Here is a 57671-nt window from a genome sequence, read left to right on the forward strand (position 1 = left end):
TAGAATTCGCCGTCAACCCCTAATCTCAACTTTATTCAGATTTCAGCGTGATACGTGCAAATGCTTTCTTGCCCGCCTGGCAAACGTGGGTCGCGCCCAGTACGTATATAAAGGAGCGATCAACCACCTCACCGTCAACCCGCACACCACCAGAAGCCAACAGGTCGCGCGCCGCCGCCGAGTTCTTCACCAGACCCGCCTTATTAAGGACAGCAGCAATCGGCATATCTTCAGCAGAAGTCAGTTCGATCTCTGGCAGATCATCCGGCAGCTCGCCATCCTTCATACGGTTGCCCGCTGCACGATGAGCATTGGCTGCCGCTTCCTCACCATGGAAACGCGCAACAATTTCTTCCGCCAACTTGATCTTGATGTCGCGTGGGTTGGCCCCCGCCTCCACATCTGCGCGAAATGCATTGATCTCATCCATCGAACGGAAGCTGAGCAACTCGAAGTAACGCCACATCAACGCATCCGGGATCGAAACCAGCTTGCCGTACATAACACCTGGCGCTTCCTGGATGCCGACGTAGTTGCCCAACGATTTGGACATCTTCTTCACGCCATCCAGACCTTCAAGCAACGGCATGGTCAGAATGCATTGAGCTTCTTGACCATAACCACGCTGCAGTTCACGCCCCATCAGCAGGTTGAACTTCTGATCGGTACCGCCCAGCTCGACATCGGCGCGCAGAGCAACCGAGTCGTAGCCCTGAACCAGCGGGTAGAGGAACTCATGGATAGCGATTGGCTGATTGGTGGTGTAGCGCTTGTCGAAGTCATCGCGCTCGAGCATGCGAGCGACGGTGTATTGCGACGTCAGACGAATGAAGTCCGCCGGCCCCATCTGATCCATCCAGGTGGAGTTGAACGCAACTTCGGTTTTGGCCGGATCAAGAATCTTGAATACCTGAGACTTATAAGTCTCGGCATTCTCCAGAACCTGCTCACGAGTCAACGGAGGGCGAGTGGCGCTTTTGCCGCTCGGGTCACCGATCATCCCGGTGAAGTCGCCAATAAGGAAGATCACCTGATGCCCCAGCTCCTGGAACTGGCGCAGCTTATTAATAAGCACGGTATGACCCAAGTGCAGATCCGGAGCGGTTGGATCGAAACCAGCCTTGATACGCAGCGGCTGGCCGCGCTTGAGCTTCTCGATCAGCTCGGACTCGACCAATAGTTCTTCCGCACCACGTTTAATCAGCGCTAGCTGCTCTTCAACCGACTTCATAACAGACCCGCAAGGCTCAGATTCAAAGGGAACCAACCATACAAGATCGTGCACCAATTACAAGTTTTGCCCGGCGCACGGACACCAATCTACAGACAGGGTGTCTGTAGACTTGCTTCGGGGATGATTTGGTTATATTTTATACAGTTATTTCATCTTCATCATGTCATTCATCTTTTCCAATTCATCTTTTTCAAAGTCAAAACTACTTATGACCACTGAACCGTCTAAAGCGCCACCGCTTTACCCGAAGACCCACCTGCTCGCCGCAAGTGGAATCGCCGCCCTTCTCAGCCTGGCGCTCCTGGTATTCCCTTCCAGTGATGTTGAAGCCAAAAAGACGACCCTGAGCCTTGAACTGGAAAGTCCTGCTGAACAACTGACACAAGATCAAGACGCTGCTGACGCGGTTCAAGCCACAAATGAGCCCGTCGCTTCGCCATTTGCCCAGATCGAAAATACTGAAGAAAACACCCCGCAAACCGCCGTAGCCGCACCGGCGCCGTCTCCGGTTGCCGAAAAACCAAAGGCACCCGGCCATCGGGAAGTGATCGTTGCCAAGGGTGACACTCTGTCCACCCTGTTTGAAAAGGTCGGCCTGCCAGCCGCTTCCGTGCATGAGGTATTGGCCAGCGACAAACAAGCCAAACAGTTCAGCCAGCTCAAACACGGCCAGAAACTCGAATTCGAACTGAACCCGGAAGACCAACTGACCAGCCTGCACAGCAAGGTCAGTGACGTAGAAACCATCACCCTGACCAAGAATGACAAGGGCTATGCGTTCAACCGGGTCACCGCCAAACCTACCGTTCGTACTGCTTACGTCCACGGCGTCATCAATAGCTCGCTGTCACAATCCGCCGCTCGCGCCGGTCTCTCCCATAGCCTGACCATGGATATGGCCAGCGTCTTCGGCTACGACGTCGACTTCGCCCAGGACATCCGCCAAGGTGACGAATTCGACGTGATCTACGAGCAGAAAGTGGTCAACGGCAAGGCCGTCGGTACTGGCCCTATCCTGTCCGCACGCTTCACCAACCGCGGCAAGACCTACACCGCTGTGCGTTACACCAACAAGCAAGGCAACAGCAGCTATTACACCGCCGATGGCAACAGCATGCGCAAGGCGTTCATCCGTACACCGGTGGACTTTGCCCGGATCAGCTCGAAGTTCTCCATGGGACGCAAGCACCCGATCCTCAACAAGATCCGCGCCCACAAAGGCGTCGATTACGCAGCGCCACGCGGTACGCCAATCAAGGCTGCTGGCGACGGTAAAGTACTGCTGGCCGGTCGCCGCGGCGGCTACGGCAACACCGTGATCATCCAGCACGGCAACACCTACCGTACGCTCTACGGGCACATGCAGGGCTTCGCCAAAGGAGTGAAGACCGGCGGCACCGTCAAGCAGGGTCAGGTGATCGGTTATATCGGCACCACTGGCCTATCCACCGGCCCGCACTTGCACTACGAGTTCCAGGTCAACGGCGTTCACGTCGACCCACTGGGTCAGAAGCTGCCGATGGCCGATCCGATCGCCAAGTCCGAGCGTGCGCGCTTCCTTGCGCAGAGCCAGCCGTTGATGGCGCGCATGGACCAAGAGAAAGCCACCATGCTGGCTTCGAGCAAGCGTTAAGCCATGGCCCTCTATATCGGTGTGATGTCCGGAACCAGCCTCGATGGACTGGACATCGCGCTGATCGAACAGACCCAGGCGATCAAGCTGATCGCCACACACTACATCCCCATGCCTGACGCCCTGCGCACTGAGCTCTTGAGCTTGTGCGCCAGCGGCCCTGACGAAATTGCCCGCTCGGCAATCGCCCAGCAGCACTGGGTGCAACTCGCCGCACAGGGGATCCATACCCTGCTCGACCAACAGCAACTCAAGCCTGAAGCCATTCGCGCGATCGGCAGCCATGGGCAAACCATTCGCCATGAACCAGCCCGTGGTTTCACCGTGCAGATCGGCAATCCTGCACTACTCACAGAGCTGACCGGCATCACTGTTGTCAGTGACTTCCGTAGCCGCGATGTGGCCGCAGGTGGTCAGGGCGCCCCGCTGGTGCCTGCCTTCCACGAGGCTTTGTTTGAAGAGCGTACCGGTAACCGTGCGGTGTTGAATGTCGGTGGTTTCAGCAATCTCAGCCTGATTGAGCCAACCAGGCCTGTAGCCGGTTTCGACTGCGGCCCTGGGAATGTGCTGATGGATGCCTGGATTCACCAGCAACGCGGCGAAAACTACGATCGCAACGGCCAATGGGCAGCCACCGGCAAAGTCGAGCCCGCCTTGCTGAAAGCGCTTCTAAGCGACCCGTTCTTCGTGACCAAAGGCCCGAAAAGCACCGGCAGGGAAGTGTTCAACCTGCCTTGGCTGGAACAACACCTGTCCAGACTGCCGACCTTTGCCGCTGAAAACGTCCAGGCTACGCTGCTGGAGCTGACAGCACTGACCATCGTGGAGTCGTTGCAAAGCGCTCAAACCGATACCCGGGAAATGCTGGTCTGCGGCGGTGGCGCGCACAATGCCACACTGATGAAACGCTTGGCGGACCTGCTGCCCAATGCAATCGTTGCCAGCACGGCCAGCCACGGCGTCGATCCAGACTGGGTCGAGGCCATGGCCTTCGCGTGGCTGGCCCATTGCTGCCTCGAAGGCATTGCCGCCAATCGCCCGAGTGTCACTGGCGCCAAAGGCCTGCGCGTACTCGGCGCGATCTACCCCAACTGAGCAAAACTCAGGCAACAAAAAACGCCGCAGGACCGTAAGGCTCTGCGGCGTTTTGTTGTGTGCAGCGCAGTGCGATCAGATCGAGAACGAAGAACCGCAACCACAGGTCGTGGTGGCATTCGGGTTCTTGATCACGAAGCGCGAACCTTCCAGACCTTCCTGGTAGTCGACTTCGGCACCGGCCAGGTACTGGAAGCTCATCGGATCCACCACCAGACTCACGCCTTCGCGCTCGACGATGGTGTCGTCCTCGGCCACATCTTCATCGAAGGTGAAACCGTACTGAAACCCTGAACAACCGCCGCCCGTAACGAATACGCGCAGCTTCAAGCGATCATTCCCCTCTTCATCGACCAGGCTCTTCACCTTGTGCGCAGCACCTTGGGTGAATTGCAAAGCCGTGGGGGTGAAGGATTCGACGCTCATGCTGACTATCTCCCGGCGTTACGCCGCCATAATGCGTGATGACGCGCATTATCCGCTTGTCCTAGAAAATCGGTCAACTATTAGAGGAGCAGCGGCAAGATTCAAGCTGTGAGCTTCAAGCTTGCCGCTTACAACTTGTAGCTGCCCTTATGGCAGCATACCGGCGTGAGACAAGCCGAAGCGCTCGTCCAGCCCGAACAGGATATTCATATTCTGCACCGCCTGACCCGACGCCCCTTTGACCAGGTTGTCGATCACCGACAGCACCACTACCAGATCGCCATCCTGCGGACGGTGAACCGCGATGCGGCAGACGTTGGCACCGCGCACACTGCGGGTTTCCGGATGGCTGCCAGCCGGCATCACATCGACGAACGGCTCGTTGGCATAACGCTTTTCGAACAGTGCCTGCAGATCCACCGAACGATCAACCACGGTCGCGTAAAGCGTGGAGTGAATACCACGGATCATCGGCGTCAGGTGCGGAACGAAGGTCAGGCCAACATCCTTACCGGCGGCGCGACGCAGACCCTGGCGAATTTCCGGCAGGTGACGGTGACCTTTCACCGCGTAAGCCTTCATGCTTTCCGACGTCTCAGAGTACAGCGAGCCTACAGCTGCGCCACGACCGGCGCCGCTGACACCGGATTTACAGTCGGCGATCAGACGCGAAGTATCGGCCAGACCTGCTTCCAGCAGCGGCAGGAAACCCAACTGTGTAGCGGTTGGATAGCAACCCGGCACAGCGATCAGACGTGCCTTTTTGATCTGCTCACGATTGCCTTCGGGCAAACCGTAGACCGCTTCGTCCAGCAGCGCCGGCGCCCCGTGCGGCTGGCCGTACCACTTGGCCCACTCTTCAGCGTCTTGCAGACGGAAGTCCGCCGACAGGTCGATGACCTTGGTGCCCGCCGCCAGCAACTCACCCGCCAGAGCATGCGCGACGCCGTGCGGCGTGGCGAAGAACACCACGTCGCAAGCCCCCAGGGTCTTGATGTCCGGCACGCTGAATGCCAGGCCGTCATAGTGGCCGCGCAGGTTCGGGTACATGTCAGCCACGGCCAGACCGGCCTCGGATCGAGAAGTGATCACCACCACTTCTGCCTGCGGATGCTGTGCCAACAGACGCAGCAGTTCGACACCGGTGTAACCCGTGCCGCCGACGATACCGACCTTGACCATAAACCTGCCCTCAACGAACCCACTGGAAAGCCGTCGATAATAGGGGCCGCGCGCGCCTGCGACAACCGTCAAGGTGACGTGCGGATGCACAAGCCTCTACTATCCGGCTTACCGTGAATCAGGGAATAACTAAAAATGCTCTATCTGTGGATCAAAGCGTTTCATATCGTCAGCATCGTGTGCTGGTTTGCCGGACTGTTCTACTTGCCGCGGCTGTTCGTTTATCACGCGCAAAGTGAAGACGCCGTCAGCAAGGAACGCTTCAGCATCATGGAGCGCAAGCTGTATCGCGGCATCATGGGCCCGGCGATGATCGCCACGCTGATCTTCGGCGGCTGGCTGATCTACCTCAATCCAGGCATCTTCAGCATGGGCGGCTGGATTCACGCCAAGCTGACCCTGGTGGTGTTACTGATCGGTTATCACCACATGTGCGGCGCGCAGGTAAAACGTTTCGCCCGTGGCGAGAACACCCGCAGCCATGTCTTTTATCGCTGGTTCAATGAAGTGCCGGTTCTGATATTGCTGGCTATCGTAATTCTGGTCGTGGTCAAGCCGTTCTAACTTCTACAGGCACCACACTTCGGGGGATTTCCAATGTCGCTGCCCGCTCTGCTCGAACAACGTCTGCGCCTGCCTGTCGTGGCGGCGCCGATGTTCCTGATTTCCAACCCGGAACTGGTGCTCGCCTGCTGCCGCAACGGCGTGGTCGGCAGTTTTCCGGCCCTGAACCAGCGCGAAAGCAGCGGTTTCAAAGCCTGGCTGGAGCAAATCGAAGCAGGACTGGCGACGCTGGACAACCCGGCGCCGTATGCCGTGAACCTGATCGTTCACAACAGCAACCCGCGCCTGCAGGCAGACCTGAACATCTGCGTCGAACACAAAGTGCCGATTGTCATCACCAGCCTCGGCGCGGTGAAGGAACTGGTCGACGCGGTTCACAGCTACGGCGGCCTGGTGTTCCACGATGTGACCACCCGCCGCCATGCCGAGAAAGCGGCCGAGGCCGGGGTCGACGGTTTGATCGCTGTCGCGGCGGGTGCCGGCGGCCATGCCGGGACCTGGAGTCCGTTTGCGCTGATCGCCGAGATCCGTGAGTTTTTCGATAAAACCCTGTTGCTTGCAGGATGCCTTAACCATGGCCATGAGATTCTCGCCGCACAACTGCTCGGCGCGGATCTGGCCTACTTCGGTACGCGATTTATCGGTACCACCGAAAGCCATGCGCCTGACGCCTACAAGCAGATGCTGCTGACTGCCAAAGCGGCAGACATCATTCATACTCCTGCGGTCTCTGGCGTGCCGGCCAGCTTCATGCGCCAAAGCCTGCAAGCGGCAGGTTTCGACATGGCCGCGCTGCAAGGCAAGGGCGAGGTCAATTTCGGTGACAAGCTCAAACCGATCAACGATGAAGCCAAGGCCTGGAAGACTGTGTGGTCCGCCGGCCAGGGCGTAGGGCAAATCGACGACCTGCCGAGTGTGGATCAGTTGATTACCCGGCTCGACGCGGAATATCGTCAGGCGCTGGAACACGCAGCGCAGTTGCCGAAACGCTGGCCTCGCTGAGAAAAACCAGGCCGGTTGCCGACCGACTGGCCTTACAATTCGATCCTCTATTCATTCGCGACAAGGATGCCACGGCCATGAGCGAACCCCGTTACAAGATCGTTTTCGACGGCGCTCTACAGCCCGGAGTCGATCTCACCACCGCCAAGCTAAATCTGGCGGCCCTGTTCAAAAGCGATGTCGCCGGCATTGAGCGCCTGTTCAACGGCAATACCATCGCCCTCAAGCGCGACCTGTCCCACAGTGATGCACAGACCTATCTGCAAGCACTGGGCAAGACCGGGATCGACGCACGGATCGAAAGCGAAACGGCGATCGAGCTGAATCTGGCCGATGTGCACGAACACCCGACTACCGTCGCAGAACCGGACTCCCCCTACGCACCGCCACGCGCCAACGTCGGCGAGAACCTGCCGGCATTCGCTACGCTCAAGCCATTCAGCGTTGAAGGGCGGATCGGTCGCCTGCGCTTCCTCGCCTGGACAATGGTGCTGAGCCTAGTGACCCTGCCGATCATTGGCGTGTTCGCCCTGATCGGTCTCGGCCTGGTCAGCGGCGACTCCACCACCGGCCTGATCATCGGCGGCATTTTTGCGTTCTTCCTGTTTCTCGGTTTCATCATTGTCAGCATCCTGTTCAGCGTGCAGCGTCTGCACGATATCGGCTGGTCCGGCTGGTTATGGTTGCTGAATCTGGTGCCCTTCGTGGGCAGCTTCTTCCCGTTGGTGATCATGGTCGTACCGGGCAACACCGGCGCCAACCGTTACGGCGCGCCGCCGCCACCCAACAGCACCGCGGTCAAGGTGCTGTGCTCGCTGTGGATCGTGTTCGTCGCCCTGATATTTGTCGGCGGCATGCTGGGCGGCATCTCGGCCATTCAGCAGGAATATGAAACCAACCTCGAAAGCAGCTACGAAAGCGGCTCGGTCACCACTGATGAAGTCGAGGTCGAGACCGAACCCGCGGCGAATTCGGAGGAGGATGCAGCCGAAGCCGCTCCGGCCCCTGTAGACTCTGCGAAAGAATGAACAACGCTCCCCGCCGTGACACCTGCGTCGCTGGCGCGGAGCTGTTGCGATGGAGAATTGCATGACCCGTTACGCTCTGATCACTGGCGCCTCCAGCGGCATCGGCTTGGCCATGGCCGAAGCCCTGGCCCGGCGCGGCCGCAGCCTGATTTTGGTGGCCCGACAGCGTGATCAGCTGGAAAGTATCGCAATCGAACTGACCCAGCGGTTTGGCGTGGAGGTATTGTTCCGCGCCTGCGACCTCGGCGAGCCTTTGCGCCTGTCCGGTTTCCTGCTGGAGCTGGAAGAAGGCGACCGACAGATCGATCTGTTGGTCAACTGCGCCGGCATCGGCACCTGCGGCCCGTTTCTGGCACAGGACTGGATGACCGAGCAGGACCTGATCGAAGTGAACATCCTCGCCCTCACTCGCCTGTGCCACGCCATTGGTAACAGCATGGCCCTGCAGGGCGGCGGGCAGATTCTCAACGTGGCCTCGGTGGCGGCGTTCAATCCCGGCCCGTGGATGAGCACTTACTACGCCAGCAAGGCTTACGTCTTGCACTTTTCCGAAGCGCTGCGGGTTGAGCTCAAACAGAGCGCGGTCAAGGTATCGGTGCTCTGCCCCGGCCCGACCCGCACCGCGTTTTTCCGCACTGCACAGCTCAACAGCGACAAACTCAAGGACAGCAAGCTGCTGATGAGTCCCGAGGAAGTCGCGCTTTACACCGTGCGCGCGCTGGAAAAAAACCGCGCAATCATCATTCCGGGACGGCGCAACCGCTGGTTCGCCTTCCTGCCGCGCCTAGGCTCGCGCTGGCTCAACCGCACCATCGTCGGCATGATCAACAAAGCTTACTGCCCGCGTTGAACTGTCCTACGGCAAAACACTGGGCGGAGCCATTTCCCATGAGTACACTCAGGCCAGCCCACACAACGGAGAAAACAGCAGTGGATACTCTGTTCACCAAGATCATCAACCGGGAGATTCCGGCCAAGATCATCTACGAGGACGACCAGGTTCTGGCGTTCCACGACATCGCCCCTCAGGCACCGGTGCATTTTCTGGTGATCCCGAAGAAGCCGGTACGCACCCTCAATGACCTGACCGAAGACGACAAGGCACTGGCCGGGCACATTCTGTTCACTGCCCAGCGTCTGGCGCTGGAGCTGGGCTGCGAAGAAGGCTTCCGGGTGGTGATGAACTGCAATGAACAAGGTGGGCAGACCGTCTATCACATTCATATGCACGTTCTGGGTCAGCGTCAGATGAACTGGCCACCGGGCTAAAACGCAACCAATTCCCTGTGGGAGCGAGCCTGCTCGCGAAGACGCCGGCACGTTCAACATGTCGCCGCCTGATACAACGCCTTCGCGAGGGGGCTCGCTCCCACAAAAAAGTTCGACCGCCTGCCAAATGACCCAGCGCAAACCTTCCCCGGCCGATTCGGTTAAACTGGCCATCGAGATTTTTCCCGGAGGTCAGCATGACTACCCAACGTCACTACTCGCCGATTGACCGTCTTCTGCTGCAGGCCGATGCCGCGATGCGCACCCTGCTGCCCTTCAGCGGCCAGGCTTACCGTCCGTCGCCAGCCATTGTGCAGCCTGAAGTGCAGATGAGCGACGAGGACACCCGCCACGTTGCCGGCCTGATGCGCATCAACCATACCGGTGAAGTCTGCGCCCAGGCGCTGTATCAGGGTCAGGCGCTGACCGCCAAGTTGCCGCAGGTGCGTGCAGCCATGGAGCACGCCGCGGAAGAAGAGATCGATCATCTGGTGTGGTGCGAGCAGCGCATCCATCAACTGGGCAGCCACACCAGCGTGCTCAACCCGCTGTTCTACGGGATGTCATTCGGCATTGGCGCCGTGGCCGGCCTGATCAGTGACAAGGTCAGCCTGGGTTTCGTCGCGGCCACCGAGCACCAGGTGTGCAAGCACTTGAACGAGCACCTTGAGCAATTGCCGGCCGAAGACGAGAAGTCCCGGGCGATTCTGGAGCAGATGCGCATTGATGAAGAACATCACGCGGAGAGTGCACTGGATGCCGGCGGTTTCCGCTTTCCGGCGCCGGTGAAGTTCGGGATGAGTCTGTTGGCGAAGGTGATGACCAAGAGCACCTACAGGATCTGACTTTAGCGTTGTCTGGCAGAGCCTCTTCGCGAGCGAGCTCCCACAGGGCTCTGTGTTTCGGCAATAAAAAAGGCGACTACCGCAAAGTAGTCGCCTTTTTTGTGCCCGAAAACTCTTACGCCGGCATGTTGCGCGCGTAGAAGATTTCCAGCATTTCGTGTTTCACACGCTCGGTCACCTGAGCACGCTGCTCGGAGGACAGGTTGCTGGTGGCGTCGCCGAACAGGTAGTTATCCAGTTCGAAGTTCTTCAGCAGCATTTTGGTGTGGAACAGGTTTTCCTGGTACACGTTCACGTCGGTCATCTGGTACGCGTCGCGGGTGTCTTCGGAAAGGTAGTTCTGGATCGAGTTGATCTCGTGATCGATGAAGTGCTTGTTACCCTCAACGTCACGGGTGAAGCCGCGCACACGGTAATCCACAGTCACGATGTCCGAATCGAACTGGTGAATGAGGAAGTTGAGCGCTTTAAGCGGTGAAATGACACCACAGGTCGACACGTCGATGTCCACACGGAACGTCGCAATACCGGCATCCGGATGGATTTCCGGGTAGGTATGCACCGTGATGTGGCTCTTGTCGAGGTGGGCAAGGATGATTTCGGGCAATGGACCCGGGGACTCTTCGATCTGGCTGTCAGTCGGGGTTACCGGCTCTTCCGAGATCAGAATCGTGACGCTGGCACCCTGAGGCTCATAGTTCTGACTGGCAATGTTCAGAATGTTGGCACCAATGATTTCGACAACTTCCGTGAGGATCTGCGTCAGGCGTTCGGCGTTGTACTCTTGATTGATGTACTCGACGTAAGCCTGCTGGTCTTGCGGGGTTTCCGCGTAGCAGATGTCATAGATGTTGAAGCTCAAGGTCTTTGTCAGGTTATTGAACCCGTGGAGCTTGAGTTTGCTTTTCACCGTTAAAAACTCTCTATGTATGCGGCGCAGCCGCGTGATCAAGCATGCCCGTCAAATGCGAACAACGCACCTGCGTAGGACGGTTAACACCTCTTCGCGATGGCGATTTTGGTTATCTGTTCAGGCGAATGACCCGTCGGTTGACCGATCACAGCCCTGAAAAAAGTGGCGCATTATGCAGACGTCAGCGAGGGATCGCCAGAGTCTGCACTGCTTTTATGATAGTTGAATGTCGGTTCAACCGAGTTCGACGATTTCATAATCGTGGGTGATCGCCACGCCGGCCGCGCCGAGCATGATCGAGGCCGAGCAATATTTCTCGGCAGACAGTTCGATGGCGCGTTTGACCTGGGCTTCTTTGAGGCCGCGACCCTTGACCACGAAGTGCATATGGATCTTGGTAAACACCTTCGGATCTTCGGTTGCACGCTCGGCTTCGAGGAACGCTTCGCAGCTTTCAACGGCCTGACGCGACTTCTTCAGGATGCTGACCACATCGAAGTTGCTGCAACCGCCAACGCCCAGCAGGAGCATTTCCATCGGGCGAACACCCAGATTACGACCACCGGCGTCCGGCGGACCGTCCATGACCACGACATGACCGCTACCGGATTCGCCGAGGAACATGGCTTCGCCAGCCCATTGGATGCGTGCCTTCATCGCCAAGACTCCACTGTAGAAAAAAGGGTCGCCAGCTTAGCACAGGCCTTTGCTTTGACAGCGCGCGTCGCTCCTAGGACGGATGCCTTTGCAACGTAGGTAATTTCTCGAATTTGCGACGAAGTGTCTGGTAAGCTGGCGCCAATTCGCTGGCGCCAATTGTCAGCCTGTGTAGCGACCGCCTTCAGCGCCTCATAAAAAAATCAAACATTACCGTGCAGTCTTTTCGGGATACAACCATGGTTGCTATTACCCCCACACCCAAAATCAAGAACCTCGACAAGCTGTTGATGCATTGCCAGCGCCGTCGCCATGCGGCCAAGAGCAACATCATCTGCGCGGGCGATCGTTCGGACACGCTGTACTTCATCATCAAAGGTTCGGTGACCATCCTGATCGAGGATGACGACGGTCGCGAAATGATCATCGCCTACCTCAATGCCGGGGATTTCTTCGGTGAGTTGGGCCTGTTCGAACAGGCGGGCCAGGAACAGGAACGCAGTGCCTGGGTGCGGGCCAAGGTCGAATGCGAAATCGCCGAAATCAGCTACGTGAAGTTCCGCGAATTGTCGCAGCAGGATCCAGACATTCTTTACGTCCTCAGCGGACAAATCGCACAACGCCTGCGCAATACCACGCGCAAGGTCGGCGATCTGGCGTTCTTCGACGTCACCGGTCGTGTGGCCCGTTGCCTGCTGGAGTTGTGCAAGCAGCCCGACGCGATGACCCACCCGGACGGCATGCAGATCAAAGTGACCCGTCAGGAAATCGGGCGGATTGTCGGTTGTTCGCGGGAGATGGTCGGTCGCGTGCTCAAGGATCTTGAAGAGCGCAACCTGGTCGATGTGAAAGGCAAGACCATGGTGGTCTTCGGCACGCGCTAAACGCGCAACCTCAGGCGCTGTAGACCTGCGCCAGCATCAAACGAAACAGCTCATCCAGACGCGCCAATGCATTTGGCGCGGCGAATTTCTCGTGCAGGGCGATGTGGCTTTCAGCCCGCACCCGCTGCTCCAGACCGCAAGCTTCATTGAAGCGATTGACCGCCGCAACCATCGACTCGCGCTCGTTATCCACCAGCATCGCCCCGTGCACCAGGCCCACTGGGCGTTGACCGCCCTGACTCTGGCGCCAGCGCTGGGCCGTGCCGACCATCTTGCGCCCATCGAGATTGACGTTGAAACGTCCGTCGCAGAACGCACCGTCGATTTCACCCAGAGACGACGAGCCACCCAGTTCATCCAGCAATTCGCAGATCGGATCACACAGGCGCCGGTAACCGGTTTCGATGCGATTCAGATCGCCTTCGCTGCGGGGCGGAGCGTAGACCAACGCGATGTTGATGGTTGAAGCCGATTGCGGAACCGGCTCGCCACCGGTTTCACGCAGCAGCACCGGCCAGCCGGCCGCGGCGGAGACTTGGCAGGCCCGTTCGAAACCGGGCAGACGATTGAGGCGGCGCGGCATGACCAGCGCGCGATCGCTGGGCTGCCAGAACAGCAGGCCGAATTCGGCGTCGCCGGCGCAGATGGAAGCGAGCAAATCCTGTTCGGTTTGCAGGCCGGTTTCGATGGTGAGGGAGGCAGGGATCATAAGGTTTCCGTAGGACGTTCAGTCTAAGGTGAATCTTATGTCGTCATCGCGAGCAGGCTCACGCCTACAGGGGGAACGCATTCCAAGTGTAGGCGTGAGGCTGCTCGCGATGGCGTCTACTCGGTCTGACTGAGTCAGTCGAGGGTCGAACCACTCACCGGAACACCGCGCTCCGGGAAGAACAGCCGCTGCAGTTCGGTGCCCGGGCTTTCGGCGCGCATGAACGCCTCGCCCACCAGGAACGCGTAGACGTCGCTGATTTCCATCAGCTCGACATCAGCGCGGTTGAGGATGCCGCTCTCGGTGATCACCAGACGATCGCGGGGAATGCGCGGCAGCAGGTCGAGGGTGGTTTCCAGGCTGACGTCGAAGGTGTGCAGGTTGCGGTTATTGACCCCGACCAGTGGCGTGTCGAGGGTTTTCAGCGCGCGCTCCAGCTCATCGCCGTCGTGCACTTCCACCAGCACATCGAGACCGACGCTTTTGGCGACCGAGGCCAGCTCGGCCATTTTCACGTCGTCCAGTGCGGAGACGATCAACAGCACGCAGTCGGCGCCCAGCGCACGGGCTTCGACGATCTGGTACGGATCGATCATGAAGTCCTTGCGGATCACCGGCAGCTTGCACGCGGCGCGGGCTTGTTGCAGGTAGGCATCGGCGCCCTGAAAGTAATCAATGTCGGTCAGCACCGACAGGCAGGTCGCCCCGCCCTTCTCGTAGCTCCTGGCGATATCGGCAGGTACGAAGTGCTCGCGAATCACGCCTTTGCTTGGCGAGGCTTTCTTGATTTCCGCAATGACTGCCGGCTGTTTCGTCTTGGCCTGATCGATCAATGCCTTGGCAAAACCACGGGGTGCATCGGCCGCCTTGGCCAGACTTTCCAGCTCGCTCAGACTGACGCGAGCGCTACGCTCGGCGACTTCCTGGACTTTGCGCGCCAGAATGTTTTCCAGAACCGTCGGTACACTCATCCCTCATTCTCCACTTTGAATACCGCGGTAAAGGCACCCAACTCCTCGAGTTTTTCCCGAGCGAGGCCGGTGTGCAGAGCGTCGTGCGCAAGCGCCACGCCTTCTTTCAAACTTGTGGCCAGGTCGGCGGCGTACAGCGCTGCACCGGCATTGAGCACAATCATTTCAGCGGCTTTCTGGCCGTTTTCGGTTTTGCGCTTGCCCAGTGCATCACGGATCAGCGCCAGCGACGCTTCCGGCCCTTCGACCGACAGACCGTGCAAGCTCTGGCTCTTCATGCCCAGATCTTCCGGTTCGACCCAATATTCAGTGATTTCGTTGTTCTTCAACTCGGCGACATAGGTCGGCGCAGCCAGACTGAATTCGTCCAGACCGTCCTTTGAATGCACCACCAGCACGTGTTTGCTGCCCAGGCGCTGCAAGACTTCGGCCAATGGCCGGCACAAGGCCTGAGTGAACACGCCCACCACCTGATGTTTCACACCGGCCGGATTCGTAAGCGGGCCGAGCATGTTGAACAGCGTACGCAGGCCGAGATCGCGGCGCGGGCCAGCGGCGTACTTCATGGCTTTGTGATGGGTCTGGGCAAACATGAAACCGATGCCGACGTTGTCGATGCAACGGGCAACCTGTACCGGCGTCAGGTTCAGATAGATGCCGGCGGCTTCCAGCAAGTCGGCGCTGCCGCTCTTGCCCGATACCGCGCGGTTGCCGTGCTTGGCCACGGTGCAACCGGCTGCCGCGACGACAAAGGAAGAAGCCGTCGAGACGTTGAAGATGTTCGCACCGTCGCCGCCGGTGCCGACTACATCGACCACACCGTCGAGGGTCTTGAGTTCAACCTGATCGGCCAGCTCGCGCATCACCGACACGGCGCCGACGATCTCGTCGATGCTCTCGCTCTTCATGCGCATGGCCATCATGAACGCTCCGATCTGCGCGTCGGTGCATTGGCCGGTCATGATTTCGCGCATCACGTCGCGCATTTCGTCGGTGCTGAGGTCGAGGTGATCGACGATACGGCTCAGGGCTGTCTTGATATTCATGGGAAGTCCTTAGCGCGTGCCGCCGGTTTGTTTGAGGAAGTTGGCAAACAGTTCATGGCCCTGCTCGGTCAGAATCGACTCGGGGTGGAACTGTACGCCCTCAATGTTCAGGGTCTTGTGCCGCAGGCCCATGATTTCGTCGACGCTGCCGTCGTCGTGCTGGGTCCATGCGGTCAGCTCCAGACAATCAGGCAAAGTATCGTGCTTGACGATCAGCGAGTGGTAACGGGTAACCGTCAGCGGATGATTCAGACCGGCGAAAACACCCTTGTCCTCGTGAAATACCGGGCTAGTCTTACCGTGCATCACCTGACGGGCACGCACCACATCGCCGCCGAAGGCCTGACCGATGGACTGGTGGCCCAGGCATACGCCGAGGATCGGCAGTTTGCCGGCAAAGTGTTTGATGGCTTCGATGGAGATGCCGGCTTCGCTCGGTGTGCACGGGCCTGGGGAGACCACGATGCGCTCCGGGTTGAGCGCTTCGATTTCGGCGATGGTCAGCTCGTCGTTGCGCACCACCTTGACCTCGGCACCCAGCTCGCCGAGGTATTGCACAACGTTGTAAGTAAAGGAGTCGTAGTTGTCGATCATCAGCAACATGGCGTTTCGAACCTCTTGAATTCTGACTTGAAGACAGCCTTCAGATGACTTGCCCGCAGGGCGCTGCACGATGTCGGACGCGCAGGTAGCGTCGGCACAGCGGCATTTCAAACGGGCAAGGAAGGCAAAGCGATACAGATCCGGCCGGGCCGGCAGAAAAGATTCAGGCGCGCCAACGCCAACGGGCGTGTGCCTTGATGACTTGATCCAGAAGTTTGCTGACGATCAACACGGGGAAGGTCTCGTTCATACGTTCCGGCACAGTAACTTAGCTGGGCAGAGCGTGCAATATGGCGGGGCCGGCGGGGGATCAAACTTTTGCAGGGTTCACGACCGATGGCAAAAGGCCGGAAGTTTTTGGTACTGTCGTTTCGTTCACCTACAACAATAAATAAACGGACTTGCTCATGATCAAACAGACGTTGTTTGTACCGCTCGCCGGATGCCTGCTCGCCATGGCATGCGCCCAGGCCTACGCAGCACCCGCTCCCTACTCCAATTTCATCGTTTTCGGCGACAGCCTGAACGATGCCGGGACCTTCAAGGACACCGGCGGTCCGGCCGGCGCCACCCAGCGCTACACCAATCGCACAGGCCCACTGTACAAGGATGGCACCGGCGAAAACCGCAACCTCAACGCCACCCAGATCATCGGCGGCAAACTGGGCTTCAGCCCTGATCAGACCGCCTCCTCGTCCTCGGCTGTACGCGCTGGTGAAGGTTTGGCGGACGGCAACAACTGGGCGGTGGGCGGTTACCGCACCGACCAGATTCTCGACTCGATCACCACGCAGTCCGCCACCGGCGAACGCACCCGCAGCGGCTACCTGCCTTCGAACGGCTTGCGCGCCGATCCGAACGCGCTGTATTACCTGTCCGGAGGCGGTAACGACTTCCTTCAGGGCCGTGTGCTCAGCCTCGACCAGGCCAGCTCGGCAGCCGATCGCCTGGCCGATAGCGTGCGTACACTGCAAGGCGCCGGCGCCAAATACATCATGGTCTGGCTGTTGCCGGACATCGGCCTGACCCCGGCGATCAACGGCTCTCCGCTGCAGAGCTTCACCTCGCAACTCAGCGCCCAGTTCAACACCGAGCTGGTCAGCCAGTTGCAGGGCATCAATGCTGAAATCATTCCGCTGAACATTCCGGTGCTGCTCAAAGAAGCCTTCGCCAACCCGGCGCAGTTCGGCCTCGCGACGGATCAGAACCTGACGGCCACCTGCTTCAGCGGCAACAGTTGCACAGAGAACGCCAAGTACGGCATCAACAGCGCTACCCCGGATCCGACCAAGCTGATCTACAACGACTCGGTGCACCCGACCGAAACCGGCCAGCGCCTGATTGCCGATTACGCCTATTCGCTGCTGGCGGCACCGTGGGAGCTGACCTTGCTCCCGGAAATGGCCCAAGGTTCGTTGCGCGCGCATCAGGATGAACTGCGCAACCAATGGCTGGCCGATTGGGAAAACTGGCAGGCCGTGGGCCAATGGCGCGCCATCGTCGCCGGCGGCGGTCAACATCAGGATTTCGACGGCCAGCACAGCGCCGCCAGTGCCGACGGCAACGGCTATAACCTGAACATCGGCGGCAGCTATCGCCTCAACGAAGCCTGGCGTGTGGGTGTGGCCGCCGGTCTCTACCACCAGAAACTCGAAGCCGGCGACGCTGACTCCGAATACAAACTCAATTCCTACATGGGCACCGCGTTTGCCCAGTACCAGCAAAACCGCTGGTGGGGCGATCTGGCGATGACCGCCGGCAAACTCGACTACGACAGCCTCAAGCGTAAATTCCAGCTGGGGGTCAACGAGCGTGGAGAAAAAGGCGATACCGACGGCTACGTACTGGCGATCAGCGGCCGCCTCGGCTACGACATCGCGCAGCAGGCCAGCAGCCCGTGGCACCTGTCGCCGTTCGTCAGCGCCGATTTCGGCAAGACCGAAGTGGATGGTTACTCGGAAAAAGGCGCGGACTCCACGGCGCTGACTTTCGATGACCAGTCGCGCAACTCCCGGCGTCTGGGCGTGGGTATTCAGGGCAAATACCAGATCACCGCGCAGACCGAAGTGTTCGGTGAATTCGCTCACGAGCGTGAGTACAACGATGACCGGCAGGACCTGACCATCAACCTAAACAGCCTGCCGGGCAACCGTTTCACCCTCGAAGGCTACGAGCCGCAGACCAATCTCAATCGCCTGAACCTGGGCGTGAGCCACAAGCTCACTCCGGATCTGGCCCTGCGCGCCAGCTACAACGTGCGCAAGGATGATGACTTTACCCAGCAAGGGGTCAACGTCGGCGTCAGTCTCGATTTCTGAGGCTGAAAAGCAAAAGATCGCAGGCTGCGCCAGCTCCTACAGGGTTAGCGCAAATACAAAAAACGCGGCGTCCTTACGGGCGCCGCGTTTTTCATGGCCTAAACACAAGCTCGCTCCCACAGAGGAGGATTGTGTGGACTCAGCTTTCCGGGGTTTGCTCGGCCAGGGCCACCGCGCGGAACATCGCGCGGCGCTTGTTCAGGGTTTCTTCCCATTCCAGCGCCGGCACCGAGTCGGCCACGATGCCGCCACCGGCCTGTACGTGCAGTTCACCGTTCTTGATCACCGCGGTACGAATTGCAATCGCGGTGTCCATGTTGCCGTTCCAGGCGAAGTAACCGACCGCCCCGCCATACACGCCACGCTTGACCGGCTCCAGTTCGTCGATGATTTCCATCGCGCGAATCTTCGGTGCGCCAGACAAGGTACCCGCCGGCAGAATCGCCCGCAGTGCATCCATTGCCGTCAGCCCGGCCTTCAACTGGCCGGTGACGTTGGAGACGATGTGCATCACGTTGGAATAACGCTCGATGACCATTTTCTCGGTGAGTTTCACCGAGCCGATTTCCGAGACACGACCGGTGTCGTTACGACCCAGATCGATCAGCATCAAGTGCTCGGCGATTTCCTTGTCGTCCGACAGCAGGTCCTCTTCCAGCGCCAGATCGGCTTCTTCGGTGGCGCCACGCGGGCGGGTACCGGCAATCGGGCGCACGGTGATCAGGTTGTCTTCGACCCGCACCAGCACTTCCGGCGAACTGCCAACGACGTGGAAGTCGCCGAAGTTGAAGAAGTACATGTACGGCGTCGGGTTGAAGCAGCGCAGTGCGCGGTACAGATCGATCGGTGCGGCCTTGAAGTCGATCGACATACGCTGCGACGGCACAACCTGCATGCAGTCACCGGCAAGGATGTATTCCTTGATGGTGTCGACGGCTTTTTCGTAGTCGCTCTGAGTGAAACTGGAGCGAAACACCGGATCAGCCGCTTGCTGCTTGCTGAAGTCCAGGCCACGGCGCGGCGTGATCGGCTGGCGCAGCTTTTCCAACAGTTCCTGCAATTGCGCCTGGCCCTGCTCGTAAGCATCGGCTTGCGCCGGGTCGGCCAGGACGATGGCGTGCATCTTGCCGGCGAGGTTGTCGAACACCACCACCGCATCGGAGACCATCAGCAGAATGTCCGGCACGCCCAGCGGATCCGGGTTCGGGCATTTGCCCAGACGCTTTTCCACGTAGCGCACACAGTCATAACCGAAGTAACCGACCAGGCCCCCGTTGAAGCGCGGCAGACCGGCGATGGTCGGCACGTTGTAACGGGCCTTGAAGGTTTCAACGAAGGCCAGCGGGTCTTCGACGTCATGGCTTTCGGTCTCGACGCCATCGACGGTGATGCTCACGTGATGGTCATGAACCCGCAGCACGGTGCGGCACGGCAGGCCGATGATCGAGTAACGGCCCCATTTCTCGCCGCCCTGCACCGATTCGAGCAGGTAGGAGTTGGGCTGGTCGGCCAGTTTCAGGTAGATCGACAGCGGCGTGTCGAAGTCGGCCAGGGTTTCGCAGGCCAACGGAATGCGGTTGTAGCCGTCAGCGGCCAAGCGCAGGAATTCTTCGCGGATCATGAGGTGCCTCGTGGTGTGAGGTGCTAACAGTCAGGTATGCAAACGCGCCGGCGAGCCGGCCAGAAATCAGTCAGGCGCGCCAACGCCAGCGGGCCAGGGCCTTGATGACTTTCATCCAGAGTTTGCGGGTGACCACCACGATGGCGTTTCCAGAATGGGATTGAGAAGCGTCGGCCAACGTTATCTCAGCGGCTTTACCGAGGCAACCGGGAATTAGCTTGCGCAGATCATCGATCACCAGCGCCGGGGATTCCTCGGCAATCGGCCGGCCATGGTTGTAGCCATAGCTCAGCGCCACGCACTTGACCCCTGCCGCTTTCGCCGCCAGCACGTCGCTGCGCGAGTCGCCGACGAACAGCGATTGCGAGGCCGGAATGTTGGCCATTTTCATCACGAAGAACAACGCAGCCGGGTCGGGCTTCTTCTGCGGCAGGGTGTCGCCGCCGATGATCCACTTGAAGTAGCGGCCGATCTTCATCTGATCCAGCAGCGGCGCGACAAAACGCTCCGGCTTGTTGGTAATCAGCGCCATCGCCACGCCCTGCTTGTGCAGCCATTTGAGGGTGTCGCGCACGCCGGGATAGACCACGGTCAGCTCATGGCTCGCGCCGTAGGCGTCCATGAACACTTCCAGCGCGTGCTCGGCCTCGACGTCATCCACCGCCGAATGATCGATGCCGCCGGCCAGCGCCCGGCGCACCAGCACCGGGGCGCCATTGCCGACCCACTCGCGCACCGACTCGATGCCGGCAGGCTTGCGGCCGAGGGAGAGCAGCATGGTGTCCACCGCCGCCGCCAGGTCGGGAACCGAGTCGATCAGCGTGCCATCCAGATCGAACATCACCAACCGTGGCAGTTGCCCCGGGAACAGCTGCTCAAAACCGCTCATGGGCGCGCCAGCGCCAGTTCGGAACGCATCTTGTCGATGACTTCCTGATAGTTCGGCGCATTGAAGATCGCCGAGCCGGCGACGAAGGTGTCCGCACCGGCCGCGGCGATTTCACGGATGTTGTTGACGTTGACGCCACCGTCGATTTCCAGACGGATGTCGCGGCCCGAAGCATCGATGATCGCCCGCGCTTCGCGCAGTTTGTCGAGGGTGCCGGGGATGAATTTCTGTCCGCCGAAGCCTGGGTTGACGCTCATCAGCAAGACCATGTCGACCTTGTCGATCACGTACTTGAGCACGTCCAGAGGGGTCGCCGGGTTGAACACCAGGCCGGATTTGCAGCCGCCCTCACGGATCAGTTGCAGCGAACGATCGACGTGCAGCGTGGCTTCCGGGTGGAAGGTGATGTAGGTGGCGCCGGCCTCGATGAAGTCGCCGACGATGCGATCCACCGGGCTGACCATCAGGTGCGCGTCGATCGGCGCGGTAATGCCGTACTTGCGCAGTGCCGCGCAGACCATCGGACCGATGGTCAGGTTCGGCACGTAGTGGTTGTCCATGACATCGAAGTGAACGAAGTCGGCACCGGCGGCCAGAACGTTGTCCACTTCTTCGCCGAGGCGGGCGAAGTCGGCGGAGAGAATCGACGGAGCAATTACGAAGGGCTGCATGACGCACCTTTTCTGAGCTAAATCACGATGGCGCGCATTGTAGCCTCATGCTTTGACGCGCGCACCGTAACCGCGATGATTGGGTTGTGCCATGAGTGGTGACCGAGCGCGACTCAGTAAGCCGCGCGGTAGATCTTTTCGATGTCCGCAGCGCTGAGCTTGCGCGGGTTGTTGCGCATCAAACGCTCGATCCCCGCGGCCTCCACGGCCATGGCCGGGATCGCCTCTTGCGGCACACCAAAGCTGCGCAGCCCGGCAGGAATCTCCACCGCCGCACACAGTTCAGTCATGGCCTGCACGGCTTTATCCGCTGCCTCCGAGGCACTCAGATGGGCGGTCTTCACCCCCATGGCTTCGGCGATATCCTGCATGCGCTCGACGCAGGCCATCTTGTTCCAGGTCATGACATACGGCAGCAGCAAGGCGTTACTGACGCCGTGGGCGATGTTGAAACGCCCGCCCAGCGGATACGCCAGCGCATGCACCGCGCCGACCCCGGCATTGCCGAACGCCATGCCGGCCATCAGGCTGGCGGTCGCCATGTCTTCGCGGGCCAGCAGATTCGCACCGTTGGCATAAGCCTTGGGCAGCGCCCCGGCGATCAGTTTGATCGCGCCAATGGCCAGCGAGTCGGTGATCGGCGAGGCGTTGAGCGACAGATAGGATTCGATGGCATGCACCAGCGCATCGACGCCACTGGCGGCGGTGACGCTGCGCGGGCAGGTCAGGGTCATTTGCGGGCTGACCAGCGCGACGTCCGGTAATAGATAGTCGCTGACGATGCCTTTCTTCAGTTGCGCGACCTTGTCGGAAAGAATCGCCACGTTGGTCACTTCCGAACCGGTGCCGGCAGTGGTCGGGATAGCGATCAACGGCGGGCCTTTGCGCGGCACCTGATCGACGCCGAACAGGTCCTCCAGCGCGCCGTGGTAACCGGCGTACGCCGCCACGCTTTTGGCGATGTCGATGGCACTGCCACCGCCAAGGCCGATCAAGCCGTCATGCCCGCCCTCGCGGTACACGCGCATGCAATCTTCGACGATGGCGATTTCCGGGTCCGGCAGCACACGGTCGAAAATCTCGTAGTCACGACCGCCCAATTGGCACAGCGCCAGCTCCACGGTACCGGACTTGACCAGCGCGGCGTCGGTGACGATCAGTGGGTTGTCGATATCCAGGCGAGCGAGTTCCGCCGCCAGTTGCTCGATGGCCCCGGCGCCGGTGATCAGTTTGTGAGCGATTTTGAACTGGGACAGACTCATCGTGCGCAGCCTCTTATAGATCTGGGAGCTGAGCACAAGCGTAGCTGAGGGTTTGGGGTTGTCTGGTATTCAGGGTGTGAATGACCGCGAGAGTCCTTTAAACAATTACCCCCTGTAGGAGCTGCCGAAGGCTGCGATCTTTTGATTTTGTTTTTAAGATCAAAAGATCGCAGCCTTCGGCAGCTCCTACAGGGGATCAGCGTCAGACCTGAGCGGTACGCAGTTTTTCGCTGCGGCCGCGCAGCCATTCAAGAGTCAGCAGCAGAATTACCGAGAACGCAATCAGCAAGGTTGCCGCTGCCGCAATCGTCGGGCTGAGGTTCTCGCGGATCCCGCTGAACATCTGCCGTGGCAACGTCGCTTGCTCCGGGCCGGCGAGGAACAGCGTCACCACCACCTCGTCGAATGACGTCGCAAAGGCGAACAGCGCCCCGGAAATCACCCCGGGAGCAATCAGCGGCAGGGTCACCCGGCGGAACGTGGTCAGCGGCGAAGCCCCGAGGCTCGCTGCCGCCCGCACCAGGTTGTGGTTGAAACCCTGCAACGTCGCCGACACGGTGATGATCACGAACGGTACACCCAGCACCGCGTGGACCACGATCAGCGAAAAGAAACTGTTGCCCAGCCCCAGCGGTGCGAAGAACAGATAACTGGCGACACCGATGATCACCACCGGCACCACCATCGGCGAAATCACCAGCGCCATCACCAGCGATTTGCCGGGGAAGTCGCCACGGGTCAGGCCGATCGCGGCCAATGTCCCGAAGACCATCGCCAGCACCGTTGCGGCGGGGGCGACGATGATGCTGTTCTTCAGCGAACGCATCCATTCGGCCGAGGCGAAGAAGTCCTGATACCAGTGCAGGGAGAAGCCCTGCAGCGGATACACCAGGAAGCTGCCCGAGTTGAACGACAGCGGCACGATCACCAGCACCGGCAGAATCAGAAACAGCAGGATCAGGCCGCAGAGAATCCGCAAGCTGTAGAACCACACCCGTTCGATGGGCGACATGTAAGGACTCAGCATTTCAAATTCCCCTTAGCTCAGGCGCAGGCGACTGGCGCCCACCAGCCAGCTGTAGATCAGATAAAGCACCACGGTCGCCAGCAGCAGCAAGCCGCCCAACGCGGTGGCCATGCCCCAGTTGATGCTGGTGTTGGTGTAGAACGCGACGAAGTAGCTGACCATTTGATCGTTCGGGCTGCCGAGCAGCGCCGGGGTGATGTAGTAGCCGATGGCGAGGATGAACACCAACAGGCACCCGGCGCCGACACCGGCATAGGTCTGCGGGAAGTACACCCGCCAGAAGCTGGCGAACGGGTGGCAGCCCAGCGAGATGGCGGCGCGCATGTAAGTCGGCGAGATGCCTTTCATCACGCTGTAGATCGGCAGAATCATGAACGGCAGCAGGATGTGCACCATCGAGATGTAGACCCCGGTGCGGTTGAACACCAGCTCCAGCGGTTTATCGATGATGCCCATCGCCATCAGTGCGCTGTTGATCAGCCCGCCCGATTGCAGCAACACGATCCACGCCGCGACCCGCACCAGAATCGAGGTCCAGAACGGCAGCAGCACCAGAATCATCAGCAGGTTGCTCTGGCGTGACGGCAGGTTGGCCAGCAGGTAGGCCAGTGGGTACGCCAGGAACAGGCAGATCACGGTGATGACCAGGCCCATCCAGAAGGTGCGGGCGAAGATGTCGAGATAGATCGCCTGATCCGGGGTGGCCGGGGCCAGTTCGCCAAGGTCGTCGATACGATGATCGACTGCCGCCAGCAGGTAGTACGGGGTGATGCTGCTGGTGTTGCGCTTGACCGCTTGCCAGTAGGCCGGATCGCCCCAGCGCTCATCGAGGCCTTCGAGTGCTTCTTTATAGGAGGCCGGTTCGCTGGCAAACGGCAGCGCCCGGGCCGTTTTGGTCAGCAGGCTGCGATAGCCGGCCAACTCCATGTTCAAGCGCTTGGACAGATCGCCCAGCGTCTGGTTTTTCCGGGCTTCGGCAAGGTCTTCACCCGCCGCTTTGTACACCGGTTCAGCGGGCAGGCCGCGGCCGTCCCAACTGGCGATGGCCGCCACGGTGCGCGGCATGCCACCGACCACTTCCGGGTTGCCGACGCTTTTGTAGAGCAGCGCCACGATCGGCACCAGGAACACCAACAACAGAAACAGCACCAGCGGCGCAATCAACGCCTGGGCTTTCCAGCGGTTGACCCGCTCGGCGCGCTTGAGCTTCTGCTTCAAGGTGGGGCTGGCGCCCTCGTTCAGGGGAACGGCGATGGCCATGACGTACTCCGCAAATCTTTGATCGTTACAGAGGTGGCGAACCACCTCTGTTGTGTTGAAACACCCTGCCTGAGGATGGCGACTCCCTGTGGCGAGCGAGCTTGCTCGCGCTGGGCTGCGAAGCGGCCCCAAAATTGTGTTGGCACTGCCAATTTTGTGAGTGCTGCGCACTGGTGCGCCAGCCCGGTCAAGCGGGAGCAAGCTCCCTCGCCACAAGAGCCCCCATCCAGGTGGAGCCGGGTTATTTCGCCGCCCAGGAATTGAAGCGCTGTTCCAGTTGCTCGCCGTTGTCAGCCCAGAAGCTGACGTCGATCTGCACCTGGTTGGCGATGTTTTCCGGGGTGGTCGGCATGTCTTTCAGCACGTCCTTGCTCAGCAGCGGAACGGCTTGGGTGTTGGCCGGGCCGTAGGCGATGTTTTCCGAGTAGGTCTTCTGCTGTTGCGGCTGGACCGAGTAGGCGATGAATTTCTTCGCTGCTTCGGCGCGGGTCTTGTCCAGACCTTTCGGGATGGCCCACGCGTCGAAGTCGTAGATGCCGCCGTTCCACACCACTTTCAGGTTGGACTCTTTCTGCACCGCAGCGATACGGCCGTTGTAGGCCGAGCTCATGACCACGTCACCGGAAGCGAGGTACTGCGGCGGTTGCGCGCCGGCTTCCCACCACTGGATGCTTGGTTTGAGTTCATCGAGCTTCTTGAACGCACGGTCCTGACCGTCCTTGCCGGCCAGCACTTTGTAGACGTCTTTCGGCGCCACGCCATCGGCCATCAAAGCGAATTCCAGGGTGTACTTGGCGCCTTTGCGCAGGCCACGCTTACCCGGGAATTTCTTGGTGTCCCAGAAATCGGCCCAGCTGGTCGGCGCGGTTTTCAGCTTGTCGGCGTTGTAGGCCAGCACGGTCGACCAGACGAAGAAGCCCACGCCGCAAGGCTGGATCGCGCCCTTGACGTAATCTTCGGACTTGCCGAACAGCGCCGGGTCCAGCGGTTCGAACATGTCTTCATCGCAGCCACGGGCCAATTCCGGCGATTCGACTTCCACCAGGTCCCACGACACGCTCTTGGTATCGACCATGGCTTTGACCTTGGCCATTTCGCCGTTGTACTCGCCGGCGACGATCTTGCCGTTGCCCGCCGCTTCCCACGGTGCATAGAAGGCTTTGACCTGCGCAGCCTTGTTCGCCCCGCCAAACGACACCACAGTCAAATCGGGGCCCGCGGCCATTGCGCTGGCCGCACCCATCAGGCCCAGGGTCAGGGCGGTGAACTTCAGGGATCTCAACATTTATTGTTCTCTCCACGTGCAGGGTTGGTGTTGGTATTGCGGGGGGCGATCAGTTCGCCTCTAACAGCGGATCAAGCGCGCGAACGTGCTCGACCTGCCAGCCAAGCGGTACCACGTCCCCGACCGCGAGCGCTGGATCGAGCTCGGCAATCGGCTGCTTCACGAAGAAGTCGGTCTTGCCGCAGACTTCCAGGCGAACCCGGACGTGGTCGCCCAGATAGATGAATTCCGCCACCCTCCCTGAGAAGCGGTTGACACATTGGTCGCTCGAGCCATTGAGGCTGACGCGTTCCGGACGGATCGACAGGGTCACCGGTTCGCCGGTCTGGCCGACGTTGACCGCCAGCGCCTCGACCTTCTCGCCACGGCCCAGCTCAACCACGCAGCGCTCACCGCTCTGGCTGAGCAGGCGGCCATTGAGGCGGTTGTTCTCGCCGATGAAGTTGGCGACGAAGGTGTTTTTCGGCTCTTCGTAGAGGGTGCGCGGCGGGGCGATCTGCTGAATCTCGCCCTGATGGAACACGGCCACGCGGTCGGACATGGTCAGGGCTTCGCCCTGGTCGTGGGTCACGTAGACCACGGTCACGCCGAGGCGCTGGTGCAGGTGCTTGATCTCCATCTGCATGTGTTCGCGCAGTTGCTTGTCGAGCGCGCCCAGCGGTTCGTCCATCAACACCAGTTGCGGTTCGAACACCAGCGCCCGGGCCAGCGCCACCCGCTGTTGCTGGCCACCGGAGAGTTGCGCCGGATAACGCGAAGCAAAGGCGTCGAGCTGGACCATGCTGAGGACTTTCTTGACCTTGTCGCTGACATCGCTCTTGTTCAGACCGCGTACGGTCAGCGGGAAGGCGAGGTTCTCGGCGACGGTCATGTGCGGGAACAGCGCGTAGTTCTGGAACACCATGCCGATGTCACGCTTGTGCGGCGGCACGTTGTTGATCGCGCGCCCGGCCAGCAGAATCTCGCCGGCGGTCGGCGTTTCGAACCCGGCGAGCATCATCAGGCTGGTGGTCTTGCCGGAACCGGACGGCCCGAGCAGGGTCAGGAACTCGCCTTTGCGAATGTCCAGGTTGAGGTCTTTGACGATCAGGTTCTCGCCGTCGTAGCTCTTCTGCACTCCACGAAAGCTGACCAGCACGTCACTGGCCCCTGCGTTTGAATCGACCTGGCTCATACCCACACCTTTGTTATTGGTAACTGCTGTGGATTAAGCCTAGTGGCTGGCGCCAGCCGCGCAAATCGGGGCGCAGGAGAGAATCACCTCAGCCGGATGGAAGGTTGGGGGTAGGGATTGCCCTACAAGGATGGCGCGTTTTGGCAAACGCAGCGGCAAGCGACAAGCTACGAGCCGCAAGAACAGGCAAAAGCGGTTGTCGCTAATGGATATGCCTCCATTCACGAATTTGAAGGAGGTCCCCTGTAGGAGTGAGCCTGCTCGCGATAGCGGTGGCCCAGTCGCTGTAGTACTGCCTGACAGAAAGCTATCGCGAGCAAGCTCACTCCTACAGTTTTGATTGCGGTGAACGTCAGAGGAGTTTGTGTTCCATCGCGTATTTGACCAGTTCGGCCAGCGAAGTGATGTTGAGCTTCTGCATCAACCGCGCCTTGTGGGTGCTGATGGTCTTGCTGCTCAGGGCCAGTTGCTGGGCGATGTCGTTGACGTTGGCCCCCTGGGCCAGGCGTTCGAACACCGAGAACTCGCGCTCGGACAGCAGCGAATGCAGTGGACGCGTGTCAGTCAGACCGACTTCAAAGACCATTCGGTCGGCCAGTTCCGGGTCGATGTAGCGCCCGCCGGCCGCCACCTTGCGGATGGCCGTCAGCAACAACGCCGGATCGCTGTCCTTGGTCGCATACCCCGCCGCGCCCACCTTCAGAGCGCGGGCGGCCATCTGTGCTTCGTCATGCATCGACAGCACCAGAATCGCCGGCGGATTGTTCAGCGCACGGATCCGCGGGATCGCCTCCAACCCGTTGACCCCGGGCATCGAGATGTCCAGCAGCACCACCTCGCACGGCACGCTGCGCAGGGTTTCCAGCAACTGCTCGCCATTGCTCGCCTCCCCCACCACTTGCAGATCCTTGGCCAGGCCGATCAATTGCTTGATCCCTTCACGGACGATGGTGTGGTCTTCGGCTACCAGTACACGGATCACTTGCACTCTCCTCGGTTGTGGTTTTTAACGGCAAAAGATCGCAGCCTGCGGCAGCTCCGACAGGGGAACGCGATCAATGCAGGAGCTGCCGCAGGTTGCGATCTTTCAGCGATCCACCGGCACCCACACATTCAGACTGGTGCCCTCCCCCGGCTCACTCTCAAGCAGCAAGCGCCCGCCCATGATCAGCACCCGCTCGCGCATGCCGACCAAGCCGAAGGACGTCGGCCGATCGGCCGCCGCGACAAAGCCTACGCCATCGTCGCTGACCGTCAGACACAATTCGTCGCCTTCCAGCGCCAGCGTCAATTCCACAGTATGCGCCTGGGCATGCCGCATCACATTGGTCAGCGCTTCCTGCAGAATCCGGAACAGCCCGATCGCCTTGGCATCGCTGAGCGCCGGCAGATTGTCCGGCACCTGCACCAGACACGGAATCTGCGTGCGCGCCTCGAACCGCCGCGCCTGCCATTCAATCGCCGAGGCGATCCCGGCATCGAGGATCGGCGGGCGCAGCGCCGTCGCCACATCGCGCACCAACTGGAACAACTGGGCGATCAGGCGCTTCATGCTGTTGAGCCGCTCGTTCAGCCCCGGGTCGAGTTGCGCATAGGCCAGCTCGCACATCGAGGTTTCCAGTTTCAGCACCGTGAGCATCTGCCCCAGCTCATCGTGTACTTCCCGGGCAATGCGCGCCTTCTCTTCTTCACGCACGCTTTCCAGGTGCGCCGACAATTCGCGCAACTGCTCACGGGACGCGGCCAGTTCCAGTTCGATGCGCTTGCTTTCGCTGATGTCCCAGACGATGCCGTCCCAGACATAGGCGCCGTCCTCCAGTTGCCGGGTGATCGCCTTGATCTCGGCCCAGCGCTGTTCGCCCTGACGGGTGAGGATGCGGCCCTGCCACGACCAGTCACTGTCGGTGTCCAGCGCCTGATCCTGAGTCTGGTGGTAACTGGCCCTGTCGTCGGGATGCACCAGACTGCGCAGGCCCATGTCACGGTGCGCGATGGCGGCCGGTGCGTAACCCACCAGGCTTTCGCTGCCCTCACTGATGTAGGCGAAATCGATCTGCCCGGTCACCGGCGCGCGCTCCAGGCGGAACACCAGTCCCGGCACGTTGGCGGCAATGCCTTGCAGGCGCGCCTCACTTTCCTGCAGGGCGGCCAAGGCGCGGCGACGCTCGGTGACGTCGGTGAGATAAACCACCAGATACTCGCTGTCGCGAAACCGCAGGAAACTCAGCGAGACGTCCGCCGGCAGGACACTGCCATCGGCACGCACGCAGCTGGTTTCAAAGCTCAGCGGCCCTTCTTCACTGGCCCGCGCGCGTTTCCACAGGTTGAGCCAGCGGTCCATGTGCAGGCCGGGTTCGAAGTCGATCAGCGGCCGCTCGATGAGCGCGCCCTGTGGGTAACCGAGCATGGTTTCCGCCGCACGATTGGCGTAGCGCACATGGCTGTCCCAGTTGACCCAGAGAATGCCGACGGTGCTTTGATCGATGGAAAACTGGGTCAGGCGCAAGGCTTCTTCACTGGCAGCGCGCAGGGCGATGTCTTCTCGCGCCGACCGTAACCGCTGCTCAAGGCTGTGTTGCTGACGGCGCTGCCACCAGACAATGGCGATGCAACTGAGCAGCAGCACGGCGAACAACAGGCTCAGGTTCTGCCAGAACCCCGGCGACTCCGACAGACGCGGATATTTGGGTTGCAGCCATTGCGTGTGCAGGCGCTCCAGATCCTTGGCCGGGATCGCTCGCAAGGCGCTTTCGACAATCCCGGCCAGCTGCGGCCAGTCGCGTCGCGTGGCGACCCGCAGCAATTGCGGCAGGCCGATATCACCGACCACCACCAACCCGGCGAACTCAGGTTCGGCGGACAAGCGCCCGAGCTGCGCTTCATCCACCACGGCGTAAGACGCCTGCTGACTCAACAACAGTTGCAGCGCCTGTCGCTCCAGCGGCACGCCTTGCAGATTCAGGTGCGGATAATTGCTGCGCAGATAATCGGCGGTGGCGCTGGGCATGCGCACGGCGACGCGGGCCAGGCTGTCGACTTTCTCCAGCTCCACCACACCGCTGCTCTTCTGATCGCTGACCACCAGTTGCGGCACGCGCATGTACGGATCGGAAAACAGCCACAGACGCAGCGCGCCCGGGGTCTGGGTCAGCCCCGGGGCGATGTCGATTTCACCTTCGCGGGCAGCGTCTTCCAGTTGCGCCAGATCCTGAAAATTGCGCCAGCTCAACTCGACGTTCAACGTCTTGGCCAGTGACTTCATCAATTCGACGTTGGCCCCGGACAGTCGCTGCAAGCGCCGGTCGTATTGCGCGTACGGCGCCTGCAGGACCAGACCGACGCGCAGCTCTCGGTGCTGCGCCAGCCACTGCTGCTCGCTGGCGGTCAATGACACTGCATGCGCCGCAGGCGCAGACGCCGCCCAGCCCATCAAGGGAAAACACAACCAGCCGATAACCCACAGGCAGCAAAAACGCATCATTGAAGTCTCGTACACTGACAAATTCTGACCAACCCATTAGGCTGCCGGGATACTTTTCTGGCCTGGAATAACCGATGCCCTCTGTCTACCGCCTGGCAATGCCAGCATTGTGCCTGTCGCTGATCCTGCCTTGTGCGTTTTCCGTCGAAGCCGCCGATCCGGCGCCAGCCTCCACCGCCGAGCAACCGGCCGCTGAAAAACCAACCGAACGCCAGCCACTGCTTGAGCGTAGTCAGGAAGAGGCCGCAGCACTCGAGCGCAAAGTCCCGGCGCAAGAACAGCAGCAATTGCAGGCCGGCACCGACACCTTCCTCGCCCTGTGGAAACCGGCCAACACCGCCGAGCCCAAGGGCGCGGTGATTATCGTCCCCGGCGCCGGCGAAACCGCTGACTGGCCGCAAGTCATCGGCCCGCTGCGACGCAAATTGCCCGACGTCGAGTGGAGCAGTCTGAGTATCACCCTGCCTGACCTGCAAAGCGATGCCATTGCACCGCGGGTGATTGCCACCCCGGCGGCGCCGAAAGCCCCGGAAAGCGGCAGCAAGGATTCCACCACCGCGCAACCGATCGAGCAGGCGGCGGGCGGTGAAGCGGAAGTCGCGGAGCAGGTGGTTGCTGAAACCAGTGAAGAGCAAGCCAAGGCTGACGCCGAACGCATCTTCACCCGCATCGACGCCGCGATTGCCTACGCCGAACAACAAAGTGCCCGGCACATCGTGGTGCTGGGTCACGGCACGGGGGCTTATTGGGCGGCGCGGTTTCTGAGCGAGCGGCAAACGGCCCAAGTGGAAAAATTCGTCATGGTCGACGCCCAGGCCCCGGCCAAGGCTCAACCGCAACTGGCCGAGCTGACGCCGACATTGAAGCTGCCGACGGCCGACATTTTCTACATGGACAAGGCGCTGGATCGCAACGCAGCCCTGGAACGCATGCAGGCCAGCAAGCGCTTGAAGACTTCAGCGTTCAGCCAGGTCGCGCTCAAGGCATTGCCGGATAAAACGGCTGAGCAGGAGCAACTGTTCCGCCGGGTTCGCGGTTGGTTGAATCCACAGAAGACTGACTGACACAAACAAAATCAAGAGATCGCAGCCTGCGGCAGCTCCTACAGGAAACGCCTTCCAAGGTAGGAGCTGCCGCAGGCTGCGATCTTTTGATCTTTTAACCGCTAGCGAAAATCCCGCCGCGCCCGAATCAGCGAAAACGCGTTGTGCAGCTCGCGGGTTTTTTCGGTCGCTTCACGCACCTGCTCCGGCGTCGCACCGCTGCCGGCAATCTTGTCCGGATGATGACGGCTGAGCAGGCGCCGGTAAGCTCGCTTGATCTGCGCCGGTTCGCTGGTCACCGACACGCCGAGCAGACGCATCGCCTCCTGATAACTCACCGCCGCACTGACAATCGGGCGTTTGTGCGGCTCGTAATCACTGGCCAGCGCCTGGATCTGGTGCGTTGTCCACCCCAGCCACTTGCCCCACTGCGCCAACAGTTCACGCTCGCTGACGCCGGCGCGACCGTCGGCCCAGACCATCCGCCAGCAGGCGCGCAACACGCCTTCGGCAGCATGGGGCTGGGCACTCAGACGCCGTAGATAGCCGCGCAAATGGTCACCGCCGGACTTGCCGCGATTGAACGCGGCGATCGCCCGACGCCGCGCCGGCTCGCTCATTTCCAGAGCGTTCATTTCATTGCGCGCCTGCTGGATATGACCGTCCGTCACCCGCCCATCACTCTTGGCCAGACGCCCGAGCAACACGAACAGCAGTTCGTCGTTGCGCAACATCGGCCGACCGCCGAGTTTTTCCCGCAGATGCCCCCAGCTCTGCAAATGCAGGCGCCGATCCAGCGCCTGCCCCAACAACGCCCCAAGCATGGCCCCCGGAATGCTGGCGATCGCAAAACCCGCTCCGGCTCCAATCAGAGTCCCTGGCCACAACATATCAACGACTCGCTTTTATCAATGCTTCAGCTTCGGCCAGACGCTCGTGCGTTCCGACATCCACCCAATGACCTTTCAGACGCTCGCCCGTGACCTGCCCTTGTGCCATGGCCTTGCGCAGCAGCGGTGCAAGCTTGAACGCGCCGTCCGTGCAGCCATCGAACAACTGCGGATGCAGCACGGCGATGCCGCTGTAGGTCAGGGTTGCCGCGTCGGACAGACCATCGGTCACCTGCCCGTCGGTCAAGGTGAAATCGCCAGTCGGGTGATGGGCCGGATTGTCCGCCAGCACCAGATGGGCCAGACCATTGATCGGTTGATGCAGCACGCTGAAGTCGTAGTCGGTCCAAATGTCGCCGTTGACCACCAGGAAGGCATCGTCACCGAGCAACGGCAAGGCGCGGAAAATCCCGCCGCCGGTTTCCAGCGGCTCGCCTTCCGGCGAATACTGGATGCTCACGCCGTACTGCGAACCGTCGCCCAGGTAATCCTCGATCTGCTGACCGAGCCAGGCATGGTTGATCACGATTTCGCTGAAACCGGCCGCCGCCAGCGCCCGCAGGTGATATTCGATCAATGGCACGCCGCCAGCACGCACCAGCGGTTTGGGGGTGGTCAGGGTCAGCGGGCGCATGCGCTCGCCCTTGCCTGCCGCCAGAATCATCGCCTTCATGCAGTCACTCCGCCACGCAGACTGGCGAGTAACGCCTGCAGCTCCGCCAACTCAGGACGACGCGCAATCACCGCCTCTATATAGGCGAAGAAGCGCGGCACGTCGGCCAGATAGCGCGGTTTGCCATCGCGATGACAGATGCGGGCAAAAATACCGATGACTTTCAGGTGGCGCTGCACGCCCATCAGGTCACTGGCACGCAGGAAGTCTTCGAAGTCCGCCTGCACCGGGATGTTCAGCGCCGAGGCTTGCTGCCAGTAATTCTCCAGCCAGCCACGCACCCGCTCTTCAGGCCAACTGAGGAAGGCGTCCTTGAACAGGCAAGTCACGTCGTAGGTGACCGGGCCATACACCGCATCCTGGAAATCCAGCACGCCGGGATTCGGCTCGCTGAGCATCAGGTTGCGCGGCATGTAGTCGCGGTGCACCAGCACTTTCGGCTGGGCCAGGGCGCTGTCGATCAGCAGATCGCTGATCTGTTGCCACTGTTGTTGCTGGGTCGAATCGAACTCGACACCCAGCTCGCGCTTCACGTACCACTCGGGGAACAGTTCCAGCTCGCGGCGCAGCAGCGCCACGTCGTAACTCGGCAGCGGTGCCACCATCGGCAATTGCTGAAAAGCCAACAGCGCCTGCAAGGCATCGCTGAACAGAGCATCGGCATTTTCGCCGTCGATCACGTCCAGATAGGTCTTGTTGCCCAGGTCATTGAGCAAAAGAAATCCGCGTTCGAGGTCTTCTGCATAAATTTTCGGCACGTTAATTCCGGATTTCGCCAGCAAAAAGGCGATATCCACGAACGGTTTGCAGTTTTCCTGGGGGGGTGGGGCGTCCATCACGACGAAGCTGCGGCCCTCTCCTTCCCAGCGGAAATAACGCCGGAAACTCGCGTCGCTGCTGGCCGCGGTCAACGTGGCCGGGGGCACGGTGCCCCAGCCCTGATCTGCAAACAGGATTGCCAACTGCTCATCGAGCCAAACTTTCAGGTGTTGCAAGCGTACATCTTGGTCAGGCATTGCAAGGGTCTCCGACGGCGCTAGCCGTCAAGCGGGTCATGCTTTATTATCCAGCATCTTTTTCAGACCATCGAGAGGCGTGCGGCCCACACCGCGGGCAGATGGCACGCAGGAAGCCCGGACTAATAAGATGGCATTGAAATCCCCCGCGTTTCGTAAAAAATTTCCGTTGTTGGTAACCGGCAGTCTGCTGGCTATGCAACCTCTGGCCAGTCAATTCGTTGTTGCCGCCGAGCAGTATGACTGCGCCGTCTCGGCAACGGGTGGCTGGGCGTGTGCGCCCAAGACGCCGGCGGCTGCATTGCCGCCGCGTCCGGTGCATGACGGCAGCGCTGTCAGCGCCGCCGGCGAAGCCCCGGCCCAGAACGGTTCGACTTCCGACACCGGCGCCAAGCCTGTGCTGGTCACCGAAGCCAAGGGCCGCGGCCTGAAATCCCGTAGCGAAGACTACAGTCACCTCGACTGGGTTCCGCGCGAGAAGCTCACCGCCGCCCAATTGGCCGAGACCGGTCCTTACTGCTCTGGTTCCTATATCGAACCGATTCGTCCTGGCATGAATGACAAGACGAATAAAAGTGACGCACCGACCTTTATCGGCGCCAAGGCCTCGCGCTACAACACCGAAGATCAGGTGGGTACGCTGGCCGGCGACGTGGTTCTGCGTCAGGGCAGCATGCAGGTCGAGTCCGACGAGGCCAGCCTGTATCAGGCCGAGAGCCGCGCCGAACTCAACGGCGACGTACGCATCCGCGACAACGGCGCGCTGATCGTCGGCGACCACGCCGATGTGCAGCTCGATACCGGTGAAGCCAAGGTCGACAACGCCGAATACGTGATGCACAAATCGCGCATCCGCGGTAACGCGCTGTACGCCAAGCGTGCCGAGAACGCGATCATCCGCTTGAAGGACGGCACGTACACCACGTGCGAACCGAACAGCAACGCGTGGCAGCTCAAGGGCAACAACATCACCCTGAACCCGGCCACCGGCTTCGGTACCGCGACCAACGTGACGCTGCGGGTCAAGGACATTCCGATCCTGTACACGCCGTACATCTACTTCCCGATCGACGACCGTCGCCAATCGGGCTTCCTGCCGCCGACCATCGGCACCGGCAGCGATACCGGCTTCATGCTGGTGACTCCGTACTACTTCAACCTGGCGCCGAACTACGACGCCACGTTGTACCCACGTTACATGAGCAAGCGCGGCATGCTGGTCGAAGGCGAATTCCGCTACCTGACCAAGTCCAGCGAAGGCCAGTTCGGTGCGGCGTATCTGAACGACGAAGATACCGATCGCAGCAAGCAGACCGACTACGAAAAAAATCGCTACATGTACAACTGGCAGCACAAGGGTGGTCTCGACTCCCGTGTGATGACTCAGGTTGATTACACCAAGATCAGCGATCCGTACTACTTCCAGGACCTGACCACCGATCAGATCGGTGTGAAGAGCGCCGACTACGTGAACCAGCAGGGTTCGGTGACCTACCGCGGTGACAGCTACGTCGCACGCCTGAATGCTCAGCAGTACCAACTGGCTACTGTTTCGAACATCACGCCTTACGGTCGTCTGCCGCAGATCACCTTCAATGGTCAGCTGCCGTATCACCCAGAAGGTCTGAACTTCGATTACGAGACCGAGATTGTGCGGTTTGATCGTGATCTGCAAAACGGCAACTTTACCGATGAAGATGGCACCATCTCGCCGCGCCTGGATACAAACGTTCAGGGCCTGGCGCGCGCCAACGGCGACCGTCTGAATCTGAAGCCAGGCGTCAGCCTGCCGATGAACTGGACCTATGGCTTCCTCAAGCCATCGCTCAAGTATCAGTACACCCAGTACCAATTGGATCTGGACGGCACTGGCAAATCGCAGATTGCTGCAATGTCGCCGGAAAACCAGAAGCTCAATGGCAAGTTCGACAGCAACCAGAACCGTGGTGTGCCGATTGCCAGCATCGACAGCGGCCTGTACTTCGACCGCAACACGTCGTACTTCGGCAAGAACTATCGCCAGACCCTGGAACCGCGTCTGTTCTACCTCTATGTACCCAAGGTCGATCAGGAAGACATTCCGGTATTCGATACCAGTGAATACACCTTCAACTACGCGTCGCTGTTCCGCGACAACCGCTTCTCCGGCTCCGACCGTGTCGGCGACGAGAACAAGCTGTCGCTCGGTGTGACCAGCCGCTGGATCGAAGACAGCGGTTTCGAGCGTCAACGTATCAGCGTCGGCCAGGCGTACTACTTCAAGGATCGTGAAGTCCAACTGCCAGGCGTCGCGTTCAAGGATCGTAAAGATGCGCAGTCCGACGTATCGCCCTACGCGCTGGAATACGAATACCGCTGGAACCGCGACTGGCGCACCACGGCCGACTACAACTGGGACCCGGACAGCCGCAGCCCTCGCTCGGGTAGCGCGATGTTCCACTACCAGCCTGAAGACAACCCGAACAAGGTGGTCAACGTCGGTTATCGCTATCGCAACGACCAGGTTCGTTACGACCAGAACACCGGTAAATGGTCGGTGGGTGGCGGCGACTACGGCACACCGGGTCAGCCTGGCTACGTGAAGGACTACTACAAGATCCAGCAGCATGACTTCTCGGTCATCTGGCCGATCGTTCCGCAGTGGAGCGCGATCAGCCGCTGGCAGTACGACTACAACCGCAACCGTACGCTGGAAGCCTTCGGTGGTTTCGAGTACGACAACTGCTGCTGGAAACTGCGCCTGATCAACCGTTACTGGGTTTCCTACGACGAATTCAGTCAGGAAGCTCCGCAAAACGAAAAAGGCGACCACGGCGTCTTCCTCCAAATTGTTCTGAAGGGACTCGGCGGCCTGACTGGCGCCAAGGTAGAGAGCTTCCTCGACAAAGGCATCCAAGGTTATCGTCAACGTGAAGACCAAGCTTTCTGATTGTCTGCGCCCGCTGCTGCTGGGCGCGCTGTTCCTGGGTACTGCGGCCAACGCCGCAGTACAGTCCATCGATAAAGTGGTCGCTATCGTTGATAACGATGTGGTCATGCAGAGCCAACTGGACCAGCGTGTCCACGAAGTTCAGCAGACCATTGCCAAGCGTCGCGGCGGCATGCCGCCTCCGGGCGTGCTGGATCAGCAGGTGCTCGAGCGCCTGATCGTCGAAAACCTGCAACTGCAGATCGGCGAGCGTTCCGGCATCCGCATCACCGATGAAGAACTGAACCAGGCTGTTGGCACTATCGCCCAGCGCAACAACATGACCGTGGACCAATTCCGCGCGGCTCTGGCTCACGACGGTCTGAACTATGACGACGCCCGTGACCAGATCAAGCGCGAGATGATCATCAGCCGTGTGCGTCAGCGCCGCGTGGCAGAACGCATCCAGGTCTCCGAGCAGGAAGTGAAGAACTTCCTCGCCTCCGACCTGGGCAAGATGCAACTGTCCGAAGAGCTGCACCTGGCCAACATCCTGATTCCAACGCCGGAAAGCGCCAACTCTGAAGCGATTCAGAGCGCTTACCGTCAGGCGATGGACGTTTACCAGCAACTCAAGCAAGGCGCTGACTTCGGTCAGATGGCCGTGGCCAAGTCCGGCAGCGACAACGCACTGGAAGGCGGCGACATGGGCTGGCGTAAAGCCGCACAACTGCCACCGCCGTTCGACCGTGAGCTGAGCAGCATGGCCGTTGGCGACATCACTCAACCTGCACGCACCCCGGGTGGTTTCATCATCCTCAAGCTGCTGGCAAAACGTGGTGGCGAAGCCCAGATGCGCGATGAGGTGCATGTGCGCCACATCCTGGTCAAGCCAAGCCCGATCCGTGATGAAGCCAAGACCAAAGCTTTGGTGCAATCGCTGTACGACCGCATTCTGGCGGGTGAAGACTTCGCTGAACTGGCGAAGAACTACTCCGAAGACCCGGGCTCGGCACTCAACGGCGGCGACCTGAACTGGATCGACCCGAGCGTACTGGTACCGGAATTCCGCGAAGTGATGGCCAAGACCCCGCAAGGTCAGCTGTCCAAGCCGTTCCAGACCCAGTACGGCTGGCACGTGCTGGAAGTCCTTGGCCGCCGCGCCACCGACAGCACCGAGCAGGCCCGCGAGCAACAAGCGATGACTGTTCTGCGTAACAAAAAATACGATGAAGAGCTGCAAAACTGGCTGCGTCAGATTCGTGAAGAAGCCTACGTAGAAATCAAACTCCCTGGTGCAGACCAGGCAGCGCAGTGAAACCCAAGCGTTTCGCGCTGACACCCGGCGAACCAGCCGGCATCGGTCCCGACCTGTGCCTGCTGCTCGCCTCGCAAGCCCAGCCACACCCCCTGATTGCCATCACCAGCCGCGACCTGCTCCTTGAGCGGGCCGCGCAGTTGGGGCTGGCCGTCACTTTGCTGGAGGTGGCACCCGGTCAATGGCCGGACGCGCCGGCGCCGGCAGGCAGCCTGTACGTCTGGGACACCCCGCTCAGCGCCCCCGTGGTTGCCGGGCAACTGAACAAGGCCAACGCCGCGTTCGTCCTCGAAACCCTGACCCGCGCCGGCAACGGCTGCCTGAACGGCGATTTCGCCGGGATGATCACCGCCCCCGTGCACAAGGGCGTGATCAATGAGTCCGGCATTGCCTTCTCCGGGCACACGGAGTTTCTCGCCGACCTGACCCATACCGCTCAAGTGGTGATGATGCTCGCCACCCGCGGTTTGCGCGTGGCATTGGTTACCACCCACCTGCCCCTGCGCGAGATTGCCGATGCGATCACACCGGAGCGGCTGGAGCGGGTCACGCGGATTCTGTACGCCGACCTGCAAGACAAATTCGGCATCGCCCGGCCACGCATCCTGGTTTGCGGACTCAACCCGCACGCCGGTGAAGGCGGACACCTGGGCCATGAAGAAATCGACATCATCGAACCTACCTTAGAGCGCCTGCGCGGCGAGGGCATGGACCTTCGTGGCCCGCTGCCTGCCGACACTCTGTTTACCCCCAAATATCTGGAGCACTGCGACGCAGTGCTGGCGATGTACCACGACCAGGGCCTGCCCGTGCTGAAGTACAAAGGCTTCGGCGCTGCGGTCAACGTGACCCTTGGCCTGCCGATCATCCGCACATCGGTTGATCACGGCACCGCCCTGGATCTGGCCGGCAGCGGCAAGATCGACACCGGCAGCCTGCAGGTTGCCCTGGAAACCGCCTACCAGATGGCCGAGACCCGTTTATGACCGAGCAATACCAACACAAGGCGCGCAAACGCTTTGGCCAGAACTTCCTGCACGATGCCGGCGTCATCGACCGCATCCTGCGCTCCATCAGCGCCAAGCCTGACGACCGCATGCTGGAAATCGGTCCGGGCCAGGGCGCACTGACCGCCGGCCTGCTCAGCTCCGGCGCGCAACTGGACGTAGTGGAGCTGGACAAGGACCTGATTCCGATCCTCAACCAGCAGTTCGCCGGCAAGAGCAACTTCAACCTGCATCAGGGCGATGCGTTGAAGTTCGACTTCAATACGCTGAACGCCGCACCGAACAGCCTGCGCGTGGTCGGCAACCTGCCGTACAACATCTCCACACCGCTGATCTTTCACCTGCTGAACAACGCCGGCATCATCCGCGACATGCACTTCATGCTGCAAAAGGAAGTGGTCGAGCGTCTGGCGGCGGGCCCGGGTGGTGGTGACTGGGGTCGCCTGTCGATCATGGTTCAGTACCACTGCCGCGTGGAACACCTGTTCAACGTGGGGCCGGGCGCATTCAACCCGCCGCCGAAAGTCGACTCGGCGATCGTCCGTCTGGTGCCGCACGCGGTGCTGCCGCACCCGGCCAAGGATCATCGCCTGCTGGAGCGCGTCGTTCGTGAAGCCTTCAACCAGCGTCGCAAGACCCTGCGCAACACCCTCAAGCAATTGATGACGGCCGCCGAAATCGAAGCCGCCGGCGTCGACGGCAGCCTGCGTCCCGAGCAACTGGACCTCGCCGCGTTCGTGCGTCTGGCCGACAAGCTCAGCGAGCAAGCCCCCGCCCCCATCGCCGACTGACAGGCGATGAACGCTATCGGGCAGGACGCCACTCTGGTTTACTGCCCGATACTTGCCTAGACTGACCCCCATCAGCTACGCCCCGCGTTCCGCTTTGCTTAAGGCCCTTTTGCATGTCCGATCCTCGTTATCAGGTCGACGTCAGTGTCGTTACCCACTACCTGGCAGACCAATCGCAACCCGAGCAAGACCGCTTCGCCTTCGCCTACACCATCACCGTGCAGAACAATGGCGAGAAGCCCGCTCGCCTGATGTCGCGACACTGGGTGATCACCGACGGTGATGGTCATGTAGAGGAAGTGCGCGGCGCTGGCGTGGTCGGCCAACAACCGTTGATCGATGCCGGTAAAAGCCACACCTACAGCAGCGGCACAGTGATGACCACCAAGGTCGGCACCATGCAGGGCACCTACGAAATGCTCGCCACCGATGGCAAGCATTTCGACGCGATCATCAAGCCCTTCCGTCTCGCCGTACCCGGAGCCCTGCACTGATGACGACGTATGCCGTCGGCGACCTGCAAGGCTGCCTCGACCCGCTCAAATGCCTGCTCAAGCAAGTGGCTTTCGACCCGGCACTCGATCGACTGTGGCTGGTCGGTGACCTAGTCAACCGTGGCCCGCATTCACTGGAAACCCTGCGTTTTCTGTATGGCATGCGTGAATCGCTGGTCTGCGTACTCGGCAACCACGATCTGCACCTGCTCGCTGCCGCCAACAACATCGAGCGCCTGAAAAAATCCGACACCCTGCGCGAGATTCTCGAGGCCCCCGACGCGGCCGACCTGCTCGAATGGCTGCGCCAGCAGAAACTCATGCACTACGACGAACAACGCGACGTCGCCATGGTGCATGCAGGCATCCCTCCGCAGTGGTCCTTGCGCAAGGCCTTGAAGTACGCCGCCGAAGCCGAAGCTGCGCTGCGTGACGACAACCTGTTTCCGCTGTATCTGGATGGCATGTACGGCAACGAGCCGGAGAAATGGGACAGCGATCTCACCGGCGTCACCCGCCTGCGCGTGATCACCAACTATTTCACCCGCATGCGCTTCTGCACCGCCGACGGCAAGCTCGATCTCAAGAGCAAGGAAGGCCTCGACACCGCGCCGCCGGGCTACAAGCCGTGGTTCCAGCACAAAGAGCGCAAGACCCGCGGCCTGCGGATCATCTTCGGTCACTGGGCCGCGCTGGAAGGCGATGTCCACGAACCGGGCATCTCGGCGCTCGACACTGGTTGTGTCTGGGGCGGCAGCCTGACCCTGATGAACGTCGACAGTGGCGAGCGCGTGTCGTGCAAATGCGACGAACACGGCGGACTCGCGCCAACTGTCGCACCACTTATCCCCGAAACTTCGCCAGTCAGCGCACCGCGTTAGACTGCGCATTCTGCCGAGCTACAGGAACCCGCCATGAGCGAATTCAAACGAATCCCCCCGGAACAGGCCCAGGCCCTGCGCGAGCAAGGTGCCGTAGTGGTCGATGTCCGCGATCCCGCCACTTTCGCTGCCCTGCATATCAGCGGTTCGAAGCATTTGGACAATCACTCCCTGCACGCTTTCATTCAAGGTGCAGATCTCGACGCACCGACTGTTGTCGTCTGCTACCACGGCAATTCCAGTCAGGGCGCAGCTGCCTATCTGGTCAGCCAAGGCTTCTCCGACGTCTATAGCATGGACGGCGGCTTCGAGCTGTGGCGTGCGACTTATCCGTCGGAAACTGCGCAAGGCACCGCCGAATAATTTTTTTTGTCACGCGCAGGCCCCGGCTGCCGTGGGCCTGCGCGCGGCAGACGAACGGTCTGCCACACATAATTACGTATCTCGCCTTTACCTCCCGAATTCCCAACTATCCTTAAGCCCAGGCCATCCAAATCAGGGGAGAGCCGGTACACCGGCGCACGGGTCATCGGGAGTGACTTTCACGATTGTCGATCGTGGAAGTGTTCTGGGGGGTAAACAAACAGCTGCCACAACAGTTGTTTGCCAGCATCGACTGAGTGATCCGGCGTCGGCTCCACGTATCGAGCGAGGTGACGTCATGAGTATCTTTAGCCACTTCCAACAACGCTTCGAGTCCACACGCCAGGAAGAACTCTCGCTGCAAGAGTACCTGGAGCTGTGCAAGAAAGACCGCAGCGCTTACGTTTCCGCCGCCGAGCGTCTGTTACTGGCCATCGGCGAGCCGGAACTGCTCGACACCTCGACCAACTCGAGGCTGTCACGCATCTTCTCCAACAAGGTGATCCGTCGCTATCCGGCCTTTGAAGACTTCCACGGGATGGAAGAATGCATCGACCAGATCGTCTCGTATTTCCGCCACGCCGCCCAAGGTCTGGAAGAGAAGAAACAGATCCTTTATCTGCTCGGCCCCGTCGGCGGCGGTAAATCATCCCTGGCCGAGAAGCTGAAACAACTGATTGAAAAAGTGCCCTTCTACGCGATCAAGGGCTCGCCGGTATTCGAATCCCCCCTTGGTCTGTTCAACGCCACCGAAGATGGCGCGATCCTCGAGGAAGATTTCGGTATTCCGCGGCGCTACCTGAATACGATCATGTCGCCATGGGCGACCAAACGCCTGGCCGAATTTGGTGGCGACATCAGCCAGTTCCGCGTGGTCAAGCTGTACCCGTCGATCCTCAACCAGATTGCCGTGGCCAAGACCGAACCGGGTGACGAGAACAACCAGGACATCTCGGCACTGGTGGGCAAGGTCGACATCCGCAAACTCGAGGAATACCCACAGAACGACGCCGACGCTTATAGCTACTCCGGTGCGCTGTGCCGGGCCAACCAGGGCCTGATGGAATTCGTCGAAATGTTCAAGGCACCGATCAAGGTGCTGCACCCATTGCTGACCGCCACCCAGGAAGGCAACTACAACAGTACCGAAGGGCTGGGGGCGATTCCGTTCACCGGGATCCTGCTCGCCCACTCCAACGAATCGGAGTGGCACACCTTCCGCAACAACAAGAACAACGAAGCGTTCATCGACCGGATCTACATCGTCAAAGTGCCGTACTGCCTGCGGGTCAGCGACGAGGTGAAGATCTACGACAAGCTGTTGTTCAACAGCTCCCTGGCCAAGGCCCACTGCGCACCGGACACCTTGAAGATGCTGGCGCAGTTCACCGTGCTGTCGCGCCTCAAGGAGCCGGAAAACTCCAACATCTATTCGAAGATGCGCGTCTACGACGGGGAAAACCTCAAGGACACCGATCCAAAAGCCAAGTCGATCCAGGAATACCGCGACTCGGCGGGCGTCGATGAGGGCATGAACGGTCTGTCGACCCGCTTTGCGTTCAAGATCCTGTCCAAGGTGTTCAACTTCGATCCGCATGAAATCGCCGCCAACCCGGTGCACCTGCTGTATGTGCTGGAACAACAGATCGAACAGGAACAGTTCCAGGCCGAGACCCGCGAGCGCTATCTGCGTTACCTGAAGGAATACCTGGCGCCACGTTATATCGAATTCATCGGCAAAGAGATCCAGACCGCTTATCTGGAGTCTTACAGCGAGTACGGCCAGAACATCTTCGACCGCTACGTGCTGTATGCGGACTTCTGGATTCAGGATCAGGAATATCGCGATCCGGAGACCGGCGAGATCCTCAACCGCGTCGCGCTGAACGAAGAACTGGAGAAAATCGAGAAACCGGCCGGCATCAGCAATCCGAAGGATTTCCGCAACGAAATCGTCAACTTCGTATTGCGCGCCCGGGCCAACAACAACGGCAAGAACCCGACCTGGCTCAGCTACGAAAAACTGCGGGTGGTCATCGAGAAGAAAATGTTCTCGAACACCGAAGACCTGCTGCCAGTCATCAGCTTCAATGCCAAGGCCAGCAAAGAGGATCAACAGAAACACAACGACTTCGTTACTCGAATGGTCGAACGCGGCTACACCGACAAACAGGTACGGCTTCTTTCCGAATGGTACCTACGGGTCCGCAAATCGCAATAAAGCAGCTGCAAGCTTCTAGCGACAAGCTGCAAGAGAACAGCAGAGACCGGTTTCGGGAACGGGAGAGCTTTCACTTGCAGCTTGAGGCTTATGACTTGAAGCTCCCCGGAGGGGTCTATGAGCTATGTGATCGACCGACGTCTCAATGGCAAGAACAAGAGCACGGTAAACCGCCAGCGTTTCCTGCGGCGTTACCGTGATCACATCAAGAAGGCTGTCGAAGAGGCGGTCAGCCGGCGTTCCATTACTGACATGGAACACGGCGAGCAGATCAGTATTCCCGGTCGCGACATCGACGAACCGGTGCTTCACCACGGCCGCGGCGGCAAGCAGACTGTGGTTCATCCCGGCAACAAGGAATTCACCGCCGGCGAACACATCGCCAGGCCACCGGGAGGTGGCGGCGGGCGCGGGCCGGGCAAGGCTGGCAATTCCGGCGAGGGCATGGACGAGTTCGTCTTCCAGATCACCCAGGAAGAATTCCTTGAGTTCATGTTCGAAGACCTCGAACTGCCCAACCTGGTCAAACGCAACCTGAGCGGCACCGACACCTTCAAGACCGTTCGCGCAGGGATCAGCAACGAAGGCAACCCGTCACGGATAAACATCATCCGCACCCTGCGCTCGGCCCACGCGCGACGCATTGCGCTGTCCGGCAGCAGCCGCGCCAAGCTGCGCGAAGCCAAAGAAGAGCTGGCACGCCTCAAACGCGAAGAACCAGACAACTTCGGCGATATTCAGGAACTTGAAGCGGAAATCGAGCGGCTCAGCGCGCGCATCCATCGCGTGCCGTTTCTCGACACCTTCGATTTGAAATACAACCTGCTGGTCAAACAGCCCAACCCCAGCTCCAAAGCCGTGATGTTCTGTCTGATGGACGTTTCGGGTTCCATGACCCAGGCCACCAAGGATATCGCCAAGCGCTTTTTCATCCTGTTGTACCTGTTCCTCAAGCGTAACTACGACAAGATCGACGTGGTGTTCATCCGCCATCACACCAGCGCCCGGGAAGTGGACGAAGAAGAGTTCTTCTATTCGCGGGAAACCGGCGGCACCATCGTTTCCAGCGCCCTGAAACTGATGCAGGAGATCATGGCCGAGCGCTATCCGAGCAACGAGTGGAACATCTACGCCGCACAAGCCTCCGACGGCGACAACTGGAACGATGACTCGCCGATCTGCCGCGACATCCTGATCAACCAGATCATGCCGTTTGTGCAGTACTACACTTATGTGGAGATCACCCCACGCGAACACCAGGCCCTCTGGTACGAATACGAACGCATCGCCGAAGCCTTTTCCGACACGTTTGCCCAGCAGCAGCTGGTCTCGGCCGGGGATATCTATCCGGTCTTCCGTGAACTCTTCCAGCGCAGGTTAGTGACATGACCGCCAAAGAGCAGAAACGCCAACCCATTTCCACCGGCTCCGAATGGACGTTCGAGCTGATTCAGGCCTACGACCGCGAGATCGCCCGGATTGCGGCCGGCTACGCCCTGGATACCTATCCCAACCAGATCGAAGTGATCACCGCCGAACAGATGATGGATGCCTATGCCTCGGTCGGCATGCCGCTGGGCTATCACCACTGGTCCTATGGCAAACACTTCCTCAGCACCGAGAAATCCTACAGCCGCGGGCAGATGGGGCTGGCCTACGAGATTGTGATCAACTCGGACCCGTGCATCGCCTACCTGATGGAAGAAAACACCATCTGCATGCAGGCACTGGTGGTGGCTCACGCGTGCTACGGCCATAACAGCTTCTTCAAGGGCAACTACCTGTTCCGCACCTGGACCGACGCCAGTTCGATCATCGACTACCTGGTGTTCGCCAAGCAGTACATCATGCAGTGCGAGGAGCGCCACGGTATCGATGCGGTGGAGGACTTGCTCGACTCCTGCCATGCGCTGATGAACTACGGCGTCGATCGCTACAAACGTCCATATCCGATTTCCGCCGAAGAAGAACGCCGGCGGCAAAAGGACCGCGAAGAACACATGCAGAAGCAGATCAACGATCTGTGGCGCACCATCCCCAAAGGCGCAGACAAATACAGCGACAAGGACAACGCCCGCTTCCCGGCCGAGCCGCAGGAAAACATCCTGTACTTCATCGAAAAACACGCCCCGCTGCTGGAGCCGTGGCAGCGGGAAATCGTGCGCATCGTGCGCAAGATCGCCCAGTACTTCTATCCACAACGCCAGACCCAGGTGATGAACGAAGGCTGGGCCACATTCTGGCACTACACGCTGATGAACGACCTGTATGACGAAGGCCTGGTGACCGACGGATTCATGATGGAATTCCTCACCTCGCACACCAGCGTGGTGTTCCAGCCAGGTTTCGACAGCCCTTACTACAGCGGGATCAACCCTTATGCACTGGGTTTCGCGATGTATCGCGACATCCGCCGCATGTGCGAAAACCCTACCGAGGAGGACCGGCGCTGGTTCCCGGACATCGCCGGTTCCGACTGGCTGTCGAGCATCAAGTTCGCCATGAGCAGCTTCAAGGACGAGAGCTTCATCCTGCAGTACCTGTCACCCAAGGTCATCCGCGACCTCAAGCTGTTCAGCATCCTCGATGACGACCAGAAGGACGATCTGCTGGTACCGGCGATCCACGACGAAACCGGTTACCGGATCATTCGTGAAACCCTGGCCGCGCAATACAACCTCGGCAACCGCGAGCCGAACGTGCAGATCTACAGCATCGACCGGCGCGGCGACCGTTCCCTGACCCTGCGTCATCAGCAGCATGACCGCAAACCATTGGGCGATTCCACCGAAGAGGTACTCAAACATCTGCATCGGTTGTGGGGCTTCGACATTCACCTGGAAACCCTGCAGGGCGACCAGATCATGAAAACTCACCACGTACCGCCACGCAACGAACACAGTGAAGGGGATTACGGCAGGCTCGATCTGGCCGTCATTCATCTTTGATCCGGTTTTGACCTCCGAAAGTCCGGCGCAAGGGTTATCCTGTCGGGCCAACGGAGGTTTTTTATGCAGATTTACAAGGTCGGCGGCGCAGTACGTGATCGCCTGCTCGGGCTACCGGTTACCGATGTCGATTGGGTAGTGGTCGGTGCCACGACAGAAGAGATGCTCGCCCAGGGGTATCGCCCGGTCGGCGCGGATTTTCCGGTGTTCCTTCATCCCAAAACCGGCGAGGAATACGCCCTCGCCCGCACTGAGCGTAAAAGCGGCCGTGGGTATGGTGGCTTCACCTTTCACGCCAGCCCCGAAGTCAGCCTTGAAGAAGACCTCATTCGCCGCGATCTGACGATCAACGCAATGGCTGAGGACGGTCAGCAGAATCTGACCGACCCTTATCACGGCCAACGCGACCTCGAAAATCGAATCCTGCGCCACGTTTCCCCGGCGTTTGCCGAAGATCCGCTCCGGGTACTGCGCGTTGCTCGCTTCGCTGCTCGCTATGCCGGACTGGGTTTTACCGTTGCCCCTGAGACCCTTGAGCTGATGCGTCAGCTCAGCGAGTCCGGCGAGCTGCAAGCCCTGACCGCCGAGCGCAGCTGGAAAGAGATCTCCCGGGCACTGATGGAAGATCAGCCACAGGTGTTCATTCAGGTACTGCGCGACTGCGGCGCATTGAAGGTCTTGATGCCGGAAGTGGATGCGCTGTTTGGCGTACCGCAACCGGAGGCTCATCACCCGGAAATCGACAGCGGCATCCACACCCTGAGCGTGCTCGAACAAGCGGCACGGCACAAACAGCCGCTGACCGTGCGCTGGGCCTGCCTGCTGCACGACCTCGGCAAAGGCCTGACACCGGAAGAAGAATGGCCACGGCACATCGCCCACGAGCACAAAGGGCTGAAGCTGATCAAAGCGGTCAACGAACGCTTCAAGGCCCCGAAGGATTGTCAGGAACTCGCGCTGCTGGTCGGCCAGTACCACACCCATGGTCACCGTGCACTGGAACTGAAGGCGTCGACCTTGCTGGAATTACTGCAGAGTTTTGACGTGTATCGCCGCCCGCAGCGTTTTGAGGAATTCATCGTCGCGTGCGAGATGGATGCACGAGGACGCAAAGGGTTGGAGCAGCGCAGTTATCCACAGGCGGATTATCTGCGCGGCGCAGCTACTGTCGCGCGTGGCGTGGCGGTGCAACCGTTGCTGGAGAAGGGATTCAAGGGCCCGGAGTTGGGTGAAGCACTCAAGCGTGAACGACTCAAGGCGTTGAAGGCATACAAGGAAAGCCGCTAAGGCAAGATCAAAAGATTCGGTGGGGTCAGTTGCGCGCCGCGCCATTCAAAAGCCACCGGCGCCAACACCTGATCGATCTGCGCCTCGGCCCACAACGCCGCGAAGCTTTTTCCCACCCCCGGATGCACCCGATCCGGCGCAATCAGCGACAGCGGCCACAGCACAAAGGCGTTTTTCAGGATTTCGGCACGGGGCAGGATCAAACCGTCGAAGTTACCCGTCAGGTCGCCGTACAACAGCACGTCGATATCCAGCGGCAAACCCTTGCGGTCCGGTGCATAGCGACCGTTATCGGCCTCGATGAATTTCAAGCGCCGATCAAGCTCCATCAACGGCAGATCGGTAAACGCCGAGACCACGAAGTTGAAGAACGGTCCGCTCTTGATTCCCACCGGTTGGCTCTCGAACACCGCCGAACAGCGGATATCCACCAAGAATGTCGCCAAAGCATCGAGCCCGGCGCGCAAATGGGTTTCGCGCTCGATATTGCTACCGAGCCCGAGGTACACCTGAGTCAGCGACATCCGCGCTCGATCTCCACGCCCACGCCACCCTTGGCCGCCGGCACAGCGCCAGGCTTGGTCAGTTTCAGGCGAACCCAGGTGATTTTGAACTCGGCCATCAGCACTTCGACCAGACGCTCGGCAAAGGTCTCGACCAGTTGGAACTGCGCCTGCTCGGCAAAGGCCTGGATACGCGTGGAAACACTGGCGTAATCGAGCGCCAGGGTCAGGTCGTCACCGGCCGCTGCCGGGCGATTGTCCCAGGCGAAGCTCAGGTCAAGACGCAGACACTGTCGGATGCCGCGCTCCCAGTCGTAGGCACCGATCACGGTGTCGACTTCCAGGCCCTCGATAAACACTCTGTCCAAGCACTTTTCTCCGCTGCACGACAAGGGCGCAATGCGCCGTTAGAATCAGGGCGTCCTCGCCCGGAATAGTTAGCATGTTTTGGTTACTGGCGACTCTCGCCTACCTGCTCGGCTCTCTGTCCTTCGCCATTTTGCTCAGCCGCCTGACCGGAAACCCGGATCCGCGAATGAGTGGCTCGGGTAATGCCGGCGCCACCAACATGCTGCGCCTGGCCGGCCGCAAACTCGCGATCCTGACCTTGCTGGGTGATCTGTGCAAAGGCCTGGTGCCGGTGCTGATCGCAGCGGCCGTGGGCCTTTCGCTACAGGATCAGGCCTGGATCGGCGTCTGCGCCGTGATCGGTCACCTGTTCCCGCTGTACTTCCGCTTTCGCGGCGGCAAAGGCGTCGCCACCGCTGCCGGCATGCTGCTGGGCCTGTATCCGCCCGCCGCACTGTTGGCGGTGTGCGCCTGGCTACTGACGTTCTACCTGACCCGCACCAGCTCGCTGGCGGCGCTGATCGCCACGCCCCTGACCCTGCCATTGCTGGCCTGGCAGGAACCGGAGGCGCTGCTGCCGATGAGCGCGTTGACGCTACTGATCGTCTGGCGCCACCGCGGCAATCTACGCGACCTGTTTGCCGGGCGCGAACGGCATTTTTAAATACCGCTCATCAACGCCACTCATCACAGCGCCGACAACTGCTCCATCGGCCAGCGTGCCTGCACGCTGATCGCCAGACTTTCCTGCTGACCGGCCTGCAAACGCTGGCAACCGGCAAACGCGATCATCGCGCCATTGTCGGTGCAGAACTCGGGACGGGCATAGAACACATCGCCCTTCATGTCACCGAGCATCTTTTCCAGCGAAACGCGCAACGCCTTGTTGGCGCTGACGCCGCCGGCGATCACCAGACGCTTCATCCCGGCCTGTTTCAGGGCACGCTTGCACTTGATGGTCAAAGTCTCCACCACGGCCTGCTGGAACGCCAGCGCAATGTCGCAACGGGCTTGCTCGCTGTCGTCCCCGGCGCTGACGCATTGCTGCCAGGTGTTGAGGGCGAAGGTCTTGAGGCCACTGAAGCTGAAATCCAGCCCCGGGCGATCACACATCGGGCGTGGGAATGTGAAACGCCCTGCAACGCCTTTCTCCGCCAGCTTGGCGATTTCCGGCCCGCCCGGGTAATTGAGCCCCATCATTTTTGCGGTTTTGTCGAACGCTTCACCGGCGGCATCGTCGAGGGTCTCGCCGAGCAGGCTGTATTGGCCGATGCCATCGACCTGAACCAGCTGCGTATGACCACCGGAAACCAACAAAGCGACGAACGGAAACTCCGGCGGTTTTGGCTCCAGCATCGGCGCCAGCAAGTGGCCCTCCATGTGGTGCACACCGAGTGCCGGAATGCCCCAGGCAAACGCCAGCGCCTGAGCGCAGGAAGCACCGACCAGCAGCGCCCCGACCAGGCCGGGGCCTGCGGTATAGGCGATGGCGTCGATCTCTGTCGGCACGCAGTCGGCTTCGGCCAACACCTGACGAATCAAGGGCAGCATGCGTTTGACGTGGTCACGCGAGGCCAGCTCCGGCACCACACCGCCATAGACGCGGTGCAGATCGATCTGACTGAACAGCGCGTCGGCCAGCAGGCCGCGTTCGCTGTCGTATAATGCGACGCCGGTTTCGTCGCAGGAGGTTTCTAATCCCAGTACTAGCATGGGTTTGCGCCTTGTTTAGGCTGAATTCGAAGGCGCGCATAATAGTCGCCACGCGATGCCCCGACTAGCGGTTTTCGATCAGAGGCTTTGCATTCCGAGCGATGAGGGGTTAACATCCGCAACCCTTAAAAACCGACGTCTTCAAGTGCTCTTTTGCCGCGAGGATGTTGACCCCGGTAATGAATGAAGGTAGCTCTGGATGCCAGCCGTCAAAGTTAAAGAGAACGAACCCTTCGACGTAGCTCTGCGTCGTTTCAAGCGCTCCTGCGAAAAAGCCGGTGTACTGGCTGAAGTTCGTAGCCGCGAATTTTACGAGAAGCCAACTTCTGAGCGTAAGCGCAAAGCAGCAGCCGCTGTTAAGCGTCACGCCAAGAAAGTTCAGCGCGAACAGCGCCGCGCCGTTCGCCTGTACTAATACACAGACGTTCGTAGCAAGCTTCTTGCCTAAGCCCGGCCCTCAGCCGGGCTAATGGCATTTGCGTAAAACGCTTGATGCTTCACCGTCGAAGCCGCACATGCGACCGAGACAAATCTGCTTCACACGTCAGACCTGGCTTTTTTGCCAGCGGTGCACGTCTTTTCTGACGAGCCTTTCAAGGCTACTGACGAGCACACCCACTGATTCCTCTCACGACGATCAGCCCAAGGCACCTGCATGCGTGCCCGCTTTATTGAGCTATCCGAGGCCATTTATCGGCCGTCAGCGGATTCAGCGCAACACTTTCAAATAGTCGAAGACTGATAAGAACTAACGTCAGTGGATTTTCGGCAGATACACTTCCCGACAGCGATCACGCAAACGACACCGGTCGAGCCACCCATCACGTGCGCTTCACTCAAGACCTGCGTCCGGCCGCCCTTCGCATCGGACTCATTACTGCACAGACGAGAACGCCATGGCCGGGCTGATTCCCCAGAGCTTTATTGACGACCTCCTGAACCGCACCGACATCGTCGACGTGGTCAGCTCGCGCGTGCAACTGAAAAAGGCCGGCAAGAACTACACCGCCTGCTGCCCGTTCCATAAAGAGAAAACTCCGTCGTTCAGCGTCAGCCCCGACAAGCAGTTCTATTACTGCTTCGGTTGCGGCGCCGGCGGCAACGCCCTGGGCTTTCTCATGGACCACGACAACCTGGATTTCCCCCAGGCCGTCGAAGATCTGGCCAAAGCCGCCGGGATGGAGATCCCCCGCGAAGAAAGCGGCCGCCCGCACAAACCGCGGCAGCCGACCGATTCGCCGCTGTACCCGCTACTGACCGCCGCCGCCGACTTTTACCGGCAGGCACTCAAGAGCCATCCCGCGCGCAAAGCCGCCGTAGATTACCTCAAGGGCCGCGGACTGACCGGCGAGATCGCCCGAGACTTCGGCCTCGGCTTCGCGCCGCCGGGCTGGGACAACCTGTTCAAACACTTGAGCAGCGATACCCTGCAGCAGAAGGCCATGATCGACGCCGGCCTGCTGATCGAAAACGCCGAAACCGGCAAACGCTATGACCGCTTCCGCGACCGCGTGATGTTCCCGATCCGCGATACTCGCGGCCGGATCATCGCTTTCGGTGGCCGAGTACTGGGCGACGACAAACCGAAATACCTGAACTCGCCGGAAACCCCGGTCTTCCATAAAGGCCAGGAACTCTACGGCCTCTATGAAGCACGCAAGAACAACCGCAACCTCGACGAAATCATCGTCGTCGAGGGTTACATGGACGTCATCGCCCTCGCCCAGCAAGGCTTGCGCAATGCCGTCGCGACCCTGGGCACCGCGACCAGTGAAGAACACCTCAAGCGCCTGTTTCGCGTCGTGCCGAACGTTCTGTTCTGCTTCGACGGCGACCAGGCCGGCCGCAACGCCGCCTGGCGCGCGCTGGAAGCGACACTGCCGTGCCTGCAGGACGGGCGCCGCGCGCGTTTCCTGTTTCTGCCCGAAGGTGAAGACCCGGACACTCTGGTCCGCGCCGAAGGCACCGACGCCTTCAAGGCGCGCATCAATCAGCATGCGCAGCCGCTGGCGGACTATTTCTTCCAGCAACTGACCGAAGAAGCCGATCCGCGCTCGCTCGAGGGCAAGGCCCACATGGCCACCCTTGCTGCACCGTTGATCGACAAAGTGCCCGGGGCCAACCTGCGCATTCTGATGCGGCAGCGCCTGACCGAAATCACCGGCCTGAGCAGTGAAACCGTCAGTCAGCTCGCCCAGAGCGCCCCACAGGAAGCGCCGCCGGCCTACGATCCGGGCATCGATTACGACGCAATGCCGGACTACAGCGACTACCATCAGCCGCAGGCACAGGACATGTATGTGCCGCAGCAGGAGTGGACGCCGAAGAAACCCGGCGCCGGCGGCAAGAAATGGGACAAGAAACCCTGGGACAAGAACGGCAAGCGTGGCGGCGATCGCGATCAGCAACGCCCGCGCACGCCGATTGGCGTCGAATCACCGACCCTGACCGCCCTGCGAACCTTGCTTCACCACCCGCAACTGGCCGAGCGCGTCGAGGACGCCGGGCACATTGCGGACGAAAATCAGACCAACGCCCAGCTGCTTGTGGCGCTGCTCGAAGCCGTACAGAAGAATCCCAAGCTAAACTCATTTCAGTTGATCGCGCGATGGCACGGCACTGAACAGGGTCGCTTGCTCAAGGCGCTGGCGGAAAAGGAGTGGCTGATTGATGGAGAAAACCTTGAACAACAGTTTTTCGACACCATTACTAGCTTGTCAGCCCGTCAACGCGAGCGAAATCTGGAACAGTTGCTCAGAAAAGCGCGTCAAAGCGAACTGAGCGCCGAAGAGAAAAATCAACTGCGCGACCTTTTAAGTCGCAATGTTTCCGCATCAAACCCGACCTCAACTGGCGCGTGAGGTCATAGCTCAGGTATAATCCTCGGCTTGTTTTTTGCCCGCCAAGACCTTCAGTGGATAGGGTGTTATGTCCGGAAAAGCGCAACAGCAGTCTCGTATTATTGAGTTGATCAAACTGGGTCGTGAGCAGAAGTATCTGACTTACGCCGAGGTCAACGACCACCTGCCCGAGGATATTTCAGATCCGGAGCAGGTGGAAGACATCATCCGCATGATTAACGACATGGGGATCCCCGTACACGAGAGTGCTCCGGATGCGGACGCCCTTATGTTGGCCGACGCCGATACCGACGAGGCCGCTGCGGAAGAAGCAGCCGCTGCGTTGGCAGCGGTGGAGACCGATATCGGTCGCACCACTGACCCAGTGCGCATGTACATGCGTGAAATGGGTACGGTCGAGCTTCTGACTCGTGAAGGCGAAATCGAAATCGCCAAGCGTATCGAAGAGGGCATCCGTGAAGTGATGAGCGCTATTGCGCACTTCCCTGGCACGGTTGACCACATTCTCTCCGAGTACACTCGCGTCACCACCGAGGGCGGTCGCCTGTCCGACGTGCTGAGTGGTTATATCGATCCGGACGACGGCATTGCGCCGCCAGCCGCCGAAATACCGCCGCCGATCGATGCGAAAGCCGCCAAGGCTGACGACGACACCGACGACGATGACGCCGAATCTTCGGATGATGAAGAAGAAGCCGAAAGCGGTCCGGATCCGGTCATCGCTGCCCAGCGTTTTGGCGCTGTGTCCGATCAGATGGAAATCACCCGCAAGGCCCTGAAAAAGCACGGTCGCAACAACAAGGCAGCGATTGCCGAGTTGCTGGCACTGGCCGAGCTGTTCATGCCGATCAAACTGGTGCCGAAGCAATTCGAAGCCCTGGTCGAGCGTGTTCGCAGTGCCCTGGATCGTCTGCGTCAGCAAGAGCGCGCGATCATGCAACTGTGCGTACGTGATGCACGTATGCCACGCGCCGATTTCCTGCGTCAGTTCCCGGGCAACGAAGTCGACGAAAGCTGGTCCGACGCCCTGGCCAAAGGCAAGAGCAAATACGCCGAAGCCATTGGTCGTGTGCAGCCGGACATCATCCGTTGCCAGCAGAAGCTGATCGCGCTGGAAACCGAGACCGGCCTGACCATCGCAGAAATCAAGGACATCAACCGTCGCATGTCGATCGGTGAGGCCAAGGCCCGCCGCGCGAAGAAAGAGATGGTTGAAGCCAACTTGCGTCTGGTGATCTCGATCGCCAAGAAGTACACCAACCGCGGCCTGCAATTCCTCGATCTGATCCAGGAAGGCAACATCGGCCTGATGAAAGCGGTGGACAAGTTCGAATACCGTCGTGGTTACAAGTTCTCGACTTATGCCACCTGGTGGATCCGTCAAGCGATCACTCGCTCGATTGCCGACCAGGCCCGCACCATCCGTATTCCGGTGCACATGATCGAGACGATCAACAAGCTCAACCGCATTTCCCGTCAGATGCTGCAGGAAATGGGTCGCGAACCGACCCCGGAAGAGCTGGGCGAACGCATGGAAATGCCTGAGGACAAGATCCGCAAGGTATTGAAGATCGCTAAAGAGCCGATCTCCATGGAAACCCCGATCGGTGATGACGAAGACTCTCATCTGGGTGACTTCATCGAAGACTCGACCATGCAGTCGCCAATCGATGTAGCTACCGTTGAAAGCCTGAAAGAAGCGACCCGCGAAGTGCTGTCCGGCCTCACTGCCCGTGAAGCCAAGGTACTGCGCATGCGTTTCGGTATCGACATGAACACCGACCATACGCTCGAAGAAGTGGGCAAACAGTTTGACGTAACGCGTGAGCGGATCCGTCAGATCGAAGCCAAGGCGCTGCGCAAGCTACGCCACCCGACGCGAAGCGAGCATCTGCGCTCCTTCCTCGACGAGTGATACCAGAACCCCCGGCCCAGGCCGGGGGTTTTGTTTATAGGGCAGATTAAATCCCTCGCACCGCCCCTCCCCTGCATACCCCGTCTACACTCGAAGCAATGAATCCCGTGCCCTAACGAGACGGTTATGCCCAGACTGGCGCCCGTGCTTTTCTTGCTGTCACTGATGATCTGGACCGCAACGGCTAACGCGCTGACTCTGACCGATGAAGAACGTAGCTGGCTCGCGGCTCACCCGGACTTGCGCCTGGGTGTCGATGCCTCGTGGCCGCCGTTCGAGTTCCGCGATGAACAGAACCGCTATCAGGGCCTGGCCGCGGATTACATCGACGTGATCCGCCAGCGTCTGGCGGTCAAACTCACCCCGGTCGAGCCATCGAGCTGGACCGAAGTGCTGGCGCAGGTGAAAACCGGCAAGATCGACCTGCTGCCGGGGATCATGTCCACACCCGAGCGCCAGAACTACCTGGCGTTTACCCGTCCCTACCTCGATTTCCCGATCGTGATCCTCGCCCATATCGGCGGCGCGCAACCGCGCAAAATCGAGGACCTGTACGGTCTGAAGATCGCTGTGGTGGAAAACTATGCCCCCCACGAACTCCTGCGCACCCACCATCCCGACTTGAATCTGGTGGCGATGCCCAATGTCAGCTCGGCATTGCAGGCCCTGGCCACCGATGAGGTGGACGCCGTGGTCGGTGATCTCGCCTCCAGCGTCTGGAGCCTGCGCCAGCTCAAGCTCGACGGCTTATACGTGAGCGGCGAAACCCCGTATCGCTACCAGTTGGCGATGGCCGTGCCCCGTGACAACAAGATGCTGGTGGGCATTCTGGACAAAGTCCTGGCGGACATGAGCCCGGAGGAAATCAGCAGTATTCAGGAACATTGGGTCGGCAATGTCCTGGACCATCGGACATTCTGGTCAGACCTGCTGATTTACGGCCTGCCGGGGCTGGTATTGCTGATGATCATCCTGGCGGTGGTCATTCGCATCAACCGCCGCTTGAGCTCGGAAATCGCCCGGCGCGTTGATCTCGAACAGGAATTGCGCAGCAGCGAATACCATTACCGCGGTCTGGTGGAGAGCCTGTCGGCCATTGCCTGGGAAGCGCGCATGAGCGACTTCACCTACAGCTATGTGTCGCCCCACGCCGAAGACCTGCTCGGTTATCCACAGGCGCATTGGCTGATTCCGGGTTTCTGGCGCAACATCATCCACCCCGCCGACCTGACCCGTGCCCAGACCATTTGTGATGACGCGGTGCGCGAAGGGCGCGATCACACGCTCGACTATCGGGTGATAACCGCTGACGGACGCTGCCTGTGGGTGCGCGACATCGTCAGCCTGATTGAACACGGGCATGAACCGGTGATGCGCGGCCTGATGATCGACATCAGCGAGACCAAGCGCACCGAAGAAGCGCTGCGCCTGTCGGAGCAGAA

Annotated in this window: 52 protein-coding genes (1 of these 52 cut by a window edge); 27 read left to right on the plus strand and 25 right to left on the minus strand. The window is 60.2% G+C overall.

The window, feature by feature from the left end:
* Nucleotides 1-31: 31 nt before the first annotated feature.
* Entirely contained in the window at nt 32-1231 is a 1200-nt protein-coding gene (gene tyrS / locus NN484_RS03830; RefSeq protein ID WP_215500757.1) for a tyrosine--tRNA ligase, read from the minus strand.
* A 211-nt stretch (nt 1232-1442) separates the two neighbouring features.
* Here tyrS and NN484_RS03835 point away from each other — a divergent pair, with 211 nt between their 5' ends.
* A complete protein-coding gene (locus NN484_RS03835; RefSeq protein WP_274658606.1) occupies nt 1443-2867 on the plus strand; it encodes a peptidoglycan DD-metalloendopeptidase family protein in 1425 nt (474 codons plus the stop codon).
* A gap of 3 nt (nt 2868-2870) precedes the next feature.
* A complete protein-coding gene (locus NN484_RS03840; RefSeq protein WP_215500756.1) occupies nt 2871-3962 on the plus strand; it encodes an anhydro-N-acetylmuramic acid kinase in 1092 nt (363 codons plus the stop codon).
* A 75-nt stretch (nt 3963-4037) separates the two neighbouring features.
* On the opposite strand, the gene erpA is transcribed toward NN484_RS03840, so the two are convergent.
* The gene (gene erpA, locus NN484_RS03845; RefSeq protein WP_003228776.1) at nt 4038-4388 is read right to left on the minus strand and encodes an iron-sulfur cluster insertion protein ErpA; all 351 of its coding nucleotides are present in this window, start codon (nt 4386-4388) and stop codon (nt 4038-4040) included.
* A gap of 147 nt (nt 4389-4535) precedes the next feature.
* Nucleotides 4536-5570, minus strand: a complete 1035-nt coding sequence (gene argC / locus NN484_RS03850) for an N-acetyl-gamma-glutamyl-phosphate reductase (protein ID WP_274658607.1) — start codon at nt 5568-5570, stop codon at nt 4536-4538.
* A gap of 135 nt (nt 5571-5705) precedes the next feature.
* On the opposite strand from argC, the gene hemJ reads away from it, so the two are divergent.
* From hemJ to coq7, 6 genes are all read left to right on the plus strand, one after another.
* Nucleotides 5706-6134 (plus strand): protoporphyrinogen oxidase HemJ, encoded by a 429-nt coding sequence (gene hemJ / locus NN484_RS03855; protein ID WP_127647761.1) that lies wholly within the window; start codon nt 5706-5708, stop codon nt 6132-6134.
* Nucleotides 6135-6167: 33 nt separating this feature from the next.
* Nucleotides 6168-7136, plus strand: a complete 969-nt coding sequence (locus NN484_RS03860; RefSeq protein ID WP_127647762.1) for an NAD(P)H-dependent flavin oxidoreductase — start codon at nt 6168-6170, stop codon at nt 7134-7136.
* A gap of 77 nt (nt 7137-7213) precedes the next feature.
* Nucleotides 7214-8164 (plus strand): DUF805 domain-containing protein, encoded by a 951-nt coding sequence (locus NN484_RS03865; RefSeq protein ID WP_215500754.1) that lies wholly within the window; start codon nt 7214-7216, stop codon nt 8162-8164.
* Nucleotides 8165-8225: 61 nt separating this feature from the next.
* Nucleotides 8226-9014 (plus strand): SDR family NAD(P)-dependent oxidoreductase, encoded by a 789-nt coding sequence (locus tag NN484_RS03870; RefSeq protein WP_127647764.1) that lies wholly within the window; start codon nt 8226-8228, stop codon nt 9012-9014.
* An 80-nt stretch (nt 9015-9094) separates the two neighbouring features.
* Nucleotides 9095-9433, plus strand: coding sequence for a histidine triad nucleotide-binding protein (locus NN484_RS03875; RefSeq protein ID WP_127647765.1), 339 nt, complete (start codon nt 9095-9097; stop codon nt 9431-9433).
* Nucleotides 9434-9630: 197 nt separating this feature from the next.
* On the plus strand, nt 9631-10278 hold the full coding sequence (gene coq7 / locus NN484_RS03880; protein ID WP_127647766.1) for a 2-polyprenyl-3-methyl-6-methoxy-1,4-benzoquinone monooxygenase: 648 nt from the start codon (nt 9631-9633) through the stop codon (nt 10276-10278).
* Nucleotides 10279-10393: 115 nt separating this feature from the next.
* Here coq7 and speD read toward each other — a convergent pair whose 3' ends face one another.
* Both speD and NN484_RS03890 read right to left on the minus strand, forming a co-directional pair.
* A complete protein-coding gene (gene speD, locus NN484_RS03885; RefSeq protein WP_027610737.1) occupies nt 10394-11188 on the minus strand; it encodes an adenosylmethionine decarboxylase in 795 nt (264 codons plus the stop codon).
* A gap of 237 nt (nt 11189-11425) precedes the next feature.
* Nucleotides 11426-11848, minus strand: a complete 423-nt coding sequence (locus tag NN484_RS03890; RefSeq protein WP_003228794.1) for an OsmC family protein — start codon at nt 11846-11848, stop codon at nt 11426-11428.
* Nucleotides 11849-12087: 239 nt separating this feature from the next.
* On the opposite strand from NN484_RS03890, the gene crp reads away from it, so the two are divergent.
* On the plus strand, nt 12088-12732 hold the full coding sequence (gene crp, locus NN484_RS03895; protein ID WP_003228797.1) for a cAMP-activated global transcriptional regulator CRP: 645 nt from the start codon (nt 12088-12090) through the stop codon (nt 12730-12732).
* Between the two features lie 10 nt (nt 12733-12742).
* Here the strand turns inward: crp and NN484_RS03900 are convergent, their stop codons facing one another.
* From NN484_RS03900 to NN484_RS03915, 4 genes are all read right to left on the minus strand, one after another.
* Entirely contained in the window at nt 12743-13441 is a 699-nt protein-coding gene (locus tag NN484_RS03900; RefSeq protein WP_215500753.1) for a lipoate--protein ligase family protein, read from the minus strand.
* Between the two features lie 134 nt (nt 13442-13575).
* Nucleotides 13576-14412, minus strand: a complete 837-nt coding sequence (trpC, locus tag NN484_RS03905; RefSeq protein ID WP_127647768.1) for an indole-3-glycerol phosphate synthase TrpC — start codon at nt 14410-14412, stop codon at nt 13576-13578.
* Complete coding sequence (trpD, locus tag NN484_RS03910) at nt 14409-15458, minus strand: anthranilate phosphoribosyltransferase (RefSeq protein ID WP_127647769.1); 1050 nt, start codon at nt 15456-15458, stop codon at nt 14409-14411. The genes trpC and trpD overlap by 4 nt, the downstream gene beginning before the upstream one ends.
* A 9-nt stretch (nt 15459-15467) precedes the next feature.
* Entirely contained in the window at nt 15468-16061 is a 594-nt protein-coding gene (locus tag NN484_RS03915; protein ID WP_127647770.1) for an aminodeoxychorismate/anthranilate synthase component II, read from the minus strand.
* A gap of 407 nt (nt 16062-16468) precedes the next feature.
* Here NN484_RS03915 and estP point away from each other — a divergent pair, with 407 nt between their 5' ends.
* The gene (estP, locus tag NN484_RS03920) at nt 16469-18379 is read left to right on the plus strand and encodes an esterase EstP (RefSeq protein ID WP_127647771.1); all 1911 of its coding nucleotides are present in this window, start codon (nt 16469-16471) and stop codon (nt 18377-18379) included.
* A 139-nt stretch (nt 18380-18518) separates the two neighbouring features.
* On the opposite strand, the gene trpE is transcribed toward estP, so the two are convergent.
* The 10 genes from trpE to NN484_RS03970 all read right to left on the minus strand — a co-directional run bounded on the left by trpE (nt 18519) and on the right by NN484_RS03970 (nt 31049).
* The gene (gene trpE, locus NN484_RS03925; RefSeq protein WP_003228804.1) at nt 18519-20000 is read right to left on the minus strand and encodes an anthranilate synthase component I; all 1482 of its coding nucleotides are present in this window, start codon (nt 19998-20000) and stop codon (nt 18519-18521) included.
* A 70-nt stretch (nt 20001-20070) separates the two neighbouring features.
* The gene (locus tag NN484_RS03930; protein WP_274658608.1) at nt 20071-20889 is read right to left on the minus strand and encodes a phosphoglycolate phosphatase; all 819 of its coding nucleotides are present in this window, start codon (nt 20887-20889) and stop codon (nt 20071-20073) included.
* Nucleotides 20886-21560 (minus strand): ribulose-phosphate 3-epimerase, encoded by a 675-nt coding sequence (gene rpe / locus NN484_RS03935; RefSeq protein WP_003228808.1) that lies wholly within the window; start codon nt 21558-21560, stop codon nt 20886-20888. The genes NN484_RS03930 and rpe overlap by 4 nt, the downstream gene beginning before the upstream one ends.
* A gap of 113 nt (nt 21561-21673) precedes the next feature.
* A complete protein-coding gene (locus NN484_RS03940) occupies nt 21674-22822 on the minus strand; it encodes an iron-containing alcohol dehydrogenase (protein WP_274658609.1) in 1149 nt (382 codons plus the stop codon).
* 202 nt (nt 22823-23024) lie between these two features.
* Entirely contained in the window at nt 23025-23849 is an 825-nt protein-coding gene (locus NN484_RS03945) for an ABC transporter permease (RefSeq protein WP_007966446.1), read from the minus strand.
* A 12-nt stretch (nt 23850-23861) separates the two neighbouring features.
* Entirely contained in the window at nt 23862-25109 is a 1248-nt protein-coding gene (locus NN484_RS03950) for an ABC transporter permease (protein WP_127647774.1), read from the minus strand.
* A 241-nt stretch (nt 25110-25350) separates the two neighbouring features.
* A complete protein-coding gene (locus tag NN484_RS03955; protein WP_127647775.1) occupies nt 25351-26394 on the minus strand; it encodes an ABC transporter substrate-binding protein in 1044 nt (347 codons plus the stop codon).
* Nucleotides 26395-26443: 49 nt separating this feature from the next.
* Entirely contained in the window at nt 26444-27568 is a 1125-nt protein-coding gene (locus NN484_RS03960) for an ABC transporter ATP-binding protein (RefSeq protein ID WP_108591995.1), read from the minus strand.
* A gap of 352 nt (nt 27569-27920) precedes the next feature.
* Nucleotides 27921-28550 (minus strand): response regulator, encoded by a 630-nt coding sequence (locus tag NN484_RS03965; RefSeq protein WP_003228820.1) that lies wholly within the window; start codon nt 28548-28550, stop codon nt 27921-27923.
* A 105-nt stretch (nt 28551-28655) separates the two neighbouring features.
* Nucleotides 28656-31049 carry a PAS domain-containing sensor histidine kinase gene (locus NN484_RS03970; RefSeq protein WP_127647776.1) on the minus strand — a complete coding sequence of 798 codons (2394 nt, stop codon included), beginning with the start codon at nt 31047-31049 and terminating at the stop codon, nt 28656-28658.
* A 74-nt stretch (nt 31050-31123) separates the two neighbouring features.
* Here NN484_RS03970 and NN484_RS03975 point away from each other — a divergent pair, with 74 nt between their 5' ends.
* On the plus strand, nt 31124-32113 hold the full coding sequence (locus NN484_RS03975) for an alpha/beta hydrolase family protein (RefSeq protein WP_274658610.1): 990 nt from the start codon (nt 31124-31126) through the stop codon (nt 32111-32113).
* Between the two features lie 101 nt (nt 32114-32214).
* Here NN484_RS03975 and NN484_RS03980 read toward each other — a convergent pair whose 3' ends face one another.
* From NN484_RS03980 to NN484_RS03990, 3 genes are read right to left on the minus strand one after another with little or no spacing between them, the layout of a single operon-like run.
* A complete protein-coding gene (locus tag NN484_RS03980; RefSeq protein ID WP_215500746.1) occupies nt 32215-32982 on the minus strand; it encodes a TerB family tellurite resistance protein in 768 nt (255 codons plus the stop codon).
* 1 nt (nt 32983) lies between these two features.
* On the minus strand, nt 32984-33655 hold the full coding sequence (gene murU / locus NN484_RS03985; RefSeq protein ID WP_274658611.1) for an N-acetylmuramate alpha-1-phosphate uridylyltransferase MurU: 672 nt from the start codon (nt 33653-33655) through the stop codon (nt 32984-32986).
* A complete protein-coding gene (locus NN484_RS03990; RefSeq protein ID WP_274658612.1) occupies nt 33652-34671 on the minus strand; it encodes an aminoglycoside phosphotransferase family protein in 1020 nt (339 codons plus the stop codon). The genes murU and NN484_RS03990 overlap by 4 nt, the downstream gene beginning before the upstream one ends.
* Nucleotides 34672-34801: 130 nt before the next feature.
* On the opposite strand from NN484_RS03990, the gene NN484_RS03995 reads away from it, so the two are divergent.
* The 11 genes from NN484_RS03995 (at nt 34802) to NN484_RS04045 (ending at nt 48889) form a co-directional block, all read left to right on the plus strand.
* Complete coding sequence (locus tag NN484_RS03995; RefSeq protein ID WP_215500743.1) at nt 34802-37600, plus strand: LPS-assembly protein LptD; 2799 nt, start codon at nt 34802-34804, stop codon at nt 37598-37600.
* On the plus strand, nt 37581-38897 hold the full coding sequence (surA, locus tag NN484_RS04000; RefSeq protein ID WP_274658613.1) for a peptidylprolyl isomerase SurA: 1317 nt from the start codon (nt 37581-37583) through the stop codon (nt 38895-38897). Before NN484_RS03995 ends, surA begins: the two co-directional genes overlap by 20 nt.
* Nucleotides 38894-39883: a 4-hydroxythreonine-4-phosphate dehydrogenase PdxA gene (gene pdxA, locus NN484_RS04005; RefSeq protein ID WP_215500742.1), complete on the plus strand. Its 990-nt coding sequence runs from the start codon at nt 38894-38896 to the stop codon at nt 39881-39883. The genes surA and pdxA overlap by 4 nt, the downstream gene beginning before the upstream one ends.
* Nucleotides 39880-40695: a 16S rRNA (adenine(1518)-N(6)/adenine(1519)-N(6))-dimethyltransferase RsmA gene (gene rsmA, locus NN484_RS04010; protein WP_215500741.1), complete on the plus strand. Its 816-nt coding sequence runs from the start codon at nt 39880-39882 to the stop codon at nt 40693-40695. Before pdxA ends, rsmA begins: the two co-directional genes overlap by 4 nt.
* Before the next feature lie 113 nt (nt 40696-40808).
* On the plus strand, nt 40809-41189 hold the full coding sequence (gene apaG, locus NN484_RS04015) for a Co2+/Mg2+ efflux protein ApaG (protein ID WP_274658614.1): 381 nt from the start codon (nt 40809-40811) through the stop codon (nt 41187-41189).
* Complete coding sequence (locus tag NN484_RS04020) at nt 41189-42070, plus strand: symmetrical bis(5'-nucleosyl)-tetraphosphatase (RefSeq protein ID WP_274658615.1); 882 nt, start codon at nt 41189-41191, stop codon at nt 42068-42070. Before apaG ends, NN484_RS04020 begins: the two co-directional genes overlap by 1 nt.
* A gap of 33 nt (nt 42071-42103) precedes the next feature.
* Nucleotides 42104-42433 (plus strand): thiosulfate sulfurtransferase GlpE, encoded by a 330-nt coding sequence (gene glpE, locus NN484_RS04025; protein ID WP_095137419.1) that lies wholly within the window; start codon nt 42104-42106, stop codon nt 42431-42433.
* 298 nt (nt 42434-42731) lie between these two features.
* Nucleotides 42732-44654 carry a PrkA family serine protein kinase gene (locus tag NN484_RS04030; RefSeq protein WP_007910115.1) on the plus strand — a complete coding sequence of 641 codons (1923 nt, stop codon included), beginning with the start codon at nt 42732-42734 and terminating at the stop codon, nt 44652-44654.
* Nucleotides 44655-44771: 117 nt separating this feature from the next.
* Nucleotides 44772-46043, plus strand: a complete 1272-nt coding sequence (locus NN484_RS04035; protein WP_215500738.1) for a YeaH/YhbH family protein — start codon at nt 44772-44774, stop codon at nt 46041-46043.
* On the plus strand, nt 46040-47602 hold the full coding sequence (locus NN484_RS04040; protein WP_127647788.1) for a SpoVR family protein: 1563 nt from the start codon (nt 46040-46042) through the stop codon (nt 47600-47602). Before NN484_RS04035 ends, NN484_RS04040 begins: the two co-directional genes overlap by 4 nt.
* Before the next feature lie 63 nt (nt 47603-47665).
* Nucleotides 47666-48889, plus strand: a complete 1224-nt coding sequence (locus NN484_RS04045) for a multifunctional CCA addition/repair protein (protein WP_215500736.1) — start codon at nt 47666-47668, stop codon at nt 48887-48889.
* Here NN484_RS04045 and folK read toward each other — a convergent pair.
* Together folK and folB are read right to left on the minus strand one after the other, a co-directional pair.
* On the minus strand, nt 48886-49413 hold the full coding sequence (gene folK, locus NN484_RS04050) for a 2-amino-4-hydroxy-6-hydroxymethyldihydropteridine diphosphokinase (RefSeq protein WP_215500735.1): 528 nt from the start codon (nt 49411-49413) through the stop codon (nt 48886-48888). The two genes, NN484_RS04045 and folK, sit on opposite strands and share 4 nt — an antisense overlap.
* Nucleotides 49404-49760: a dihydroneopterin aldolase gene (gene folB, locus NN484_RS04055; protein WP_016772885.1), complete on the minus strand. Its 357-nt coding sequence runs from the start codon at nt 49758-49760 to the stop codon at nt 49404-49406. The genes folK and folB overlap by 10 nt, the downstream gene beginning before the upstream one ends.
* Before the next feature lie 74 nt (nt 49761-49834).
* Between folB and plsY the strand changes: the two genes are divergently transcribed.
* Complete coding sequence (gene plsY / locus NN484_RS04060) at nt 49835-50404, plus strand: glycerol-3-phosphate 1-O-acyltransferase PlsY (protein WP_123454039.1); 570 nt, start codon at nt 49835-49837, stop codon at nt 50402-50404.
* 23 nt (nt 50405-50427) lie between these two features.
* Here plsY and tsaD read toward each other — a convergent pair whose 3' ends face one another.
* Entirely contained in the window at nt 50428-51453 is a 1026-nt protein-coding gene (gene tsaD, locus NN484_RS04065; protein WP_039768071.1) for a tRNA (adenosine(37)-N6)-threonylcarbamoyltransferase complex transferase subunit TsaD, read from the minus strand.
* Nucleotides 51454-51652: 199 nt separating this feature from the next.
* Between tsaD and rpsU the strand changes: the two genes are divergently transcribed.
* The 4 genes from rpsU to NN484_RS04085 form a co-directional block, all read left to right on the plus strand.
* Nucleotides 51653-51868, plus strand: a complete 216-nt coding sequence (gene rpsU, locus NN484_RS04070; RefSeq protein ID WP_002551877.1) for a 30S ribosomal protein S21 — start codon at nt 51653-51655, stop codon at nt 51866-51868.
* 481 nt (nt 51869-52349) lie between these two features.
* The gene (dnaG, locus tag NN484_RS04075) at nt 52350-54314 is read left to right on the plus strand and encodes a DNA primase (RefSeq protein WP_007966496.1); all 1965 of its coding nucleotides are present in this window, start codon (nt 52350-52352) and stop codon (nt 54312-54314) included.
* 67 nt (nt 54315-54381) lie between these two features.
* Entirely contained in the window at nt 54382-56229 is a 1848-nt protein-coding gene (gene rpoD, locus NN484_RS04080) for an RNA polymerase sigma factor RpoD (RefSeq protein ID WP_127647792.1), read from the plus strand.
* Nucleotides 56230-56355: 126 nt separating this feature from the next.
* Nucleotides 56356-57671: the start of a bifunctional diguanylate cyclase/phosphodiesterase gene (locus NN484_RS04085; RefSeq protein ID WP_127647793.1), read on the plus strand. 2431 nt of this gene lie beyond the right edge of the window; the window shows 1316 of its 3747 coding nt (coding positions 1-1316); it begins with the start codon at nt 56356-56358; its stop codon lies off the right edge, out of view.

The sequence above is a fragment of the Pseudomonas serboccidentalis genome (assembly GCF_028830055.1).
In the GTDB taxonomy this organism is placed as follows: Bacteria; Pseudomonadota; Gammaproteobacteria; order Pseudomonadales; family Pseudomonadaceae; genus Aquipseudomonas; species Aquipseudomonas serboccidentalis.

Coding starts and splice junctions, on each gene's coding strand:
- NN484_RS03940 (WP_274658609.1), bottom strand. CDS start 22,822: ATGAGTCTGTCCCAGTTCAAAATCGCTCACAAACTGATCACCGGCGCC.
- NN484_RS03930 (WP_274658608.1), bottom strand. CDS start 20,889: ATGAGCGGTTTTGAGCAGCTGTTCCCGGGGCAACTGCCACGGTTGGTG.
- estP (WP_127647771.1), top strand. CDS start 16,469: ATGATCAAACAGACGTTGTTTGTACCGCTCGCCGGATGCCTGCTCGCC.
- NN484_RS04020 (WP_274658615.1), top strand. CDS start 41,189: ATGACGACGTATGCCGTCGGCGACCTGCAAGGCTGCCTCGACCCGCTC.
- hemJ (WP_127647761.1), top strand. CDS start 5,706: ATGCTCTATCTGTGGATCAAAGCGTTTCATATCGTCAGCATCGTGTGC.
- NN484_RS03860 (WP_127647762.1), top strand. CDS start 6,168: ATGTCGCTGCCCGCTCTGCTCGAACAACGTCTGCGCCTGCCTGTCGTG.
- NN484_RS03890 (WP_003228794.1), bottom strand. CDS start 11,848: ATGAAGGCACGCATCCAATGGGCTGGCGAAGCCATGTTCCTCGGCGAA.
- NN484_RS03990 (WP_274658612.1), bottom strand. CDS start 34,671: ATGCCTGACCAAGATGTACGCTTGCAACACCTGAAAGTTTGGCTCGAT.
- NN484_RS04030 (WP_007910115.1), top strand. CDS start 42,732: ATGAGTATCTTTAGCCACTTCCAACAACGCTTCGAGTCCACACGCCAG.
- trpE (WP_003228804.1), bottom strand. CDS start 20,000: ATGATCCGCGAAGAATTCCTGCGCTTGGCCGCTGACGGCTACAACCGC.
- folK (WP_215500735.1), bottom strand. CDS start 49,413: ATGTCGCTGACTCAGGTGTACCTCGGGCTCGGTAGCAATATCGAGCGC.
- plsY (WP_123454039.1), top strand. CDS start 49,835: ATGTTTTGGTTACTGGCGACTCTCGCCTACCTGCTCGGCTCTCTGTCC.
- NN484_RS03980 (WP_215500746.1), bottom strand. CDS start 32,982: ATGTTGTGGCCAGGGACTCTGATTGGAGCCGGAGCGGGTTTTGCGATC.
- NN484_RS03950 (WP_127647774.1), bottom strand. CDS start 25,109: ATGGCCATCGCCGTTCCCCTGAACGAGGGCGCCAGCCCCACCTTGAAG.
- NN484_RS03840 (WP_215500756.1), top strand. CDS start 2,871: ATGGCCCTCTATATCGGTGTGATGTCCGGAACCAGCCTCGATGGACTG.
- NN484_RS04045 (WP_215500736.1), top strand. CDS start 47,666: ATGCAGATTTACAAGGTCGGCGGCGCAGTACGTGATCGCCTGCTCGGG.
- rpe (WP_003228808.1), bottom strand. CDS start 21,560: ATGCAGCCCTTCGTAATTGCTCCGTCGATTCTCTCCGCCGACTTCGCC.
- erpA (WP_003228776.1), bottom strand. CDS start 4,388: ATGAGCGTCGAATCCTTCACCCCCACGGCTTTGCAATTCACCCAAGGT.
- rsmA (WP_215500741.1), top strand. CDS start 39,880: ATGACCGAGCAATACCAACACAAGGCGCGCAAACGCTTTGGCCAGAAC.
- NN484_RS04035 (WP_215500738.1), top strand. CDS start 44,772: ATGAGCTATGTGATCGACCGACGTCTCAATGGCAAGAACAAGAGCACG.
- NN484_RS03835 (WP_274658606.1), top strand. CDS start 1,443: ATGACCACTGAACCGTCTAAAGCGCCACCGCTTTACCCGAAGACCCAC.
- rpsU (WP_002551877.1), top strand. CDS start 51,653: ATGCCAGCCGTCAAAGTTAAAGAGAACGAACCCTTCGACGTAGCTCTG.
- apaG (WP_274658614.1), top strand. CDS start 40,809: ATGTCCGATCCTCGTTATCAGGTCGACGTCAGTGTCGTTACCCACTAC.
- trpD (WP_127647769.1), bottom strand. CDS start 15,458: ATGAATATCAAGACAGCCCTGAGCCGTATCGTCGATCACCTCGACCTC.
- dnaG (WP_007966496.1), top strand. CDS start 52,350: ATGGCCGGGCTGATTCCCCAGAGCTTTATTGACGACCTCCTGAACCGC.
- NN484_RS03995 (WP_215500743.1), top strand. CDS start 34,802: ATGGCATTGAAATCCCCCGCGTTTCGTAAAAAATTTCCGTTGTTGGTA.
- NN484_RS03955 (WP_127647775.1), bottom strand. CDS start 26,394: ATGTTGAGATCCCTGAAGTTCACCGCCCTGACCCTGGGCCTGATGGGT.
- NN484_RS03945 (WP_007966446.1), bottom strand. CDS start 23,849: ATGCTGAGTCCTTACATGTCGCCCATCGAACGGGTGTGGTTCTACAGC.
- argC (WP_274658607.1), bottom strand. CDS start 5,570: ATGGTCAAGGTCGGTATCGTCGGCGGCACGGGTTACACCGGTGTCGAA.
- trpC (WP_127647768.1), bottom strand. CDS start 14,412: ATGAGTGTACCGACGGTTCTGGAAAACATTCTGGCGCGCAAAGTCCAG.
- tyrS (WP_215500757.1), bottom strand. CDS start 1,231: ATGAAGTCGGTTGAAGAGCAGCTAGCGCTGATTAAACGTGGTGCGGAA.
- rpoD (WP_127647792.1), top strand. CDS start 54,382: ATGTCCGGAAAAGCGCAACAGCAGTCTCGTATTATTGAGTTGATCAAA.
- NN484_RS03900 (WP_215500753.1), bottom strand. CDS start 13,441: ATGATCCCTGCCTCCCTCACCATCGAAACCGGCCTGCAAACCGAACAG.
- NN484_RS03970 (WP_127647776.1), bottom strand. CDS start 31,049: ATGATGCGTTTTTGCTGCCTGTGGGTTATCGGCTGGTTGTGTTTTCCC.
- NN484_RS03870 (WP_127647764.1), top strand. CDS start 8,226: ATGACCCGTTACGCTCTGATCACTGGCGCCTCCAGCGGCATCGGCTTG.
- NN484_RS03960 (WP_108591995.1), bottom strand. CDS start 27,568: ATGAGCCAGGTCGATTCAAACGCAGGGGCCAGTGACGTGCTGGTCAGC.
- NN484_RS03915 (WP_127647770.1), bottom strand. CDS start 16,061: ATGTTGCTGATGATCGACAACTACGACTCCTTTACTTACAACGTTGTG.
- NN484_RS03865 (WP_215500754.1), top strand. CDS start 7,214: ATGAGCGAACCCCGTTACAAGATCGTTTTCGACGGCGCTCTACAGCCC.
- NN484_RS04040 (WP_127647788.1), top strand. CDS start 46,040: ATGACCGCCAAAGAGCAGAAACGCCAACCCATTTCCACCGGCTCCGAA.
- NN484_RS03975 (WP_274658610.1), top strand. CDS start 31,124: ATGCCCTCTGTCTACCGCCTGGCAATGCCAGCATTGTGCCTGTCGCTG.
- coq7 (WP_127647766.1), top strand. CDS start 9,631: ATGACTACCCAACGTCACTACTCGCCGATTGACCGTCTTCTGCTGCAG.
- glpE (WP_095137419.1), top strand. CDS start 42,104: ATGAGCGAATTCAAACGAATCCCCCCGGAACAGGCCCAGGCCCTGCGC.
- tsaD (WP_039768071.1), bottom strand. CDS start 51,453: ATGCTAGTACTGGGATTAGAAACCTCCTGCGACGAAACCGGCGTCGCA.
- crp (WP_003228797.1), top strand. CDS start 12,088: ATGGTTGCTATTACCCCCACACCCAAAATCAAGAACCTCGACAAGCTG.
- murU (WP_274658611.1), bottom strand. CDS start 33,655: ATGAAGGCGATGATTCTGGCGGCAGGCAAGGGCGAGCGCATGCGCCCG.